57 protein-coding genes and 1 pseudogene are annotated in these 48,802 nt (G+C 71.2%); 34 read left to right on the top strand and 24 right to left on the bottom strand.

The features are described from left to right. Positions 1 to 463: pseudogene (locus ACO1X9_RS06505) on the top strand (amidophosphoribosyltransferase); the annotation flags it as partial. 3 nt (positions 464 to 466) lie between these two features. Here ACO1X9_RS06505 and ACO1X9_RS06500 read toward each other — a convergent pair. From ACO1X9_RS06500 to ACO1X9_RS06490, 3 genes are read right to left on the bottom strand one after another with little or no spacing between them, the layout of a single operon-like run. Next, a complete protein-coding gene (locus ACO1X9_RS06500) occupies positions 467 to 745 on the bottom strand; it encodes a potassium transporter Trk (protein WP_486350003.1) in 279 nt (92 codons plus the stop codon). Then, positions 742 to 1,116, bottom strand: a complete 375-nt coding sequence (locus ACO1X9_RS06495; RefSeq protein WP_486350002.1) for a sterol carrier family protein — start codon at positions 1,114 to 1,116, stop codon at positions 742 to 744. Before ACO1X9_RS06495 ends, ACO1X9_RS06500 begins: the two co-directional genes overlap by 4 nt. Then, the gene (locus tag ACO1X9_RS06490) at positions 1,113 to 1,874 is read right to left on the bottom strand and encodes an HtaA domain-containing protein (protein ID WP_486350001.1); all 762 of its coding nucleotides are present in this window, start codon (positions 1,872 to 1,874) and stop codon (positions 1,113 to 1,115) included. Before ACO1X9_RS06490 ends, ACO1X9_RS06495 begins: the two co-directional genes overlap by 4 nt. A 30-nt stretch (positions 1,875 to 1,904) precedes the next feature. On the opposite strand from ACO1X9_RS06490, the gene purD reads away from it, so the two are divergent. The 4 genes from purD to ACO1X9_RS06470 all read left to right on the top strand — a co-directional run bounded on the left by purD (position 1,905) and on the right by ACO1X9_RS06470 (position 5,844). Further along, entirely contained in the window at positions 1,905 to 3,164 is a 1,260-nt protein-coding gene (gene purD / locus ACO1X9_RS06485) for a phosphoribosylamine--glycine ligase (protein ID WP_486350000.1), read from the top strand. Further along, positions 3,161 to 4,045, top strand: a complete 885-nt coding sequence (locus tag ACO1X9_RS06480; RefSeq protein WP_486349999.1) for a phosphoribosylaminoimidazolesuccinocarboxamide synthase — start codon at positions 3,161 to 3,163, stop codon at positions 4,043 to 4,045. Before purD ends, ACO1X9_RS06480 begins: the two co-directional genes overlap by 4 nt. A gap of 67 nt (positions 4,046 to 4,112) precedes the next feature. Next, positions 4,113 to 4,943, top strand: coding sequence for a VOC family protein (locus tag ACO1X9_RS06475; RefSeq protein WP_486350004.1), 831 nt, complete (start codon positions 4,113 to 4,115; stop codon positions 4,941 to 4,943). Between the two features lie 67 nt (positions 4,944 to 5,010). Then, the gene (locus tag ACO1X9_RS06470; RefSeq protein WP_486349998.1) at positions 5,011 to 5,844 is read left to right on the top strand and encodes a MerR family transcriptional regulator; all 834 of its coding nucleotides are present in this window, start codon (positions 5,011 to 5,013) and stop codon (positions 5,842 to 5,844) included. Between the two features lie 10 nt (positions 5,845 to 5,854). On the opposite strand, the gene ACO1X9_RS06465 is transcribed toward ACO1X9_RS06470, so the two are convergent. Next, the gene (locus tag ACO1X9_RS06465) at positions 5,855 to 7,033 is read right to left on the bottom strand and encodes an alcohol dehydrogenase catalytic domain-containing protein (RefSeq protein WP_486349997.1); all 1,179 of its coding nucleotides are present in this window, start codon (positions 7,031 to 7,033) and stop codon (positions 5,855 to 5,857) included. Positions 7,034 to 7,148: 115 nt separating this feature from the next. Between ACO1X9_RS06465 and ACO1X9_RS06460 the strand changes: the two genes are divergently transcribed. From ACO1X9_RS06460 to ACO1X9_RS06440, 5 genes are read left to right on the top strand one after another with little or no spacing between them, the layout of a single operon-like run. Next, positions 7,149 to 8,264, top strand: a complete 1,116-nt coding sequence (locus ACO1X9_RS06460; RefSeq protein WP_486349996.1) for a serine hydrolase domain-containing protein — start codon at positions 7,149 to 7,151, stop codon at positions 8,262 to 8,264. After that, positions 8,261 to 8,923 (top strand): SGNH/GDSL hydrolase family protein, encoded by a 663-nt coding sequence (locus ACO1X9_RS06455; RefSeq protein ID WP_486349995.1) that lies wholly within the window; start codon positions 8,261 to 8,263, stop codon positions 8,921 to 8,923. Before ACO1X9_RS06460 ends, ACO1X9_RS06455 begins: the two co-directional genes overlap by 4 nt. A 37-nt stretch (positions 8,924 to 8,960) precedes the next feature. After that, a complete protein-coding gene (gene purS, locus ACO1X9_RS06450; RefSeq protein WP_486349994.1) occupies positions 8,961 to 9,221 on the top strand; it encodes a phosphoribosylformylglycinamidine synthase subunit PurS in 261 nt (86 codons plus the stop codon). Beyond that, positions 9,221 to 9,919: a phosphoribosylformylglycinamidine synthase subunit PurQ gene (purQ, locus tag ACO1X9_RS06445; protein WP_486349993.1), complete on the top strand. Its 699-nt coding sequence runs from the start codon at positions 9,221 to 9,223 to the stop codon at positions 9,917 to 9,919. Before purS ends, purQ begins: the two co-directional genes overlap by 1 nt. Beyond that, on the top strand, positions 9,916 to 10,371 hold the full coding sequence (locus ACO1X9_RS06440; protein ID WP_486349992.1) for a DUF3817 domain-containing protein: 456 nt from the start codon (positions 9,916 to 9,918) through the stop codon (positions 10,369 to 10,371). Before purQ ends, ACO1X9_RS06440 begins: the two co-directional genes overlap by 4 nt. Before the next feature lie 6 nt (positions 10,372 to 10,377). Here ACO1X9_RS06440 and ACO1X9_RS06435 read toward each other — a convergent pair whose 3' ends face one another. The 4 genes from ACO1X9_RS06435 to ACO1X9_RS06420 form a co-directional block, all read right to left on the bottom strand. Then, on the bottom strand, positions 10,378 to 10,779 hold the full coding sequence (locus tag ACO1X9_RS06435) for a DUF1801 domain-containing protein (protein WP_486349991.1): 402 nt from the start codon (positions 10,777 to 10,779) through the stop codon (positions 10,378 to 10,380). A 95-nt stretch (positions 10,780 to 10,874) separates the two neighbouring features. Further along, positions 10,875 to 11,681, bottom strand: a complete 807-nt coding sequence (locus ACO1X9_RS06430) for an ABC transporter permease (RefSeq protein WP_486349990.1) — start codon at positions 11,679 to 11,681, stop codon at positions 10,875 to 10,877. Next, positions 11,678 to 12,592 carry an ATP-binding cassette domain-containing protein gene (locus ACO1X9_RS06425; protein WP_486349989.1) on the bottom strand — a complete coding sequence of 305 codons (915 nt, stop codon included), beginning with the start codon at positions 12,590 to 12,592 and terminating at the stop codon, positions 11,678 to 11,680. Before ACO1X9_RS06425 ends, ACO1X9_RS06430 begins: the two co-directional genes overlap by 4 nt. A gap of 9 nt (positions 12,593 to 12,601) precedes the next feature. Then, positions 12,602 to 13,807, bottom strand: a complete 1,206-nt coding sequence (locus ACO1X9_RS06420; protein WP_486349988.1) for a mechanosensitive ion channel family protein — start codon at positions 13,805 to 13,807, stop codon at positions 12,602 to 12,604. An 88-nt stretch (positions 13,808 to 13,895) separates the two neighbouring features. On the opposite strand from ACO1X9_RS06420, the gene ACO1X9_RS06415 reads away from it, so the two are divergent. Continuing rightward, positions 13,896 to 15,287, top strand: a complete 1,392-nt coding sequence (locus tag ACO1X9_RS06415) for a DUF2254 domain-containing protein (protein ID WP_486349987.1) — start codon at positions 13,896 to 13,898, stop codon at positions 15,285 to 15,287. A gap of 13 nt (positions 15,288 to 15,300) precedes the next feature. Here ACO1X9_RS06415 and ACO1X9_RS06410 read toward each other — a convergent pair whose 3' ends face one another. Then, entirely contained in the window at positions 15,301 to 15,690 is a 390-nt protein-coding gene (locus ACO1X9_RS06410) for a hypothetical protein (RefSeq protein ID WP_486349986.1), read from the bottom strand. Between the two features lie 50 nt (positions 15,691 to 15,740). Here ACO1X9_RS06410 and ACO1X9_RS06405 point away from each other — a divergent pair, with 50 nt between their 5' ends. Further along, positions 15,741 to 16,280, top strand: a complete 540-nt coding sequence (locus tag ACO1X9_RS06405) for a PadR family transcriptional regulator (RefSeq protein ID WP_486349985.1) — start codon at positions 15,741 to 15,743, stop codon at positions 16,278 to 16,280. Between the two features lie 11 nt (positions 16,281 to 16,291). Beyond that, positions 16,292 to 18,583: a phosphoribosylformylglycinamidine synthase subunit PurL gene (purL, locus tag ACO1X9_RS06400; RefSeq protein ID WP_486349984.1), complete on the top strand. Its 2,292-nt coding sequence runs from the start codon at positions 16,292 to 16,294 to the stop codon at positions 18,581 to 18,583. Between the two features lie 99 nt (positions 18,584 to 18,682). Here the strand turns inward: purL and ACO1X9_RS06395 are convergent, their stop codons facing one another. Genes ACO1X9_RS06395 through ACO1X9_RS06385 form a run of 3 tightly spaced genes read right to left on the bottom strand, consistent with a single transcriptional unit; the run spans position 18,683 to position 20,577 of the window. After that, positions 18,683 to 19,612 (bottom strand): SDR family NAD(P)-dependent oxidoreductase, encoded by a 930-nt coding sequence (locus ACO1X9_RS06395; protein ID WP_486349983.1) that lies wholly within the window; start codon positions 19,610 to 19,612, stop codon positions 18,683 to 18,685. Then, positions 19,609 to 19,938: a chorismate mutase gene (locus ACO1X9_RS06390; protein WP_486349982.1), complete on the bottom strand. Its 330-nt coding sequence runs from the start codon at positions 19,936 to 19,938 to the stop codon at positions 19,609 to 19,611. Before ACO1X9_RS06390 ends, ACO1X9_RS06395 begins: the two co-directional genes overlap by 4 nt. A 9-nt stretch (positions 19,939 to 19,947) precedes the next feature. Next, positions 19,948 to 20,577, bottom strand: coding sequence for a GNAT family N-acetyltransferase (locus ACO1X9_RS06385; protein WP_486349981.1), 630 nt, complete (start codon positions 20,575 to 20,577; stop codon positions 19,948 to 19,950). A gap of 32 nt (positions 20,578 to 20,609) precedes the next feature. On the opposite strand from ACO1X9_RS06385, the gene ACO1X9_RS06380 reads away from it, so the two are divergent. Genes ACO1X9_RS06380 through ACO1X9_RS06370 form a run of 3 tightly spaced genes read left to right on the top strand, consistent with a single transcriptional unit; the run spans position 20,610 to position 22,135 of the window. Further along, the gene (locus tag ACO1X9_RS06380) at positions 20,610 to 21,248 is read left to right on the top strand and encodes a hypothetical protein (protein ID WP_486349980.1); all 639 of its coding nucleotides are present in this window, start codon (positions 20,610 to 20,612) and stop codon (positions 21,246 to 21,248) included. A 28-nt stretch (positions 21,249 to 21,276) separates the two neighbouring features. Continuing rightward, a complete protein-coding gene (locus ACO1X9_RS06375; protein ID WP_486349979.1) occupies positions 21,277 to 21,711 on the top strand; it encodes a helix-turn-helix domain-containing protein in 435 nt (144 codons plus the stop codon). 10 nt (positions 21,712 to 21,721) lie between these two features. After that, the gene (locus ACO1X9_RS06370) at positions 21,722 to 22,135 is read left to right on the top strand and encodes a VOC family protein (RefSeq protein WP_486349978.1); all 414 of its coding nucleotides are present in this window, start codon (positions 21,722 to 21,724) and stop codon (positions 22,133 to 22,135) included. A gap of 300 nt (positions 22,136 to 22,435) precedes the next feature. Here the strand turns inward: ACO1X9_RS06370 and ACO1X9_RS06365 are convergent, their stop codons facing one another. The 3 genes from ACO1X9_RS06365 to ACO1X9_RS06355 all read right to left on the bottom strand — a co-directional run bounded on the left by ACO1X9_RS06365 (position 22,436) and on the right by ACO1X9_RS06355 (position 25,376). Further along, entirely contained in the window at positions 22,436 to 23,722 is a 1,287-nt protein-coding gene (locus tag ACO1X9_RS06365; RefSeq protein ID WP_486349977.1) for an adenylosuccinate synthase, read from the bottom strand. A gap of 69 nt (positions 23,723 to 23,791) precedes the next feature. Further along, positions 23,792 to 24,598, bottom strand: coding sequence for a hypothetical protein (locus ACO1X9_RS06360; RefSeq protein WP_486349976.1), 807 nt, complete (start codon positions 24,596 to 24,598; stop codon positions 23,792 to 23,794). Positions 24,599 to 24,710: 112 nt separating this feature from the next. Next, positions 24,711 to 25,376: a TrmH family RNA methyltransferase gene (locus ACO1X9_RS06355; protein WP_486349975.1), complete on the bottom strand. Its 666-nt coding sequence runs from the start codon at positions 25,374 to 25,376 to the stop codon at positions 24,711 to 24,713. A 26-nt stretch (positions 25,377 to 25,402) separates the two neighbouring features. On the opposite strand from ACO1X9_RS06355, the gene ACO1X9_RS06350 reads away from it, so the two are divergent. From ACO1X9_RS06350 to ACO1X9_RS06340, 3 genes are all read left to right on the top strand, one after another. After that, the gene (locus ACO1X9_RS06350) at positions 25,403 to 26,227 is read left to right on the top strand and encodes a hypothetical protein (protein WP_486349974.1); all 825 of its coding nucleotides are present in this window, start codon (positions 25,403 to 25,405) and stop codon (positions 26,225 to 26,227) included. A gap of 193 nt (positions 26,228 to 26,420) precedes the next feature. Beyond that, on the top strand, positions 26,421 to 27,194 hold the full coding sequence (locus tag ACO1X9_RS06345) for an HAD-IIA family hydrolase (protein WP_486349973.1): 774 nt from the start codon (positions 26,421 to 26,423) through the stop codon (positions 27,192 to 27,194). Continuing rightward, entirely contained in the window at positions 27,191 to 28,039 is an 849-nt protein-coding gene (locus tag ACO1X9_RS06340; protein ID WP_486349972.1) for a DNA-methyltransferase, read from the top strand. The genes ACO1X9_RS06345 and ACO1X9_RS06340 overlap by 4 nt, the downstream gene beginning before the upstream one ends. Positions 28,040 to 28,061: 22 nt before the next feature. Here ACO1X9_RS06340 and ACO1X9_RS06335 read toward each other — a convergent pair whose 3' ends face one another. Together ACO1X9_RS06335 and pyrE are read right to left on the bottom strand one after the other, a co-directional pair. Further along, a complete protein-coding gene (locus ACO1X9_RS06335) occupies positions 28,062 to 29,288 on the bottom strand; it encodes a hypothetical protein (protein WP_486349971.1) in 1,227 nt (408 codons plus the stop codon). Continuing rightward, a complete protein-coding gene (gene pyrE, locus ACO1X9_RS06330) occupies positions 29,285 to 29,839 on the bottom strand; it encodes an orotate phosphoribosyltransferase (RefSeq protein ID WP_486349970.1) in 555 nt (184 codons plus the stop codon). Before pyrE ends, ACO1X9_RS06335 begins: the two co-directional genes overlap by 4 nt. 18 nt (positions 29,840 to 29,857) lie before the next feature. Here pyrE and ACO1X9_RS06325 point away from each other — a divergent pair, with 18 nt between their 5' ends. From ACO1X9_RS06325 to ACO1X9_RS06315, 3 genes are read left to right on the top strand one after another with little or no spacing between them, the layout of a single operon-like run. Beyond that, complete coding sequence (locus ACO1X9_RS06325) at positions 29,858 to 30,691, top strand: exodeoxyribonuclease III (protein ID WP_486349969.1); 834 nt, start codon at positions 29,858 to 29,860, stop codon at positions 30,689 to 30,691. Between the two features lie 41 nt (positions 30,692 to 30,732). Continuing rightward, positions 30,733 to 31,104 carry an ArsR/SmtB family transcription factor gene (locus ACO1X9_RS06320; protein ID WP_486349968.1) on the top strand — a complete coding sequence of 124 codons (372 nt, stop codon included), beginning with the start codon at positions 30,733 to 30,735 and terminating at the stop codon, positions 31,102 to 31,104. 2 nt (positions 31,105 to 31,106) lie between these two features. Next, positions 31,107 to 31,778 carry an SRPBCC domain-containing protein gene (locus ACO1X9_RS06315; protein WP_486349967.1) on the top strand — a complete coding sequence of 224 codons (672 nt, stop codon included), beginning with the start codon at positions 31,107 to 31,109 and terminating at the stop codon, positions 31,776 to 31,778. Positions 31,779 to 31,799: 21 nt separating this feature from the next. Here ACO1X9_RS06315 and ACO1X9_RS06310 read toward each other — a convergent pair whose 3' ends face one another. Beyond that, positions 31,800 to 32,726, bottom strand: a complete 927-nt coding sequence (locus ACO1X9_RS06310) for an AEC family transporter (RefSeq protein WP_486349966.1) — start codon at positions 32,724 to 32,726, stop codon at positions 31,800 to 31,802. 111 nt (positions 32,727 to 32,837) lie between these two features. On the opposite strand from ACO1X9_RS06310, the gene ACO1X9_RS06305 reads away from it, so the two are divergent. From ACO1X9_RS06305 to ACO1X9_RS06260, 10 genes are all read left to right on the top strand, one after another. Beyond that, the gene (locus ACO1X9_RS06305; protein WP_486349965.1) at positions 32,838 to 34,190 is read left to right on the top strand and encodes a DUF6421 family protein; all 1,353 of its coding nucleotides are present in this window, start codon (positions 32,838 to 32,840) and stop codon (positions 34,188 to 34,190) included. 41 nt (positions 34,191 to 34,231) lie between these two features. Further along, positions 34,232 to 35,485 (top strand): sensor histidine kinase, encoded by a 1,254-nt coding sequence (locus ACO1X9_RS06300; protein WP_486349964.1) that lies wholly within the window; start codon positions 34,232 to 34,234, stop codon positions 35,483 to 35,485. Beyond that, a complete protein-coding gene (locus ACO1X9_RS06295; RefSeq protein WP_486349963.1) occupies positions 35,482 to 36,147 on the top strand; it encodes a response regulator in 666 nt (221 codons plus the stop codon). The genes ACO1X9_RS06300 and ACO1X9_RS06295 overlap by 4 nt, the downstream gene beginning before the upstream one ends. A gap of 192 nt (positions 36,148 to 36,339) precedes the next feature. Then, on the top strand, positions 36,340 to 37,224 hold the full coding sequence (locus ACO1X9_RS06290; RefSeq protein ID WP_486349962.1) for an ABC transporter ATP-binding protein: 885 nt from the start codon (positions 36,340 to 36,342) through the stop codon (positions 37,222 to 37,224). Further along, positions 37,221 to 38,324: an ABC transporter permease gene (locus ACO1X9_RS06285; RefSeq protein WP_486349961.1), complete on the top strand. Its 1,104-nt coding sequence runs from the start codon at positions 37,221 to 37,223 to the stop codon at positions 38,322 to 38,324. The genes ACO1X9_RS06290 and ACO1X9_RS06285 overlap by 4 nt, the downstream gene beginning before the upstream one ends. A 29-nt stretch (positions 38,325 to 38,353) precedes the next feature. Beyond that, a complete protein-coding gene (locus tag ACO1X9_RS06280; protein WP_486349960.1) occupies positions 38,354 to 39,385 on the top strand; it encodes an LLM class F420-dependent oxidoreductase in 1,032 nt (343 codons plus the stop codon). Between the two features lie 10 nt (positions 39,386 to 39,395). After that, the gene (locus ACO1X9_RS06275; RefSeq protein WP_486349959.1) at positions 39,396 to 39,614 is read left to right on the top strand and encodes a YkvA family protein; all 219 of its coding nucleotides are present in this window, start codon (positions 39,396 to 39,398) and stop codon (positions 39,612 to 39,614) included. Then, a complete protein-coding gene (locus ACO1X9_RS06270) occupies positions 39,611 to 40,663 on the top strand; it encodes a threonine aldolase family protein (RefSeq protein ID WP_486349958.1) in 1,053 nt (350 codons plus the stop codon). Before ACO1X9_RS06275 ends, ACO1X9_RS06270 begins: the two co-directional genes overlap by 4 nt. After that, positions 40,660 to 41,595: an MBL fold metallo-hydrolase gene (locus ACO1X9_RS06265; RefSeq protein ID WP_486349957.1), complete on the top strand. Its 936-nt coding sequence runs from the start codon at positions 40,660 to 40,662 to the stop codon at positions 41,593 to 41,595. Before ACO1X9_RS06270 ends, ACO1X9_RS06265 begins: the two co-directional genes overlap by 4 nt. Beyond that, on the top strand, positions 41,592 to 43,292 hold the full coding sequence (locus ACO1X9_RS06260; RefSeq protein ID WP_486349956.1) for a long-chain-fatty-acid--CoA ligase: 1,701 nt from the start codon (positions 41,592 to 41,594) through the stop codon (positions 43,290 to 43,292). The genes ACO1X9_RS06265 and ACO1X9_RS06260 overlap by 4 nt, the downstream gene beginning before the upstream one ends. A gap of 96 nt (positions 43,293 to 43,388) precedes the next feature. Here ACO1X9_RS06260 and ACO1X9_RS06255 read toward each other — a convergent pair whose 3' ends face one another. The 3 genes from ACO1X9_RS06255 to ACO1X9_RS06245 are packed head-to-tail and all read right to left on the bottom strand — an operon-like array spanning position 43,389 to position 45,100. Next, on the bottom strand, positions 43,389 to 44,432 hold the full coding sequence (locus ACO1X9_RS06255; RefSeq protein ID WP_486349955.1) for a zinc-dependent alcohol dehydrogenase family protein: 1,044 nt from the start codon (positions 44,430 to 44,432) through the stop codon (positions 43,389 to 43,391). 9 nt (positions 44,433 to 44,441) lie between these two features. Beyond that, positions 44,442 to 44,837 (bottom strand): type II toxin-antitoxin system VapC family toxin, encoded by a 396-nt coding sequence (locus ACO1X9_RS06250; protein ID WP_486349954.1) that lies wholly within the window; start codon positions 44,835 to 44,837, stop codon positions 44,442 to 44,444. Continuing rightward, a complete protein-coding gene (locus tag ACO1X9_RS06245; protein WP_486349953.1) occupies positions 44,834 to 45,100 on the bottom strand; it encodes a hypothetical protein in 267 nt (88 codons plus the stop codon). The genes ACO1X9_RS06250 and ACO1X9_RS06245 overlap by 4 nt, the downstream gene beginning before the upstream one ends. Positions 45,101 to 45,164: 64 nt before the next feature. On the opposite strand from ACO1X9_RS06245, the gene ACO1X9_RS06240 reads away from it, so the two are divergent. Next, positions 45,165 to 46,037, top strand: a complete 873-nt coding sequence (locus tag ACO1X9_RS06240) for a TerC family protein (protein ID WP_486349952.1) — start codon at positions 45,165 to 45,167, stop codon at positions 46,035 to 46,037. Between the two features lie 21 nt (positions 46,038 to 46,058). Here the strand turns inward: ACO1X9_RS06240 and ACO1X9_RS06235 are convergent, their stop codons facing one another. Both ACO1X9_RS06235 and ACO1X9_RS06230 read right to left on the bottom strand, forming a co-directional pair. Then, on the bottom strand, positions 46,059 to 46,643 hold the full coding sequence (locus tag ACO1X9_RS06235; RefSeq protein WP_486349951.1) for a TetR/AcrR family transcriptional regulator: 585 nt from the start codon (positions 46,641 to 46,643) through the stop codon (positions 46,059 to 46,061). Positions 46,644 to 46,647: 4 nt separating this feature from the next. After that, positions 46,648 to 47,148 carry a hypothetical protein gene (locus ACO1X9_RS06230; RefSeq protein WP_486349950.1) on the bottom strand — a complete coding sequence of 167 codons (501 nt, stop codon included), beginning with the start codon at positions 47,146 to 47,148 and terminating at the stop codon, positions 46,648 to 46,650. An 84-nt stretch (positions 47,149 to 47,232) separates the two neighbouring features. Between ACO1X9_RS06230 and ACO1X9_RS06225 the strand changes: the two genes are divergently transcribed. Then, the gene (locus ACO1X9_RS06225; protein WP_486349949.1) at positions 47,233 to 48,231 is read left to right on the top strand and encodes an LLM class F420-dependent oxidoreductase; all 999 of its coding nucleotides are present in this window, start codon (positions 47,233 to 47,235) and stop codon (positions 48,229 to 48,231) included. Between the two features lie 28 nt (positions 48,232 to 48,259). Here the strand turns inward: ACO1X9_RS06225 and ACO1X9_RS06220 are convergent. Then, positions 48,260 to 48,802, bottom strand: a 543-nt coding sequence (locus tag ACO1X9_RS06220; protein WP_486349948.1) for an AAA family ATPase, incomplete at its 5' end; no start/stop codon positions are given.

Raw genomic sequence — 48,802 nt, 5'->3', positions numbered from 1 at the left:
CGGCCGCACCTTCATCATGCCCGGGCAGGAGCAGCGCTCCCGCAGCGTCAAGCAGAAGCTCAACGCGATGTCGAGCGAGTTCAAGGGCAAGAACGTGCTCATCGTCGACGACTCGATCGTGCGCGGCACGACGTCGAAGGAGATCGTCGACATGGCGCGGCAGGCGGGCGCGAACTCGGTCACGTTCACGTCCGCCGCCCCGCCGGTGCGGTACCCCCACGTGTACGGCATCAACATGCCGACTCGCGCCGAGCTCATCGCGGCGGGCAAGAAGATCCCCGACATCGCCACCGCCCTCGGCGCCGACTACCTGATCTACCAGGAGGTCGCCGACATGCAGGCGGCCATCCTCGAGGGCAGCGACATCGAGGCGCTCGAGATGTCGTGCTTCACGGGCGACTACGTGACGGGCACCGTCAGCCCCGAGTACCTCGCCTGGGTCGAGTCGAACCAGGCGAGTTAGTCGCTACTCGGCGCCGGTGACCTCGTCGTGCGCGACCGTCACGGTGCGCGTGCGGCGCTTCGAGCGCCAGTCGAGCAGCAGCGCGACACCGGCCCCGAGGGCGACCCCGGCCGGGATGCCGTAGAGGCAGAAGTAGGCGTAGGAGGCCGCGAATCCGACGTTCTCGTCGGGCTCGAACAGGCTCGTGAGGATGAGGGTGACGAGCGCCCCGAGCATCGCGCCGAACACGAGGAACACGCCGATGCGCGGGGCACGACGGATGCTGACCTCGGATTCGCTCACGGTTCCATTCTCTCCCACCGCAGCGGCAGGTGCTCGGCGAGCGTCGCGCGCTGCCCCGACGCGGTGACGCGCAACTCGGCGACCGCGGCATCCCAGTCGAGGCTGCCGGTCGCGAGTGCGATCCAGGTGGCGGCATCCATCTCGACCACGTTGGGCGGGGTGCCGCGCGTGTGCCGCGGCCCCGGCACGGCCTGCACGGCACCGAACGGCGGCACGCGCACCTCGACCGTGTGACCCTCGGCCTCCTCGGCGAGCTGCTCGAGGAGGAACCGGGATGCCAGCGCGACCGTCGCGCGATCCTCGGCTCCGGCGACAGCGGCGCGCACGGCCGCGCGGCCCTCGTCGAGCGGAATGCGGCGCCGCACGCTCACCGGCGGAGTCTCCCGACGAACAGGATCGTGACGAGGATGACGAGCACCGCCGCGAGCACGACGACGAGCACCACCCAGGGGGTCGCGTCGCCGATCACCCCGTCGCCGCCGTCGATCACGTCGGTGCCGATCGGCTGCCCCGCGAGGTCGCACTCGCCGATGTCGATCGACGCCGAGATCGGGTCGAAGGCCTCGCCCGCGGGGTAGTTCGGGAACGCCTCCTCCCCCTCGACCGTGAGTGCCGTCGGCGCGTCGACGATCGTCACGATCCCGCCGACGGGCGTGAGGTCCTGCCCCGCCAGATCGACGGTGACGAACCGGGCCTCGGTCACCTCGACCATGTCGCCCTCCATCGTCGCGCCCGCGACGTCGAGCAGCAGCACGGCGTCGTCGGTGCCCTGGAAGGCGAGCACGGGGTTCGCGATCGTGGTGTCGAGGATGCCACCGTGCCCGGTGAACCGCACCGACCCGTCGAAGTCGACCGCGCCGTTCGGGCCGCGCGGGTCGAGGCGGCCGCGGGCCCCCGGGAAGCCGAACGTGGGGGTCTCGTAGGTCGCGCCGTCGGCGACAGCCCACTCGCCGTTCGCGATCGAGCCGTCGATGTAGCCGCGGAACGACTCCTTGAAGCCCCACTCGAACGACGCCGACTCGATCTCGCAGCCGGGCGCCTGCACGATCGGGGCGCGCTCGGCGTGAGCGACGCCCGGGCCGAGGGCAGCGGTCCCGGCGAGTGCCAGCGCGAAGAGGGTGCGGATCACGGTTCCATCCTGCCTCGGTACTCTCGGAGAGTGCGCATCCTCGTCCTCGGCTCCGGTGCCCGCGAGCACGCGATCGTGACCGCCCTCCTCGCCGAGGATGCGGGGCATGAGATCGTCGCCGCGCCGGGCAACGCCGGCATCGCGGCGCACGTCGAGACGATCGCCCTCGACCCGACGGACGGCAGCGTCGTCGCCGCCTATGCGCGCGACCATTCGGTCGATCTCGTCGTCATCGGACCGGAGGCGCCCCTCGTCGCCGGGGTGGCCGACGTCGTGCGACGAGCCGGCATCCCCGTCTTCGGTCCCGGTCGCGCCGCCGCCGCGCTCGAAGGCTCGAAGACCTTCGCGAAGCGCATCATGGAGCTCGCCGACGTGCCGACCGGCCGCGCCGTGCGGGCGAGCACCCTCGAGCAGACGGCGGCGGCGCTCGACGAGTTCGGGGCGCCCCACGTCGTCAAGGCCGACGGGCTCGCGGCGGGCAAGGGCGTCATCGTCACCGACGACCGGGATGCCGCCCTCGCGCACGCCGAGCACTACCTGCAGCAGGGCGAGGTGCTCGTCGAGGAGTTCCTGTCGGGGCCCGAGGTGTCGCTGTTCTTCCTCGCCGACGGGCACGACGTGCTGCCGCTCTCCCCGGCGCAGGACTACAAGCGCGCGCTCGACGGCGATGCCGGCCCCAACACCGGCGGCATGGGCGCCTACTCCCCGCTGCCGTGGTTGGATGCCGACTTCGGGTCGGAGGAGAGCTTCGTCGACGAGGTGCGCCGCACCATCGCGCTCCCGACGATCCGCGCCCTCGAGGCCGAGGGCACGCCGTTCTCCGGGCTGCTCTACTGCGGGCTCGTGCTCACGCCGAACGGCATCCGCGTCATCGAGTTCAACGCGCGCTTCGGCGACCCGGAGACCCAGGTCGTGCTGCCGCGACTCGTCACCCCGCTCTCCGACCTGCTGCTCGCCGCCGCGCAGGGACGGCTCGCCGGGCTGCCCGATCCCGAGTTCTCCCCTGCGTCGGCGGTCGTCGTCGTGCTCGCGAGCGAGGGTTACCCCGAGAGTCCCGTCACGGGGCGCGAACTGACCCTGCCCGCCGAGCTTCCGGCGGGGGTGACGATCGCCCACGCGGCGACGGCGCGCGACGGCGACCGGCTGCTCGCGACCGGCGGCCGCGTGCTCGGAGTCGTCGCCCGGGCCGAGGGCTTCGCCGCCGCCCGCAGCGCCGCCTACTCCACGCTCTCCGGCATCCGCCTCGAGGGCTCCCACTACCGCCACGACATCGCCGAGAGGGTCTCATGACCGCCGACGCCCGACTCGAAGCCCTGCGCTGGAAGCACCGCTACTCCGGAAAGGTGCGCGACCTCTACGAGTCGGAAGCGCATCCGGGTCGCCTGCTCGTGATCGCCTCCGACCGGGTGAGCGCGTTCGACCACATCCTGTCGCCGGCGATCCCGGGCAAGGGCGCGATGCTCACGCAGCTGTCGCTCTGGTGGTTCCACCGACTGGGCGAGCCGACGCACCTCGCGGCGGCGCACCCGTCGAACGGCGAGCACCTGCCCGACGACATCGCGCGCAAGGCGATGCTCGTGCACGAGCTCGAGATGTTCCCGATCGAGTGCGTCGTGCGCGGCTACCTCGCCGGCTCGGGCTGGGCCGAGTACCGCGCCTCGCAGACGGTGTGCGGCATCCGCCTGCCCGCCGGGCTCGACGAGGGCGACAAGCTTCCCGAGCCGATCTTCACCCCGGCCTTCAAGGCGCCGCTCGGCGAGCACGATGAGAACATCACGTTCGAGCGGATGATCGAGCTCGTCGGCGCCTCGGACGCCCAACTGCTGCGCGAGATGAGCCTGCGCATCTTCGCGACGGCGTCGGCCACCGCCGAGAAGTGCGGGGTCATCCTCGCCGACACGAAGTTCGAGTTCGGCCGCGACGCCGTGACCGGCACCGCGGTGCTCGCCGACGAGGTGCTCACCTCCGACTCGAGCCGGTACTGGGACGCCGAGACCTACGCGGCCGGCGGCGAGGGTCGACTGGAGAGCTTCGACAAGCAGATCGTGCGCGACTGGCTCGCCGCGAACTGGGACCGCACGGGCGAGCCGCCCGAGCTTCCCGCCGACATCGTCGAGCGCACGGCGGCGCGCTACCGCGAGCTCGTCGACCGGTTCCTCGAGCTGGAATAGCCTCCCGACCGTCGCCGTTGTAGTTGATGTGACAACAAGTCCCGAGCAGCTCGCCGCCGACACCGCCATGGGCGCGGTGACGCTCAACGTCGCCGACCTCGACGGGATGACGGCGTACTACCGGGATGCCGTCGGGCTGCAGCAGCTCTCCGCCGACGGGCCGCGCGTCGTGCTCGGCCGCGGGCATCGTCCCGTCGTCGTGCTCGAGCACTCCCCGGAGTTGACGCACGCCTCCCCCGGCCAGGCCGGCCTCTTCCACACCGCCATCCTCTTCGACACCCAGGCCGCTCTCGCCGCCGCCGTCTACTCGGTCGCCCAGCGGCATCCCGGCACCTTCACCGGATCGAGCGACCACCTCGTGAGCCAGGCGTTCTACTTCGACGACCCCGAGGGCAACGGCGTCGAGCTCTACTGGGACCGCGACCGCTCCGCGTGGAGCTGGACGCACGGCACGATCGAGATGGGCACGATCTACCTCGACCCGAACCGCTTCCTGCAGGAGCACCTCACCGAGGAGGGCCTCGCCGGCGCGGGCTGGGGCGACGCGCGGGTCGGGCACATCCACCTCTCCGTCGGCGACGTCGCACCCGCGCGGGAGTTCTACGTGCGGCAGCTCGGGTTCGCCGAGACGTTCGAGTACGGCGGGCAGGCGCTGTTCGTCTCGGCCGGCGGCTACCACCACCACATGGCGATGAACGTGTGGAACTCCCGCGGTGCCGGGCGACGGCAGCAGACGCTCGGGCTCGGGCGGGTCGACATCCTCGTGCCCGGCGCCGACGACCTCGGCGAGCTCGGCGAACGGCTCACGCACTACGGGCACGCGACCCGCGACACCGGCGCGGCGCTCGAGTTCGACGACCCGTGGGCGAATCTCATCCGCGTCTCGGTGGTCGAGTAGCCGCGCAGCGGCGTGCCGAGACCAGCCACCACCGCCGCTTGACCCTCACACTGTGTCAGGGTCGAACGTGGTCTCCACCATGTACACCATCGGAGAGTTCGCCGCCCTGGCACGGGTGAGCGTGCGGATGCTGCGCCACTACGACGCGATCGGGCTGCTCGAGCCCGCGAGCGTCGCGCCGCGCACGGGCTACCGCTCCTACGCGATCGACCAGCTGCCCTCGCTGCTGCGCATCGTGGAGCTGCGGGAGCTCGGGGTCGGCCTCGAGCGCATCCGTGCTCTCGGTCGCGTCGACGACGCGGATGCCGGGTTGCGTGAGGTGCTCGCCGAGCGCCGCGCGGAACTCGAGGCCTCCGTCGCCGACGATCGCGCACGGCTCGCCCGCATCGAGCGGCGTCTCCGCCTCCTGGAAGGAACCACCATGTCGGATGTCGTCTACAAGCCCGTCGACCCGCTCACCGTCTACGCCGCGCACGGGGTCGCGCCCGGGATGGGCCCCGAGAACGTCACTCCCGTGATCGGACCGCTCATCGGCCGTCTCGACGACGCCCTCGTCGCCGCCGGTCGCCCGCTCCTCGAACCGGGGGTCTTCTGGTACGACCCGGCCGACGGCGAGCAACTCGAGGTGCACGTGTCGTACCCCGCCGAGACGCCGCCCGTCGCGGGAGAGGGCTACGACGTGGTCGAGCTCGCCGGCATCCCGACCGCCGCGACGTTGCTGCATCACGGCGACATGAGCGGCATCGGGGAGTCGTGGATGCGACTCATGGAGCGCCTCGTCGCCGACGGCTACCGCGTCTCGGGCTCCTCGCGCGAGGTGTACGTGAACGCCGACGGGCACGAGCCCGGTCCCGACTGGGTGACCGAGCTCCAGGTGCCCGTGGAGCCCCTCGCGGGCTGAGTGCCGCGCGTCAGCGCGGTGTATCGAAGCCCACGAGCACGCGAACCGGGACGGGCTCGGGTCGCAGCCCCACCCGCACCGACGAGTGGGCGCGCGCGTGCAGCATCGCCGACTCGATCCCCCCGAGCGGATGGATGTCGCCGACGAGCCCCGAGAGGGATGCCGACGCCGGCCGCTCGAGGAACTCCACCGCCTCGCGCAGGTGGTGCGGTGCGTAGTCGCGCACCCCGCGGATCGTGAGCCGTCGCCGCACGACCTGCTCGGGGTCGACGGCGACGGTCGACGTCGGGGCGGCGCTCCCGATGAGCACGAGCACCGCTCCGATGTCGGCCGCCCCGAGCAGCGACTGCACGGCCGACGGCGCCGCGGAGAGCTCGAGCGCGACCTGGTAGCCCGAGCGGCCGGCGGGCACGCGACGCAACGCCTGCGCGAGCCCTTCGGCCGTGCCGTCGCCGACGGCTGCGGCGCCGAACTCGAGGGCGGCGGCGCGCCGATCGCGGTCGGGGTCGGTCGCGACGACGAGCGCCCCCTCCGCCACCGCCGCGGCGACGGCGGTGAGTCCGAGCATCCCGCAGCCGGAGATCGCGACGACCGCGCCGACGAGCGAGCGGATCGCACGCGCGGCGTCGAGGGCGGCCATCACGGTCGCCGTGGCACAGGACGCCGGCGCGAGCAGCTCGGCCGGCGTGCCCTCGGCGACCGCGACGATGGGTGTGCGGGCGCGCAACTGCACGTGCGACGCGAAGCCGCCGGAGAGCTCCCACCCCCTCGCCATCCGTTCGTGCCCGTATCTCCGCAGCGTGACGCACGCCTGCGGCAGCCCGGAGTGGCAGTAGCGGCAGCGTCCGCAGGCGACCGCGACCCCCCAGACGACCCGCAGACCGAGGGCGAGCGGTGTTCCGTCGACGGCGCGCGGTGGCCGGCCCGGTCCGATCGCGACGATGCGACCGACCTGCTCGTGGCCGAGCACGAGAGGCAGCGGCGCCGGACGTGCGCCGCGAACCGTGTGCACGTCGGACCCGCAGAGGGTGGCGAGCTCCACCGCCGCGAGCACCTCGCCGTGGGCGAGAGCGAGCTCGGGGACGGCCACCGTCTCGAAAGGCGCGCCCACGCCGCGGAAGACCTGAGCCTCCATCGGCCCGGTCACGCGCACCGTGCTGTCACTCGCCACCGCGGCGGTCCCGCCCATGCGCACCCCCTGCCGGCGTCGGATGCCGCCGACAGTACGGATTCCGGGTGACCACCCGACGACCGGAAGCTGAACGATCGGAGCGCGGCAGGGCTCCGCGGGATACCGTGGTGCGGTGCGTTCCTCCCGGCTCGTCTCGCGGTCGCTCGCCGTGGCGGCATCCGCGGGTCTCCTCGCCGGGTGCGCGGCGACGCCCCCGACGCTCGAGGAACCCGACGGCCGGATGCGCTCCGTCTCGACGATCGACAAGCGCGTACTGCAGAGCGATCTCGTGCTCGAGCGACTCGTCGCGGTCGACCGCCCGGGGTGCTCGGGAGCCGTGGGAGTGCGTGGCGACGTGGTCTGGGCCGGAGCCGCAGGGCTCGCCGACCTGGGCGCGGGCACGCCCGTCACGACCGAGACGCGGTTCGACATGGCTTCGGTCGCGAAGCAGTTCACGGCCACCGCCATCCTCATGCTGCAGCGCGACGGCGCCCTGTCGCTCGCCGACCCGGTGAGCACCTACATCGAGGGGCTTCCGGCGTGGGGTCGCACGGTGACGCTCGACCAGCTCATGCACCACACGAGCCGTGTACGCGACTACTGGGTCGTGCTCGACGACGACGGGATCGGGTTCAGCGACGGCGCCGACCACGCGCGCATCCTGGATGCGATCCGCCGCCTGCGCTCGCTCGAGCCGGGTTCGGGTTACACCTACTCGAACTCCAACTACGTGCTGCTCGCCGAGGTCGTGAACCGTGTGAGCGGACAGCCGCTGCCGGTCTTCCTCGACGAGCGGATCTTCACCCCGCTCCAACTCGACATGGAACTGACGCCGAGCCTCGTCGCTCCCGACGTCGCACTGTCGTACGACGCCGACCTCAACTTCCAGCCGCCCGGCTGGACCGCCTACGGAGCTATCGGCATCTTCACGACGCCGAGCGAGCTCGTGCGCTGGGGCGACCAGTATCGCGCGGGCGAGATCATCCAGGACGACTTCGCCGTCGGCGCCGCCGACGAGGGCACGGGCGAGTTGTACGCCGCCGGCATGGACATCGAGGTCGACGGCGACCTCAACCACAACGGACGCTTCGGCGGCTACATCTCGACCTTCACCGTGTCTGCCGACCGGGAGACGTCGATCGCCGTCATGTGCAACGGGCACGCCGAACCCCGTTTCCCGTTCGCCGACGCCCTGTGGGCGATCTGGGATCCGGCCGACCCGACGCCGGCGGACGGAGCCGAGGGATGAGCCGCGCCCTCGCCGTTCTCCTCGCCCCGGTGGTGCTCGCGCAGGGCGCGGCGCTGCGTCGGTCGACCCCGCTGCTGGAGGCACCGGACGGTGACCGCGTCGGCGGCAAGGGGAAGCTGCGCCTCGTCGTCGTCGGCGACTCCACCGCCGTCGGCACGGGAGCGGAGTCCCTCGCGGACGCGCTGCCGGGACGCCTCGGCTCACTCCTCGGGGCGCGGTGGCGCGCGGCCGGCCGCAACGGCGCCACGGCCGCCGACGTGCTGCGCGACCACATCGACGAGGCGGCGGGTGGGCCGGCCGACGTGGCTGTCCTCGTCGTCGGCTGGAACGACGCGATGAAGCTGCGCTCGCCCCGCGCCTTCGCGCGAGACCTCGGCGCCCTCATCGACCGGCTGCAGTCCGCGAGTCCCGACGCCCGCATCGTCGTCGTCGCACCCCCCGCCTTCGGCGACTTCGCGGTGCTGCCGCAGCCTCTGCGCAGCGCGCTCGGCTCTGCCGCCCGCGGACTCTCCCGTGTCGCGGCCCGGGTGTGCGCGCAGCACGGCGCCCTGCTCGCCCCGGGCTTCGACGGCCGCTCGGTCGCGTCGGACGGCTTCCACCCCGACGGCCCGGGCTACGGGCGGATGGCGGAGAGCGTCGCGCAGATCCTGCGGTCGTAGACTGGAGGGGTCCCCACCCCTTCTCGCGAGGAGAACCGTGCCCACGATCGTCGTCGAGGTCATGCCCAAGGCGGAACTGCTCGATCCGGCCGGCAAAGCGGTCGCCGGATCGCTCCGCCGCGAGGGCGGCAGCCCGTTCACCGACGTGCGCATCGGCAAGCGCTTCGAGCTCACCGTCGAGGGCGAGGTCACGGATGCCGTGCTCGCCGAGGCGCACAAGCTCGCCGACGAGCTGCTGAGCAACTCGGTCATCGAAGACGTCGTGAAGGTCAGCGTCGTCGAGAGCGCCGTCTCCTGATGCGCATCGGCGTCGTCACCTTCCCCGGCTCGCTCGACGACCGCGACGCGCAGCGCGCCGCCCGCATCGCGGGTGCCGAGCCCGTCGCGCTGTGGCACGGCGACCACGACCTGCAGGGCGTCGACGCGATCGTCCTGCCCGGCGGCTTCTCGTACGGTGACTACCTGCGCTGCGGCGCGATCGCGGCCCGATCGCCGATCATGGCCGAGGTCATCGACGCCGCGAACGCCGGCATGCCCGTGCTCGGCATCTGCAACGGCTTCCAGGTGCTCGTCGAGGCCCACCTCCTGCCGGGCGGCCTCATCCGCAACGACCACGGCGACTTCATCTGCCGCGACCAGGGACTCCGCGTCGAGAACGCGTCGACCGCGTGGACGAACGGCTTCGAGCAGGGCCAGGAGATCACCATCCCGCTCAAGAACGGCGAAGGCGGCTTCATCGCCGACGCCGAGACCCTCAAGCGGCTCGAAGGCGACGGCCTGGTCGCGTTCCGCTACACGGGGCTCAACCCGAACGGATCGCTCGACGACATCGCCGGGCTCACGAACGCGGCGGGCAACGTCGTCGGGCTGATGCCGCACCCGGAGCACGCCGTCGAGCCGGGCTTCGGTCCCGACACCCCGGATGCGATGCGGTCGGGCGTCGACGGACTCACGTTCTTCACGAGCGTGCTGCGTCACGCCCTCGCGCGCGCGTGACCCCGCGCGCGCTCTTCCGCCTCGTCGCGATCGCCGAGGCGATCACCTGGACGCTGCTCATCGCAGGGCTCGTGCTGCGCGCGACCACCGGCTGGGCGCTCGGCGTGACGATCGGCGGCGGCATCCACGGATTCGTCTTCCTCGCCTACGCCGCGACGGCGCTGCTCGTCGGCATCGACCGTCGCTGGCCCGTCGGGCTCGTCGTGCTCGCCGTCGCGGCGGCCGTCATCCCGTATGCGACGATCCCGCTCGAGCTCTCGCTCGCTCGCCGCGGTCGGCTCGACGGCGACTGGCGCCTCGATCCGGACGCCGCGGGCGACCGCACGCCGCTCGACGCGCTCGTGCGCTGGTTCCTACGCCGCCCGGTGCTGCTGCTCGTCGTCGCAGCGGTCGTGCTGGTCGCGATCTTCACGGTGCTGCTGCTCGTCGGGCCCCCCGGCGGACGCGAGTAGGAGCCGCTAGGCGGCGCGCTCCCACGCCCCGCGCACGAGACGCTCGAGCACCGCGGCGTCGACGGCATCCAACCGCTTGAGGTAAAGGCATCCCTTGCCCGTGTCGTGCGGTCCGAGCTCGGCGAAGAGCGGGTCGGCGGGCGCGTAGTCGTCGTAGACGCCGTAGACGGTGAGGGCCGTCGTGCGCGGCGAGAAGCCGACGACCATCCAGTCGTAGGTGCCCTTCGTGTTCGTGTACGGGCGGCTGCCGAAGCCGACGATCGCCGGACCCCACATCACCGCGGGTTCGCCCGTCACGCGTTCCATGAGCCCGCGCATCGCGTGGCCATCGGCGCGGCGTCGCTCGTCGGGCACCGCATCGAGAAAGGCCGTGACGTCGGCATCGGTCGGCTGGGTCGCGATCGTCATGCGGCGAGGGTAGCGCTGCCCGCCGACTCGCGCGCACGTCAGTTGCACATTGCTGCCGGAGGACGGAGCAATGTGCAACTAACCCGACAAAACTCCTACGAGACGTCCCGACGCCACGTCGTGAGCGAGCCGATCACGCCGAACAGCAGCGCGAAGGCGGCGAGCACGAGACCGCCCTGCCACCACTCGAGCGGCGCCGCGCCACCGCCGACACCGGCGAAGACCGTGAAGAAGCTCGCCCCGACGAGGGCGTCGCCGGCGGCACCGGGCAGGAAGCGGCCCACCTCGTCGAGCCCGTCGACGAACGCCGCGGCGGTGCGCAGCAGCGGCTCGACGAACTGCGTGAAGGCGAGGATGGCGACGATCGACCCGATCTGACTCGGGATCATGACGCCGACGCCGACGCCGACGAGGCCCCAGATCGCCATCGCGAGCACGATGCGGCCGATCAGCAGCCACGTGTCGCCCTCGCCGAGCAGGGTCTCGACCCCGCTCGCGGCGAGCACGGCCGCGCCGAGCCCGACGGAGGCGACGAGCCCGATGACACCGTAGAGGGCGCCGACGAGCAGCCCGACGACCGCCTTCGCGGCGAGCACGACTCCGCGGTGCGGCGTCGCGAGGAACACCGTGGCGAGGGTGCGGTGCCGCACCTCGCCCGTGATGGACATCGCGCCGAAGATGACGGGGAAGACGAAGCCGGTCGCCGTCGTCATCGCGTAGACGAGCGGCGCGAGGTCGAACGGCATCGGACCGGCCTCGTCGGGCGTGAGCGTCAGCGCCCAGCCGATCCCGGCGGCGCTGATGCCGACGTAGCCGAACAGGATGAGGCCCAGCACCCACCACAGCCGCGTGCTGAACACCTTGCGGAACTCGGCGCCCACGGCGCGCACGAACGAGCTCATCGCCGTCCTCCTTCCACGCCGCGCTCCGGATCGGCGACGAGCGCGAGGAACTCGTCCTCGAGTCCGGCGCCGGAGGCCGCGAGCGCGCTCAGCGCGACGCCGGCCCCCAGTGCGATGCGTCCGACCTCCGCGGGTTCGAGGTCGACGGCGAGGCCGTCGGCACCGGGCCGCGGCTGGTGCCCGGCGGCGGCGAGGGCGGCCGCGAGGGCGTTGCGGTCGGGGGCGTCGACGATCGTCGAGCGGGTCGCGGTGCCCTCGAGGCCGCTGAGCGGACCGACGAAGCGCAGGCGCCCACCCGCGATGACGACGACGTCGTCGACCGTCTGCCGCACCTCGGAGAGCAGGTGCGACGAGACGAGGATGGTGCGACCCTCGGCGGCGAGCGCCTGCAGGAAGGTGCGGATCCAGCGGATGCCCTCGGGGTCGAGTCCGTTGATCGGCTCGTCGAGCACGAGCACGCCGGGGTCGCCGAGCAGCGCGGTGGCGAGGCCGAGCCGCTGCTTCATGCCGAGCGAGTAGCCGCCGACGCGGCGGCCCGCGTACGGACTCATGCCGGTCTGCTCGAGCACCGCCTCGACGCGCGAGGTCGGGATACCGGCCGCCGTCGCGACGACGCCGAGGTGGTCGCGACCGGAGCGTCCGGGGTGGAAGGCGGCTTCGAGCGATGCGCCGACGACGTGCATCGGACGGTCGAGGTCGCGGTAGCGCTTGCCGCCGATCGTCGCCGTGCCGCTCGTCGCCGAGATGAGCCCCAGCAGCATCCGAAGCGTCGTGGTCTTGCCCGCGCCGTTCGGCCCGAGGAAGCCGGTCACACGGCCCGGCTCGACCGTGAAGTCGAGGTCGGAGACCGCCGCGACCGACCCGAATCTCTTGGTCACCCCGTCGAAGACGAGTGTCTGTCCCTGCGTCATGCCTCCACGCTATCGAGAGCCCGCCGAGCCCGGCTCCCCCTCAGGACGGAGATCCGATCGCTGTTGCACGGGCACCGACTGCGTGAAGTTCTGTCCTCGGCGCTCGGCGTTCTCGGAACCGCTGAACACGCCTTCGTGAGGCTCCGCGTTCGTCGGGCGTCGCCGAGCACGGGCCGGCTGCTCGACCATGGAGACGCGGGTGCGCGGCAGAGCATCCCGGTGCTTCGCGTGCAGCCACTCGACCATCGCCTCGCGCACGTTGCAGCGCAGATCCCAGAGCGCGCCGGCACTGGCCGCGGTGACGACGATGCGCACCCGCACGTAACCGCCGGTGGCGTCCGTGAGCTGCAGCGACGACGAACGGCCGTCCCAGAGCGGGTCGGCGGCGAGCACCTCGGCGAGGTGCTCGCGCATCTCGCCCGGACTCACCGTCCAGTCGAGGTCGAGCTCGATGCTGCCGAGCAGCTCGCTGCCGCGGCGGGTCCAGTTCTGGAACGGCGTCGACGTGAAGTAGGTGGAGGGCAGCACGAGCCGGCGATCGTCCCAGATGTGCACGACGACGTAGGTGAGGGTGATCTCCTCGATGCGACCCCACTCGCCGTCCGCGATCACGACGTCGTCGACGCGGATCGCGTCGGAGAACGCGAGCTGCAGTCCGGCGAAGACGTTCGCCAGCGTGCCCTGCGCGGCGATGCCGGCCACGACGCTCAGCACGCCGGCCGAGGCGAGCACGCTCGCGCCCACGGCCTGAACCCCGGGGAAGGTGAGCAGGATCGCCCCGATCGCGAGCACGCCGATGACGACGACGGTCACCCGCCGCAGGATGCTGATCTGGGTGTGCACGCGACGAGCGACCCGGTTGTCCGCGACATCCACGCGGTAGCTCGCGCGCACGCGGGCGAACAGCACCCCGACGACCCCGGCGAGCAGCCAGGCCCCGGCGGCGATCATCGCGATCGCGAGGCCGTGCAGGATGCCGCGCCGCCAGTCCGCGAGATCGCTCGGCAGCCACAGCGCGACCGAGATCGCGACACCGGCGAGCAGCACGAGGGCGCGGAAGGGGCGACGCATGCGCCCGAGCAGCTTCGGATCCCATCCCTTGCGACGGGCGATCAGGCGCAGCGGGATGACCACGATCGCGACGGCGACCACTCCGGCCACGAGAACGGCGGCGGTTCCGAGCGCGAAGGCACTCCATTCGGTGAGTTCGGGCACGGCGGGTCTCCCTCTCGTCCGTCTCCACGCTAGCTCGGGCGTCGGGGATCGCAGCACGACCCCCGAGGTCGCTGGTTAGCATGGCGGGATGACCTTGCGCGACAGGCGTGCCCGTCGCGACCGGCTCCGCCTCGCGTCGCTTCGGGAGAGCGTCGCCGCGCGGCTGTGGCCTGTGCCGGTCGCGGCCATCGTCGCCGCGGTCATCCTCGGTGTCGCGATTCCGATCGCCGACGCGGCGCTCGACGACGACCTGCCGGGCTGGTTCGCCGCGCTGCTCTTCTCGGGGGGACCGGATGCCGCGCGCGCGGTGCTCGCCGCGATCGCCGGCTCGCTGGTGTCGGCGACCACGCTCACCTTCTCGCTCACCGTCGTCGCGCTCCAGCTCGCGAGCAGCCAGGCCTCCCCGCGCGTGCTACGACTCTTCTCCCGTGATCGCGTGGTTCATCGCACCCTGGCGATGTTCCTCGCCACCTTCGCGTTCGCGCTGACCGTCCTGCGCACCGTCCGCGACGAGGACGAGGGCGGCGACGCCGCCGTGCCGCGCTTCGCGATCACCTTGGCGTTCCTGCTCACCGTGGCCAGTGTCGTGATGCTCGTGCTGTTCCTGGCGCATCTCGCGCGGCAGCTCCGGATCGAGACGGTCATGCGCGACGTGCATCGCGAGACGAGCGGCACGATCGCGCTCGTGCGCAGCACGGGCGAGACAGCGGAGGACGACGGGCGAGCCGAGCCACCCTCCCGGCCCGCTTCTCCGCGAGCGGCGCTGGCCACCGAGTCCGGGTTCCTCACCGGCACCGATCGCGAGCGCCTCGTCGAGGTCGCTCGCGAGCACGATCTCGTGATCGAGGAGGCACGCGCGGTCGGCACCAATGTGATCGACGGCACGCCCCTCGCGTTCTGGTGGCCGCGCGACCCGCTGCGCCGCGCAGCACTCGACGACGCGGCACTCGCCGACGCGGCATCCCTCGAACGCCGCATCCGGGCGGCGTTCGGGATCGGCTACGAGCGCACGCCGACCCAGGACATCGGCTTCGGCCTGCGTCAACTCGTCGACATCGCGGCCCGCGCGGTCTCGCCCGGCATCAACGACGCGACGACGGCGGTGCACGCTCTCGGCCATGTCTCGGCGGTGCTCAGCGAACTCGCCCGCCTCCCCGAGCAGGCGCCCGTGCTGCTCGACGATGACGGGATCGCGCGGGTGATCGTGCAGCGGCACCTCTTCTCGTCGCTGCTGGAGACGGGCGTGGCCCAGGTGCGTCATGCCGGCGCCGGCGACCCCGAGGTGGCCGCGCGGCTCTACGGGCTGCTGCGCGAGGTCGCCTTCGCCTGCGACCGGCCGGACGACGCAGCGGCCGTCGCGGATCAGCTCGACCGGCTCGATGCGACCGTGGCCCGCCGCGACTTCGACGCCACGGAACGCGCCCGATTCGCCGCGATGTCGGCCGCCGGTCGGGCCGCGCTCGACGGCGCCTGGATCTGACCCCGGGGCGGGTTCAGCTTCCGAGGGCGACCGCGAGCACGCTCGCCAGGAGTACGAGCGTCACCGGCAGCCAGATCGCGCGCTCGATCTGGCTCCGGGTGATCGCATTGAGCACGACGGCGACGACGGAGAGTCCGACGACGACCCAGACGAGCACGGGCAGGGCGGCGTCCGGCAGCGGAGCCCAGATCGGGAGGCCCGCGCGACGGGCGACCGCGAGGGCGACGCCCGCCCAGACAACGGCCGCGACGGCGCTCGCGATCCGATAGCCCCTCGGCAGAACCCCCGGATGCTGTCCGCCATAGGCCGCGCGGCCCCACGGCGCGCCCGCGGCGAGGGCGACCTGGAAGCCGACGAGCACGGCGTACAGCACGAGCGCGACGATCCCTGCGATGGCGAGCATGGCATCCTCTCTGACAGATAGGTGACATTTCTAGCAGATATATTGAAGGCGTGACGCGGAGCAGCCAGACCGATCTCGCCGTACTCGCCGTGCTGAGCGTCGGGCCCCTCACCGGCTACGCCGTGCGGGAGGCCGTGACGACCCATCTCGGGGCCTTCTGGAGCGAGAGCTTCGGGCAGATCTACCCCGCCCTCGCGCGGCTCCGGTCCGACGGACTCGTCGCGACCGACGCGGGCGATCGCGGCGGGTCGAGCGTCCATCGGCTCACCCCCTCGGGGCGCGAGCGGCTCATCGAGCTCATGCGCCAGGCCCCGGTGTCGACCCCGCCGCGCAACGGCATCCTGCTGCGGCTCTTCTTCGGCGACGTGATCGGAGCGGAGGCGTGCCGGGTCCTCGTCGCCGAGAGCCGGGCCGCCGCCGAGGCCCGCCTCGCCGCCCTCGTCGTCGCCCGCGCGGAGGCCGAGACCGACGACCCGACGCACCGCCCGTACCGGCTCATCACCATCTCGGCGGGCGAGCACAGCGCCCGCGCGTCGATCGCCTGGGCCGACGAGACCCTCGCGACGCTCGACGCGCTCGCCCGCGGGTAAACTCGCTCCCGATGATCGACTCGGTTGAGAACGCCACCGCCACTCCCGAGCGAGAGCAGCCCTACGCGGCGCTCGGGCTCAAGCCCGACGAATACCAGCGCATCCGCGACATCCTCGGCCGGCGTCCCACCTCGGGCGAGCTCGCGATGTACTCCGTCATGTGGAGCGAGCACTGCTCGTACAAGTCGTCGAAGGTGCACCTGCGCCAGTTCGGCGCCAAGGTCAGCCCCGAGATGACGAAGAACCTCATGGTCGGCATGGGCGAGAACGCGGGCGTCGTCGACATCGGCGAGGGCTGGGCCGTCACCTTCAAGATCGAGAGCCACAACCACCCGTCGTACATCGAGCCGTTCCAGGGTGCGGCGACCGGCGTCGGCGGCATCGTGCGGGACATCATCTCGATGGGTGCCCGCCCCGTCGCCGTCATGGATGCGCTGCGCTTCGGCGCGATCGACCACCCCGACACGGCGCGCGTCGTGCCCGGCGTCGTGAGCGGCATCTCGTTCTACGCCAACTGCCTCGGCCTGCCCAACATCGGCGGCGAGACCTGGTTCGACCCGGTGTACCAGGCGAACCCGCTCGTCAACGCGCTCGCGGTCGGCGTACTCCGCCACGAAGACCTGCACCTCGCCAACGCGCGGGGGGCGGGCAACAAGGTCGTGCTGTTCGGCGCCCGCACCGGGGGCGACGGCATCGGCGGCGCCTCGATCCTGGCGAGCGACACGTTCTCCGAAGGCGGGCCCACGAAGCGCCCGGCCGTGCAGGTCGGCGACCCGTTCGCCGAGAAGGTGCTCATCGAGTGCTGCCTCGAGCTCTTCGCGGGCGATCTCGTCGAGGGCATCCAGGATCTCGGCGCCGCCGGCATCTCGTGCGCGACGTCGGAGCTGGCCTCCAACGGCGACGGGGGCATGGCGATCGAGCTCGACAAGGTGCTGCTGCGCGACGAGACGCTCACCGCCGAGGAGATCCTCATGTCGGAGAGCCAGGAGCGCATGATGGCGATCGTGCGACCCGAGAAGCTCGAGGGCTTCCTCGCCGTCACCGCCAAGTGGGATGTCGAGACGAGCGTGCTCGGCGAGGTCGACGACTCCGGCCGGCTCACGATCACGTGGCGCGGCGAGAAGATCGTGGATGTCGACCCGCGCACCGTCGCGGTCGACGGCCCCGTCTACGACCGACCCATGTCGCGACCGGCATGGATCGACGCGCTCAATGCCGACACGGCATCCGCCCTCCCCCGCCCCACGACGGGCGACGCGCTGCGTGCCGACCTGGTCAAGCTCGTCGGCAGCGCCAACCTCGCCGACAAGTCGTGGGTCACCAACCAGTACGACAAGTACGTGCTCGGCAACACGGCGCTCTCCTACCCCGACGACGGCGGCATGGTGCGCGTCGACGAGACCACCGGGCTCGGCTTCGCCGTGGCGACGGATGCCAACGGCCGCTACTGCTACCTCGACCCATACCAGGGTGCGCAGCTCGCGCTCGCGGAGGCGTTCCGCAACGTCGCCGTGAGCGGCGCGACGCCCGTGGCCGTCTCCGACTGCCTCAACTTCGGCAGCCCGGAGAACCCCGAGGTGATGTGGCAGTTCGAGCGGGCCGTGACCGGCCTCGCCGACGGCTGCCTCGAGCTCGGAATCCCCGTCACGGGGGGCAACGTCTCGTTCTACAACCAGACCGGTGAGGTGCCGATCCACCCGACGCCCGTCGTCGCCGTGCTCGGCGTGATCGACGACGTCGCCCGCCGCGTGCCGTCGGGGTGGCAGGATGCCGGCGACAACCTCTACCTGCTCGGCACCACCGCGCTCGAGCTCGACGGCTCCGCGTGGGCCGGCGTCGTGCACGGCCACCTCGGCGGTCGTCCGCCCGCCGTCGACCTCCCGCGCGAGAAGGCCCTCGCCGAGCTGCTCGCCGCCGCCGCCCACGAGGGGCTGCTCAACGCGGCCCACGACCTCGCCGACGGCGGCCTCGCGACGGCGCTCACCGACGGCGTGCTGCGCTTCGGCGTCGGGGCGCGGGTCTATCTCGACGAGCTGCTCGAGCGCGACGGCGTCGACCTCGCGACGGCGCTCTTCTCCGAGTCGACCGGACGCGTGCTCGTCGCCGTGCCCCGCGAGGAGGACGTCAAGTTCACCCGCCTGTGCGAGGGACGCGGTTACCCCGTGCTGCGCGTCGGCGTCACCGACACCGGCGGCGCCCTCGAGGTGCAGGGGCAGTTCGAGATCCCGCTCGCGGAGCTGCAGGCGACGTCGCGCGGCACCCTCGCCGACCACTTCGGCCCCGTCGTCGGCTACCCGTCGTAACCGCGGGTTGAGTGCCGCGCGTCAGCGCGGTGTATCGAAACCCACCGTCCGGGTTACTCGAGGGCGGTTTCGATACACCGGCCGCTGCGCGCCCGGCACTCAACCCGCGGCGGGAACCGAGAACTCGATTCCCGACCACTCCTCGGCGAGCGCCCACAGCTTCGCGCCGAACTCCGGTGACGACGACGAGGTGACGGGCGCCTGCACGACGGGGGTGCCGCGCATCCCGAGCAGGTCGCTCGGGCCGTAGAACTCGCCCGACTCCGCGGCAGGGTCGATCGCCGCACGCACGACCGGCCACGCGCCGTGGTCCTTGCCCTGCGCGAAGGGTGCCGACAGCATCCCGCCGAGCCGCTGCCAGCCCTTCGAGTTGGAGATCACCGACTGACGCTTCTCGGAGAGCTCGTTGACGGCGTACCCGGGATGCGCGAGCAGCGACTTCTTCGGCGAGCCGGCGGCGCGCAGCCGGCGATCGAGCTCGAACGCGAAGCCGTGCACCGCGTGCTTGGAGAACGCGTAGGCGCGGAACGGCCGGTAGCGGCGCTCGGACATGAGGTCGTCGGCATCCAGTCGCGTCATCTTCGTGGAGAGCGACCCGAGTCCCACCACGCGGTCGCGCAGCACGGGGAAGAGGAGCGCCGTGAGCGCGAAGTGGCCGACGAAGTTGCCGCCCACCTCGAGCTCGAGGCCGTCCTTCGTGGTCTTGCGACGCGGCGAGGCGACCACGAGGCCGGCGTTGTTCACGAGCACGTCCGCCCCGCCGAGGCCCGCGATGTCGGCCGCGGTCTGCCGGATGGCCTCGAGCGAGGTGAGGTCGAAGGGCACGTGCACGACCTCGGCGCCCGGCACACGGGCGCGGATCGCCGCGATCGCCTCCGTGGCCTTCGGGGCGTAGCGCGCGGCGATCACGAGCCGGGCACCCGTCGCGGCGAGCTGCTCGCACGCCCAGTAGCCGATGCCGGTCGAGCCGCCGGTGACGACGATCGTGCGTCCCACCTGCGACGGGAGGGCGCGCGGGTCCCAGGTCACTGCGGCGCGGACTGCGCCTGGACAGCGCCGGTCGAAGCGATCTGCTCGTGGTGGTGGATGACCTCGGCGACGACGAAGTTGAACCACTTCTCGGCGAACGCGGGATCGAGTTGCGCGTCGAGGGCGAGCGCCCGGAGCCGGGCGATCTGGGTGCGCTCGCGCTCGGGGTCCGACGGCGGCAGGCCCCGCTCGGCCTTGAGCCGGCCCACGCGCTGCGTCGCCTTGAAGCGCTCCGCGAGGAGGTGCACGAGCGCCGCGTCGATGTTGTCGATGCTCTGCCGCAGCTCCGCGAGCTCGGCGCGCGTACCCTCGTCGATCTCGGCCATGCCCGAATCCTACCGAGCGAGCACGGGCGGCTCGGCGGACGCGAGTCGGGCCTCGAGCCCCGCCTTCACCGCGGGCCATTCGTCGACGAGCACCGAGTAGACGGCCGTGTCACGCCACGATCCGTCGGCACGGGGCCGGTCGCGGCGGACGATGCCCTCGAAGGTGGCGCCGAGTTTGAGGATGGCGCCGCGTGATCGCGCGTTGAGGGCGTCGGCCTGCAGCTTCACGCGCCCGAAGCCGTGGTCGAACGCCGTGCCGAGCATGAGCAGCTTCGCCTCCGGGTTCACCGGCCCGGCCCACACCCGCGGATCCCAGGCGGTGTAGCCGATGTGGGCGTGCTCGAGGGCGAGGTCGAAGTCGGTGAGGCTCGACGCCCCGACGATCGTGCCGGCATCCGCGCCCGCCGTCAGCCGTGCGACGTAGGTGTTGCCGACCTCGTGCGGCATGGTGCGCGTCGCCCACTCCGAGAACGCGGCCTCATCGGCGGGGAGTCCCGCCGGCCCGCCGCCGTAGCCGCCCGCGAACACCTCGGGGTGCCCGAGCGCACGCCAGAGGCCGGGCAGATGCTCGGGGGCGAAGGGCTCGAGGCGGAGGAACCGGCCGTCGAGCACCCGACGGTCGGGGCGGGTGGCGCTCACCACCCCATCCTCGCAGCCAGTACGGTGTCGCCATGTCCCGCTTCGACACCCCGGTGTGGCGTCTCGTCGGCTCCCTGATCTCGTGGGCGTCGTTCGCGTTCTTCTTCGTCGGGCTCTACCAGGCGGCGGGTGTCGTCATGGGCCTCGGTGGGTACTGCGCCTCGGGTGGCCCGTACGTCATCGAGACGGAGTGCCCGGAGTCGGTGATCGTCTTCGCTCCGCTCGGCATCTTCGGGTTCTTCGTCTCCGCGGGCATCGCCCTCGTCGTCGCGCGCGGGTTCGGGGTGTCGCTCGTCGCCTGGGCGTGGCCGATCCTGTTCGTCGGTCTCGGCATCCAGTTCTTCGTGGGCGCCGCCGGCGGCCAGGGTGTGGTGTCGAACCTCATCGTCGGCGTGCTGTTCGTCGTGATGGGGCTCGCGCCGGTGTGGTTCGTCGTGTCGAGCAAGACACTCGTGCCGACGATCGTCGGGTCGCGGAGTCTCACCGGAGAGCGGTTCGTCTACGACGGGAAGGCCCGGCGCTACTTCGGGCTCACGCCGACCGAGGGCGGCGCGGAGACGACGCCGACCGCGCGCGACTGGGTGGTCAGCATCCTGCTCTGGACCGGCTCCGTCGCCCTCGGCACGTGGCTCTCCCTCCTCGCGTTCGCCGCCCTCGCGACCGCGAGCTGACCCGCGCCGAGCGCGTACGCTGGCGATCGTGACGCCCGAGGAGCTCGCCGACCTCGCCCATCTGCGCCGCGCCCGCGACCTCATCGACCGCGAGTACGCGCGACCGCTCGACGTTCCCGAGATGGCCCGGCGCGCCCTCATGTCACCGTCGCACTTCGCCCGGCGGTTCCGAGCCGCCTACGGCGAGACGCCCTACTCGTACCTCATGACGCGACGCATCGAGCGCGCGCAGCAGCTGCTGCGCCAGGGCGAGCTCTCGGTGACCGAGGTGTGCCTCGCGGTCGGCGCGACGTCGCTCGGCTCGTTCAGCTCGCGCTTCACCGAGATCGTCGGCATGACCCCGACGGCCTTCCGTGCGCTCGATCATTCGGGCATCGAGAACCTCCCGCCGCAGACCGTCATGGTGGGGATGCGCCCGAGCCGAGCAGAATCGGAGAAGCGCGGGATGCCGTCCCGCGCGTAGCGTCGGCGGCATGACGATCACCGTGTCCCACTTCCCCGTCATCGCTCCCGACGTCGACGCGACGGTCGCGTTCTATCGCGACGCGCTCGGCCTCGAGGTCGTGAACGACGTGCCCTACGGCGAGTTCCGCTGGGTCACCCTGGCCACCCCGGGTTCCTCGGTCGGGCAGCTCGTCGTGAGCCAGCCGCACGCCGGCCGTTCGCAGCAGGAGGGCGACCAGCTCGCCGCCCTCGTCGCCCTCGGCGTCTTCGGCCCGATCGTGTTCGACACCGACGACGTCGATGCCGCGTTCGAGAAGGCGCGCGCGTCGGGCCTCGGCGAGGTGCTGCAGGAGCCGATGGAGATGGGCTACGGGGTGCGCGACTGCGCGTTCCGCGACCCGGCGGGCAACATGGTGCGCATCGGGCAGAAGTCGGCGGCGTAGTTTCGTCGGGTTAGTTGCACATTGCTCCGTATTCCCGGAGCAATGTGCAACTGGGGCGTCAGTCGGCGAGGAGCGGGCAACGTGACCGCGGCTTGCCCGGCTCGAGGCCCGCGGGCGCCAGCGCACTCCGTCCAGATCCCGACTCCGACTCGTTCGCACGGCCGGATCCGCTCCGCCGGGGACGAGTAGGGCGTCGGATGCCGTGGAGCTCGGGCACCTCGACTCACCACTCTGACCGTCGGGCGAGTTGCAGATTGCTGCCGGAAGACGGAGCAATGTGCAACTAAGCCGACAGAACTCTCACCCGATGAGGTCGTGCCGCACGACGATCGCGTCGCGGGCGGGGCCCACACCGATGGCCGAGATGCGTGAGCCCGACATGGCTTCGAGCGCGAGCACGTAGGACTGCGCGTTCGCGGGCAGCTCCTCGAACGACCGCACTCCGGAGATGTCCTCGGTCCAGCCGGGGAACTCCTCGTAGATCGGCGTCGCGTGGTGGAAGTCGGTCTGGTTGACCGGCAGCTCGTCGAACCGCTCGCCGTCGACGTCGTAGGCGACGCACACCGGGATCGACGGGATGCCGGTGAGCACGTCGAGCTTCGTCAGCACGAAGTCGGTCACGCCGTTGATACGGGCGGCGTAGCGCGCGATCGGGGCGTCGTACCAGCCGACGCGGCGCGGACGTCCGGTCGTCGTGCCGAACTCGTGACCCGTCGCGCGCAGGAAGTCGCCGTTCTCGTCGAAGAGCTCGGTCGGGAACGGACCCGAGCCGACGCGCGTCGTGTACGCCTTGACGATGCCGATGATGCGCTCGAGCCGTGCCGGCCCGATGCCCGAGCCGGTCGCGGCACCGCCGGCCGTGGCCGACGACGAGGTGACGAACGGATACGTGCCGTGGTCGACATCCAGCATCGTCGCCTGGCCGCCCTCGAACAGCACCGTCTTGCCGGCTTCGAGCGCCTGATGCAGCACGAGCGAGGTGTCGGCGACCATCGGGCGCAGCCGTTCGGCATACGACAGGAGCTCCTCGACGATCTCGTCGACCGCGATGGCGCGTCGGTTGTAGATCTTCACGAGCAGGTGGTTCTTCTGGTGGAGGGCGCCCTCCACCTTCTGGCGCAGGATGTTCTCGTCGAACAGATCCTGGATGCGGATGCCGACACGGTTGATCTTGTCGGCGTACGCCGGTCCGATGCCGCGGCCGGTGGTGCCGATCTGGCGCTTGCCGAGGAAGCGCTCGGTGACCTTGTCGATCGTGCGGTGGTACGACGTGATGACGTGGGCGTTCGCGCTCACCAGGAGCTTCGACACGTCGAGGCCCCGCGCGGTGAGGGCGTCGAGCTCTTCGAACAGCACCTCGATGTCGATGACGACGCCGTTCGCGATGACGGGGATGACGCCAGGCGTCAGGATGCCGGACGGCAGCAGGTGCAGCGCGTACTTCTCGTCGCCGATGACGACGGTGTGGCCGGCGTTGTTGCCGCCGTTGAACTTCACGACGTAGTCGAGGCGACTCGAGAGCAGGTCGGTGGCCTTGCCCTTGCCTTCATCGCCCCATTGGGCGCCGACGATCACGATGGCGGGCATGCGGGACTCCCTGGTGGGTAACGGAGGGATTACACCCCATGCTATCGGGAGCGCCGGGATGCGCCAGGGTCACGGCTCCCGCCTCGCCGGCGGGGCGTCCTCGAGCGTGGAGAGTGCGAGCCGGGCGCGCCAGCCGATCGCGGCGAGGATCGTCGGATCCGCCTTCTCACCCCACAGCTCGGCCGGGAACGCGTCGAGCAGCGGATGAGGGTCCCACTGGGGCGCCGGTGCTCCTCCGCGTTCGCGCGCCTCGTCGGTGGTGGCGGCGAGAAGCTGCGCCGGGTCGCGCCCCGTCGCGTCGTAGTGCTCGGTGATCGCGTCCTGCTCGGTGATCGCGCCGGTCGACGCGAGGTCGGCGGCCGCATCGGGCGATCGCACGGCGGAGGCCGGAACCCCCAGGGCTTCGGCCGCCACGAGGAGCGACGGCGACGAGGTGACGACGAGTTCGCTCGCCGCGATGCGCCGCAGCACCTTCTCGAGCGGCGCGCGCGGGTCGACGACATCCCGGCGGCGGCGGGGCGTCACCTGCGCGGAAAGCTCCTCGCCGACGACGATCCCCGATCGCGATTCGGACGGCACCACGAGCTCGGGTCGGAGTCCGCCCAGCAACAGAGCCGCACCCGGTCCCCAGACCGCGTCGCCGGGCTCCGCGAGTTCTCGTACCGCCTCGCCCGCGAACAGTCGTCGTCGCTGCCGGGCGTACGGCAGTCCCAGTTGGGCGACGAGGTCCCGCACGACGAGCGACGTCACCCGCTCCCCGAGGTCGCCGGAGGCGCGGGATCGTCGGGCGAAGCGGGTGACGCCCCGTCCGATGCCGAGGACGAGATCCACGCCCGCGATGTCGACGACCACGAACTGATCGTTCGGTTCTGCCACTTCTGCCCCCCAAGGCCACACCGCACCCGCCCCGCGGTGTGCGAGATCGACCGTAGTTCGAGTCGCGGGCTCCCGTCAGGGACTGGCGCGCGACTCGCCGATGTGCAGGCGGTCAGGCGTGGCGGCGCACCCACTCGTGCATGACGATCGCCGCGGCGGCGCCCGCGTTGAGGGATCGGGTCGAGCCGACCTGCGCGATCTCGACGGTCGAGTCGGCGGCGGCGAGCGCCTCGGACGTCAGCCCCGGACCCTCCTGGCCGAAGAGCAGCACGCAGCGCTCCGGGATGTCCGCCTGCCGCACATCGACCGACCCCGCCACGTTGTCGACCGCCACGATCGGCAGTCCCTCCGCGCGCGCCCAGGCGACGAGGTCGGCGACGTCGGGATGCTCGCGCACGTGCTGGTAGCGATCCGTCACCATCGCGCCTCGACGGTTCCACCGCCGTCGGCCGACGATGTGCACCTCGGCGGCGAGGAACGCGTTGGCGGTGCGCACGATCGATCCGATGTTGGAGTCGTGCTGCCAGTTCTCGATCGCGACGTGGAACCCGCGCCGGCGCGTGTCGAGATCGGCGACGATCGCCTCCATCGTCCAGTAGCGGTAGCCGTCGACGACGTTGCGGGTGTCGCCATGCTCGAGCAGCTCGCGGTCGTAGCGCGGGTCGTCCGGCCACGCCTCGGGCCCGCCGGGCCACGGCCCGACCCCGACCTCGCGTTCGCCCTCCACCCGCCCGACACTATCCACACTCGATCGTCGGGCATCTGCCGCGCGTGACATGCTCCTGGCGAGGAGGCTCCATGCCAGTGGTCAGATTCGCCGCGTATCGACAGTACGAACGAAGTCGCGTCGAGGCGAGCAATGCACTGATGGCTCTGTTGGCTGGAGCGCAGCTCGCCAACCACTTGCTCAAACTCAATGAGGGATCCGATCGGCTGCTTCCCGAGGTGTATCCCAACGTCCCGCATATCGGCCGGGTCAACTTGAAGGTCGACACTGCTGCCGAGATCCTGCGAGACGCCGACGCACACCTCGGTGCGATGAGCGTCCCCTACGCGCTGGCGATTCACGAGGACTACATGCGGACGAGCCTGGACCTCCTCCGCCAGGCGAACTTGTTGACTGCAGCACAGGCGACCGTCAACAGCTTCCAGCAGCACTCGAACCTCGAGGCGGCGACCGGGACGACCCTCGATCCGGTCGCTCTCGCGCAACTCGCCACACTGCGCCTCATGCGCAACGCACGCATTCATGAGGGCTCGCGGGCAAGTAGAGCGCTGGTCGATCAGGTCGCAGCGTGGCCGGTCGGCGCCGAGACGGGCTGGGTCAAGTTGAGCGGGAGGAGCCCACGCTTTCTTGCGGAAGGCGACGTCGTCGAGTTCGGCCACGGCGAGATGCTGCTCGCACTAGCCGTCACGACGAAACTCGACCGCCAGGTGAACGAGCTTCTCCAGACGTCGCTGCCTCGCCCGATGTGGGCGGCGATGGTGATTGATGACCTGTTGGAGGCAAACCCGTCCGCCCTTGTGCGATCGGATGCGATGCGCAAAGCGCGCGGCATCGCTCGTCACCGATTCGATGCGCTGAAGCTGACTGAAACTGAACTCGCCGCGGCGATGGCGCTCCGGTAGGAAGACGGAAGGGCCACCCCTTCTGGGGCGGCCCTTCCTTTCGATAAAGCGGGGCTCTACTCGTTGAGCTACCTCTCGGCCGGGACTCGCACCCGGATCTCCGCGCTTCTGTGAGATCTGCGATTTCGAACCGCCACACCTGACGTGGATCTCGTGCGTCCAGAGTACCACCCGGCATCCGTAGCATTCAGGTATGCGTACCCGCGGCGACATCGAGTGCTGGCTCACCGACATGGACGGAGTGCTCGTGCACGAGAACACGCCGTTGCCGGGCGCATCGGAACTCATCCGGCAGTGGACGGCCGCGGGCACGGAGTTCCTCGTGCTCACCAACAACTCGATCTTCACGCCGCGCGATCTCGCGGCCCGCCTCCGGGCGTCGGGGCTCGACGTACCCGAAGACCGCATCTGGACGTCCGCGCTCGCGACGGCCGACTTCTGCGCCGCGCAGATCCCGGGCGGGTCGGCCTTCGTGATCGGCGAAGCGGGTATCACGACCGCTCTGCACGAGGCGGGCTTCATCATGACCGAGACCGCGCCCGACTACGTCGTCGTCGGCGAGACGCGCAACTACTCGTTCGAGGCGATCACCCGTGCCATCCGCCTGGTCAACAACGGCTCGCGCTTCATCGCGACGAATCCGGATGCCACCGGCCCGACGGCTGAGGGCGTGCTGCCCGCCACGGGTGCGGTCACGGCGCTCATCACGAAGGCGACCGGCAAAGACCCCTACGTCGTCGGCAAGCCGAACCCGATGATGTTCCGCTCGGCGATGAACCGCATCGGCGCGCACTCCGAGAACACCGCGATGATCGGCGACCGCATGGACACCGACATCGTCGCCGGGATCGAAGCGGGACTCCACACGGTGCTCGTGCTCACCGGCATCGCCGATCAGGCGGAGATCGAGCGATACCCGTTCCGGCCCGACGAGATCCTGTCGGGCGTGCACGAGCTCGTCGGGTGATCTGGACACCGGGGGATCCCGACACGATCGTGCACGGCGACAACCTCGCCGCGGCCGCCCGGCTGCCGGATGCCTCGTTTCGCCTGATCTACCTCGACCCGCCGTTCAACACCGGCAAGACGCAGCGGCGCCAGCGGATGACGGTGACCCGGGATGCCGAGGGCGGCCGAGTGGGATTCGGGGGCCGGTCGTACACCAGCGAGGGCGGAGCGGTGTCGCGCTACGACGACCGCTTCGACGACTACTGGGCGTTCCTCGAGCCGCGTCTCCTCGAAGCGCGACGGCTGTTGGATGACGCGGGCACCCTCTATCTGCACCTCGACTACCGCGAGGCGCACTACGCCAAGGTCGCGCTCGATGGACTGTTCGGGCGCGAATCCTTCCTCAACGAGATCATCTGGGCGTACGACTACGGCGGGCGGTCGAACCGGCGGTGGCCGGCGAAACACGACACGATCCTCGTCTACGTGAAGAACCCCGAGACGTATTACTTCGACAACGAGGCGGTCGACCGCGAGCCGTACATGGCGCCGGGACTCGTGACGCCCGAGAAGGCGGAGCGCGGCAAACTGCCGACCGACGTGTGGTGGCACACGATCGTGCCGACGAACGGCCGCGAACGCACCGGGTACGCGACACAGAAGCCCGAAGGAATCCTGCGGCGCATCGTGCAGGCGTCGAGCGCGTCGGGGGATGCCGTGCTCGATCTCTTCGCCGGCTCGGGCACCACCGGGGCGGTCGCCGCAGCGCTCGGGAGGCGCTACGTGCTCGTCGACGAGAGTCCGGAGGCGATCGCGGTCATGCGCACGCGTCTCCCCGGCGCCCGCCTCTCGGTGGTCGAGTAGCCGCGCAGCGGCGTGTCGAGACCTACGGCACCGGCGCGACCCGCGGGACGGAGACATCCACCGTCAGCGGCTCACCCGACGCCCGGCTGAAGAAGCAGTAGTACGACGGGTCGGCATCCCACTGCTCCTCCGTCACCGGGTAGGCGCCCTGCATCTGCGCGTCGCCGAAGGCGCCCGCGGCGGCCAGGTTGACGACGCCCGGGGCGGAGCACAGGAGAGTCATGCGCGTCTGCAGCTCATCGACGCCGGGGAACGGGTCGTCGGGCTTCCCCACCTGGGGATTCTCGGGGTCGACGACCTCCGGCGGGAACCATGCCCGGTAGACGAGTTGTCCGCCGTGCGGCTCATCGCACGGCACGACCGTGAAGTCCTCCTGCCACGCGTTGTCGAAGGGCTCGAGGCATTCGCCGCCGAGCAGCTCGTCCCACGCGTACTCGCCCGGCTCGACGGGCCCGATCGGCAGAGCGGTGAGCGTGGGGGTCGGCGTCGGGGTGGGGGTGGAGACCGCGGGCGCCGGACCGAGGAGGTCGGGCAAGCGCGTCCCCAGGAGGAACAGGGCGACGAGGGCGAGGATCGCGAGCAGTCCGCCGGCGACGCCCGCGAGGATCTTCTGCGGGGTGCCGAACTGTCGGGGAGGCGGGGGTGCACCGTCGCCACCACCCTCGACGCGGACGAGCTCCTTCGAGCGGCTGCGGTTCACGAACGGTGCGTTGCTCGGGTCAGGGCCGAGCGCCGACTCGTACTCGCGGAAACGGTCTTCGCCGAAGAGGGAATCGAGCGCCGAGCCGTCGTCTCCCGGCGGACGCAGCGGTGCCCGCTCGAGCGCCTGCGTCGGCTCGGCGTCTGCCGTGGGAAGCGCGACCGTCGGCTCGGCGTGCGGTGGTGTCGCCGGCGTCGGGTCGGGGTAGACGGGCATCGCCTGCGTCGCGTCGGGCTCGCGCACCTCCATCGCCTGCGTCGCGGCGGGTTCCCAGAGCGGTGCGGGCGGCTGGAGCGGGGTCGCCGGCGGCGCGTCGAACGGGTTGGCGAGCTGCGGCGTCACCGGCGGGGGTCCGTCGGAGGCGCTCGGCGAGGGCGGGAGCGGGGCCGGCGGGAGCGGGGTGGCCGTCGGCGGCACGACGGGCTCCGCGGGGGGTGCGACCGGTGGCTGCTGGGCCGCCTCGGCCTCGCGCTGCTGCGCCGACTCGCGCGCCTCCCGCTCGAAGCGCGCGAACCAGTCCTCGGCCTCTTCGCCCTTGTCCGGGTTCATTGCGGAGTGAGCCCGAGGTCGTCGAGAGAGATCGCGGCGTAGTAGGGGTAGCCGGCGCCTTCGATGATCTCGCGCGCACCGGTCGCGCGGTCGACGACGACGGCGACCGCGGCGATCTCGGCCCCGACCTTGAGCAGCGCCTCGATGGCCTTGAGCGGCGATCCACCGGTGGTCGAAGTGTCTTCGAGCACCACGACGCGCTTGCCCGCGAGATCCGGACCCTCCACCTGGCGGCCGCGTCCGTGGTCTTTCGGCTCCTTGCGCACGACGAAGGCGTCGTAGCGGCGACCGATCGCCGCGCCGCGGTGCAGCACGGCCGCCGCGATCGGGTCGGCGCCCATGGTGAGTCCGCCGACCGCGGAGACCTCGGGGATGTCCGCGATGAGGTCGGCCATGACCTCGCCGATGAGGGGGGCGACGCGTCCGTCGAGGCTCACCCGGCGCAGGTCGATGTAGTAGGTCGCCTTCTTGCCGCTCGTGAGGGTGAAGTCGCCGTGGAAAACCGCATCGTCCTTGATGAATCGGATGAGCTGCTCACGGGCGTCGGTCACACCGATAAGACTATGGTCATGCGTCTCGCGACCTGGAACGTCAACTCCGTCCGCAGCCGGGTGGCCCGCATCACCGACTGGCTCCAGCGCGAGAGCGTCGACGTGCTCGCGATGCAGGAGATCAAGTGCACCGACGCGCAGTTCCCGCTGCAGGCGTTCGAGGATGCCGGCTATGAGGTGGCTCTGCACGGGCTCAACCAGTGGAACGGGGTCGCGATCGCGAGCCGGCATCCGCTCGACGACGTGCAGGTCGGCTTCGACGGGATGCCGGGGTTCCTCAAGGGCGAGGAGGGTCCCGACCTCCCCCGCGAGGCGCGCGCGATCGGCGCGACGACCGGCGGCGTGCGCGTGTGGTCGCTCTACGTGCCGAACGGCCGGGCGCTCGGCGACCCGCACTACGACTACAAGCTCGACTGGCTCGCCGCCCTCGCCTCCAACACGCGGGAGTGGTCGAAGGGCGACCTGCCCCTCGCGCTGACGGGCGACTTCAACATCGCCCCGACCGACGGTGACAACGGCGACCCGACGGTGATCCCCGGGCTCTCGACCCACGTCTCCGAACCCGAGCGCGCGGCATTCCAGGCGCTGCTCGATGCCGGGCTCACGGATGTCGTGCGACCGCGCGTGCCCACGGGCTACACGTACTGGGACTACAAGCAGCTGCGGTTTCCGCGCAACGAGGGCATGCGCATCGACTTCGTGCTCGGCTCACCGAGATTCGCGGATGCCGTGGCCGGCGCCGCCATCCATCGCGACGAGCGCAAGGGCGACGCCCCGAGCGACCATGTGCCGGTCGTCGTCGACCTCGACCTCGAGCCGGACGAAGACGACGACCGCATGATGATCTTCTAGAAGGCTTGACTTATATAAGCGGAAACTGATGTACTGAGCGCATGCACGCGCTCGACGTCCTCGGCGATCCGGTCCGCCGACGCCTCCTCGAGCTGCTCGCCGCGGGCGAGACCTCGGCCGGCGATCTCGGCGGCATCGTGCAGGAGGAGTTCGGCATCTCGCAGCCGGCGGTCTCCCAGCACCTCCGCGTGCTCCGCGAGTCGGGGTTCGCGACCGTGCGCCCCGAGGGTACTCGGCGCCTCTACGCGATCGACCCGACGCCGCTCGCGGAAGCCGACGCGTGGTTCGCCGCCTTCCGCCGCTTCTGGCAGCCGCGCCTCGACGCCCTCGGCACCGAGCTCGCCCGCGGTCGCCGCGCCCGCCGTCTCGCCGAGAACCCCGACCCCGACCCCGAACAGGAAGAGAAGGACTGACCATGGTGGACATCGCCGCCCAGCTCGGAGCCGTCGACCGCGGCCTCCGCACCGAGACCCGCGACGGAGTCGAGTCGTACGTGCAGACGCTCGGCCAGACCTACCCGTCGCCGATCGACGACGTGTGGGAGGCCGTGACGACCGCCGATCGGATCGCCCGCTGGTTCCTCCCGGTCTCCGGCGAGCTCCGGCTCGGCGGTCGCTACCAGCTCGAGGGCAACGCGGGCGGCGAGGTGCTCGCGTGCGCTCCCCCGACCGACGGTGTCGCGAGCTTCCGAGTCTCGTGGGGCATGGGCGGCGATCCGACCTTCCTCACGATCACGCTGACGGGCGACGGCGAGCGCACCCACCTCGAGCTCGAGCACGTCGCCGGGGTCGACACCCTCCCGCCCGGGATGTGGGAGCAGTTCGGCCCGGCGGGGACCGGGATGGGCTGGGACTCCGGTCTGCTCGGACTCTCGCTCCACCTCAGCCACCCCGAGTTCCGCGACGAGTTCGACCCCGCGGCGTGGACCGCGGGCGACGAGGGGAAGGCCTTCCTCCGCGGGTCGGCCGACGCCTGGGCTGCCGCGCACATCGCCGACGGCGCCGACCCCGAGGCTGCACAGGCCGCGGCGACGGCGACCTACGGCATGTACGTCGGCGAGGTGCCGGGCCCCGACCACGGCGCCTGAGCACCTCCCGTCGTCGCGACGCTACGTCGGCGCGAGGAGCGCCGCGACGACGAGCACGACGGGAAGCGAGAGCGCGGTCGTGAGAAGCACGACGTCGCGCGCGAGCGCCTCGCCCCGGCCGTAGCGCTGCGCGAAGTTGAAGACGTTCTGGCCCGCCGGCAGCGCGGCGAGCACCACCGCCGCGAACAGCGCGTGCCCCTCGAGGCCGAACACGAACCGCGCGAACGCCCAGGCGGCGAGCGGCATGACGACCATCTTGAGCACCGTCGCCAGCACGACGCTGCGCCGATCCGACCCCGCCGCGAGCGGCCGCTGCCCGTTCAGTGAGACCCCGAACGCGATGAGGATGACGGGCACGGCCGCCCCGCCGACGAGTTCGAAGAAGCGCATCAGCTCGGCGGGCGGCTCGATCCCGAGCACGGCGACGAGCAGGCCGAGCGCCGAGGCGATGATGAGCGGATTGCGCACCGGCTGGAGCAGCACGCGCCCCACCGAGATGCGGCCGCTCGTGCTGAGGTCGAGGATCGTCAGGGCGATCGGGCTGATCACGATGAGCTGGAGCAGGATGACCGGGGCCGATGTCGCGACGTCGCCGAGCACGTAGGCGGAGATCGGTACGCCCATGTTGGTCGCGTTCGCGTAGGCGGAGCCCAGCGCGCCGATCGTCGCCTCCGGAACGGGGCGGCGCCAGGCCACGAGGGCGATGACGGAGAAGACCGCGAGGTTGATCGCGGCGACCACCACCGCGACCGGCAGGAGGTCGGAGAACAGCGCCGCGAGGTCGGCCTCCGCGAGCACGGTGAAGAGCAGGGCCGGGTTGAGCACGAAGAACGCGAGGCGGCCGAGCACGGGACCGGCGCCGGCCCCGAGGATGCCGATGCGGCCCACGAGGTAGCCGACGGCGATCACACCGGCGATGATCGCGAACCCGAGGAGGACGCCGATCATCCCCTCAGCGTAGGCGTCGCGCGCACCGCTTCGACCGTCGACAGAGGTTGCACGCAACGATCCTGCGCCCCTCGCAACCCTTTCCGGGGACGCTCTTCCTAGGCTCGATCCATGACCATCGTGAGTGCGCCCGCCGACGTGGTGACGTCCGCCGCCTGGCTCGACCTGAAGGCCGCCGTCGCCGAGCTCCAGCCGCTGCAGGCGCACGATGGCAGCATCCCCGACTCCGCGCAACACCCCGTCGCGGCCGACCTGTGTGCGCGGATCAGGAAATCCGTCGGGGAACTGTCGACGGCGTTCCCCCACGACGAGGAGTACCTGAACGCGGCACGTTCCGACTTCGAGAAGTGGGAGGCGGCGGGGTTCGGCGTGCCCGACTTCTTCGACTCGCTCGTCGCGTTCCACCCCGAGTCGCACCGCGAGAACGGCCTGCGCCACCTGGTCGTGTTCCCGATGTACACCCAGAACGGCAGCACCGACCGGCTCGTCGAAGCGGTGCTCGTCGAGGTCGTCTGGCCCGAGTTCATCGCCGCGCTCGAGCAGACCTATACGAACGCGCTGTTCGTGCCGATCCGGTTCCTCGACTTCACCGCCGGCTACGACACCAACTCGGCGGTGCTGTTCCCCGAGACGGTCGCGATGCGCGAGATCCCGCCGTTCACGTGGGGAGCCATCTTCTGCGACCGCGAGGCCGCCCGCTTCCGCCGCGTGACCGCCCGTGCGGCCGAGGTCACCCGACTCGAGCTGCCCGCCGACGCTCAGCGCCTGCTCGACGACCAGCGGCTCGCCGAAGAGACCTTCGTGCTGTGGGACCTCATCCACGACCGCACCCACATGCGCGGCGACCTGCCCTTCGACCCGTTCATGATCAAGCAGCGGATGCCGTACTTCCTCTACTCGCTCGAGGAGCTGCGCTGCGACCTCACGGCGTTCCGCGAGTCGGTGAAGCTCGTGCGCGACGAGGAGACGGATGCCGTCACGCGCGAGCACGCGCAGCTCGCGCAGTACGCGATCCTCTTCGACCGCATGTTCCGCTTCCCGCTGACCGGCGACCGCACGCGCAACTACGACGGCCTCGGCGGGCAGCTGCTGTTCGCCTGGTTGCACCAGAAGAACGTGCTGCACTGGACCGACACGGCCCTCGCGTTCGACTGGGACGAGGTGCCGGATGCCGTGGTCGCCCTGTCCGACGCGATCGACGACCTCTACTGGCGCAGCATCGACCGACCGAAGACGGCGCACTGGCTCGCGGCCTACGAACTCGTGCGCGGTGTGCTCGACCCCCACCCGGCGTCGCAGTGGGCGCGCGGACTGCCCGACGACATCCTCTCCGGTGCGCCGAAGGGCATGACGGATGCCGTGCTCGACGACGAGTTCCCGCTCTCGATGTTCTACGAGGCGCTGAGCAAGAAGATGGGCGACGTGATCGAGTCGACGAAGGGCATCACAGGCACCTCCGCCTGACGACGGAGGTGCCGCGCTTGCCGCATCCGTAGGCTCGGAGGGTGACCGCCCCCGCGCGGCGCCCGGCGCCGACCACCCGCGACCTGCGCTTCGACGTGCTCCTCGCGGTCTCCCTCGCGGTCGGCGCGCTGCTCAGCTCGGTGCTCTACCGGATCTCCGGGTTCTTCGAGGAGCCGGCCCCGGGCTGGATGGCGATCCCCTACGTCGTGGGCATCTCGGTGCCCCTCGTCTGGCGTCGGCGCTTCCCGGTCGCTGCAGCCGTCGTCGTCTCCGCCGCCTTCATCGCCGGTCAGGCGCTCTCGGTGCCCGAGGCGCTCATCGGCAACATCGCGCTCTTCATCGCCCTGTACACGGTGGGAGCCTGGGACGCGAACCGCGTTCGGGCGCACGTGGCTCGGCTCGCGATCAGCGTCGCGATGATCGCGTGGCTGTTCATCGCGATCTACCTCGGCGCGCTCGACGCGCTCCACGAGGAGAACACGACGGGTGCGGCGTTCTCGCCCTTCGTCGCCTTCACGCTGATCCAGGTGCTCACGAACCTGCTCTACTTCGGCGGCGCTTACTACTACGGGGAGCGGGCCTGGCACGCCGCCCTCGAACGTCAGGCCCTCGCCGAGCGCACCGCGGAGCTCGAGCACGAACGGGAGCGCCTCTCGGAGCAGGCGGTCGCCCTCGACCGCGTGCGGATCGCCCGCGAGCTGCACGACTCGGTCGCCCACCACGTGTCGGTCATGGGCGTGCAGGCCGGGGCCGCCCGTTCCGCCCTCTCCTCCGATCCGGCCGCCGCCACCGAGGCCCTCCTCCACGTCGAGGCGACGGCGCGCTCGGCGATCGACGAGTTGCACGGACTGCTGCGCACGCTGCGGGATGCCGGCGACGCTCCGGGTGATGCCTCCCCCGGGTCGACGCTCGGCGTCACGGCGCTCCCGAGGCTCGTGCAGGACTCGCTCGACGCGGGGCTGCCGACGCAGCTCGAGATCGTCGGCGACCCGCGGCCGCTGCCACCGGCCCTGAGCCTCAACCTCTACCGGATCGCGCAGGAGGCGCTCACGAACGCCCGCAAGCACGCCGGCCCCGAAGCTGAAGCCGAGGTACGTCTGCGCTACCTCAGCGACGCCGTCGAGCTCGAGATCGCCAACAGCGGCACGACGCGCACCCTCCGTGCCCCCGGCGGCCTCGGCCAGCTCGGGATGCGGGAGCGCGCGGCGACGTCGGGCGGCTCCCTCGAGGTCGGCCCGCGCTCCCGCGGCGGTTACCTCGTGCGTGCGCGACTCCCCCTCCCGGTGAGGGCATGAGCACCCCCGTCATCCGGATCCTCCTCGTCGACGACCAGGAGCTCGTGCGCACGGGGTTCCGCGTCATCCTGTCGAGCCGCCCCGGGTTCGACGTCGTCGGCGAGGCGCGCGACGGCGCCGAGGCCCTTGAGCTCGCCCGCACGCTGCGGCCCGACGTCATCTGCATGGATGTGCAGATGCCGGTGCTCGACGGCCTCGAGGCGACGCGGCGGATCGTCGCCGACCCCGACGCCACCGGCACGGTGCTCGTGCTCACGACCTTCGACGACGACGACTCGCTGTTCCGCGCGCTCGACGCGGGGGCGAGCGGCTTCCTGCTCAAGACGGCGAGCCCCGAACAGCTCGCAGAAGCCGTCGAGGTGCTCGCCGCGGGCGACGCGCTGCTCGCCCCCGCCGTCACGCGCCGGGTGATCGAGCGCTTCGGCAGCCGCCAGGAGCCCGATCCACGCTCGGCCCTCCCCGAGCTCACCGACCGCGAGGCCGACGTGCTGCGGCTCATGGCGCGCGGCCTGTCCAACGCCGAGATCGGTGTCGAGCTCATCGTCGGTGAGGCGACCGTGAAGACCCACGTCTCCAACGTGCTGCTCAAGCTCGCGGTGCGCGACCGCGTGCAGGCGGTCGTGCGCGCCTACGAGTCCGGCTTCGTCACCCCCGCGGGTTGAGTGCCGCCGCAGGCGGTGTATCGAAACCCGTGGGTTGAGTGCCGCCGCAGGCGGTGTATCGAAACCAGGTACGTCGCACGTGAGGTTTCGATACACCCGCTGCGCGGGCACTCAACCCGCAGGAGTCCCCCTCAGGAGGGAGGCGCGACCAGGCGCGGGTTTCTAACGTGGAGTCAGACCTAGGGAGGCTCCATGCTCGAGATCCGAAACCTCGACAAGCGCTACGGCACCCGCCAGGTGCTCGACGACGTCAGCTTCGACGTGCACCCCGGACGCATGACCGGCTTCGTCGGCGGCAACGGCGCCGGAAAGACCACGACGATGCGCATCATCCTCGGTGTGCTCGCATCCGACGGCGGCACGGTGAGCCTCGGCGGCGCACCGCTGCAGTCCGGCGGTCGGCGCCGCTTCGGCTACATGCCCGAGGAGCGCGGGCTCTACCCGAAGATGAAGCTGCAGGAGCAGCTCGTCTACCTCGCGCGCCTGCACGGACTGAGCTCGGCCGACGCGACCCGCAACACCGTCGAGCTGCTCGAGCGCCTCGGCCTCGGCGAGCGCGCCGACGAGCCCATCGAGAAGCTCTCGCTCGGCAACCAGCAGCGCGCGCAGATCGCCGCGGCTCTCGTGCACGACCCCGAGGTGCTCGTGCTCGACGAGCCCTTCTCGGGCCTCGACCCGATGGCGGTGGATGTCGTGGTCGGCGTGCTCGCCGACCGTGCGGCGTCGGGGGTGCCGGTGCTCTTCTCGAGTCACCAGCTCGACATCGTCGAGCGCCTCTGCGACGACCTGGTGATCATCGCCGACGGCCGCATCCGCGCCGCCGGGCCGCGCACCGCGCTGCGCGAGCAGCACGCGACCCTCCGCTACGAGCTGCTCACCTCCGCCGACACCGCGTGGCTGCGCGAGCAGCCGGGCATCGAGGTCGTCGAGTTCGACGGCGACTACGCCCTCTTCGAGGCGTCCGACGAGGATGCCGTCCAGCGTGTGCTGCGGGAGGCCACCTCGCGCGGTGCGGTGCTCAGTTTCGCCCGTCAGCATCCTTCGCTCGCCCAGATCTTCAAGGAGGTCATCCAGTGACCACGTCCACCGCGCCCGCGCTGCACACGGGCTCCGGGCGTCTCGTCTCGCTCGTCGCTCAGCGCGAGATCAGCACCCGTCTGCGCAGCAAGTCGTTCCTCGTGTCGACCGGCATCCTGCTGCTCGTCGTGCTCGGCGGCATCATCTTCAGTTCGCTCACCGCCTCGACGCCCGAGAACCCGCGCATCGCGGTCACCGACGCGTCGCTCGTCGCCGACATCGGCGAGTCGATCGACGAGGTGCCGGTCGCGAGCGTCGAGGAGGCCGAGCAGCTCGTGCGCGACGGCGACGTCGAGGCGGCTGTCGTCGCCGACCCGTCGACCGAGCTGGGCGTGCGCATCATCGCCGACAGCGCCGAGCCGCGGGGACTCATCCTGTTGCTCAGCCAGTCGCCGCCGGTCGAGCTGCTGAACCCCGACGCCATCCCGGGCGGTCTCGCCTACATCGTCGCGTTCGCGTTCGGCATCGTGTTCCTCAGCGTCGGCATGACATTCGGTCCCACGATCGCGCAGTCGGTCGTCGAGGAGAAGTCGACGCGCGTCGTCGAGATCCTGCTCGCCGCCGTGCCGACGCGCGTGCTCTTCACGGGCAAGGTCCTCGGAACGTCCGTGCTCGCCTTCGGCCAGATCGCCCTCATCGCCGCGACGGCGATCGTGGGGCTCACGGTCACCGGGCAGGACGAACTGCTCGTCGGCCTCGGCGCCCCGGTGGTCTGGTTCATCGCCTTCTTCGTGATCGGCTTCGTGATGCTCGCGTCGCTGTTCGCGGCCACCGGCGCGATGGTGTCGCGCCAGGAGGACATCGGTGCGACCACGACGCCCGTCATGATGCTCGTGATGATCCCGTACTTCCTGGTGATCTTCTTCAACGACAATCCGCTCGTCGTGGCCGTCATGTCGTACGTTCCGTTCTCGGCGCCCGTCGCGATGCCGCTGCGTCTGTTCCTGGGCACGGCGGAGTGGTGGGAGCCGCTGCTCTCGCTCGGCATCCTCGCGGTCACGACGGTCGGTCTCATCGCGGTCGGCGTGCGCATCTACGAGAACTCGCTGCTGCGGCTCGGAGCGCGCGTGTCGTGGCGGGACGCCGTCGCGTCGCGGTAGCGCAGTCCTCGCTGGATAGCCTGGGCGGCATGAAGGTCTCACTGCCCCTCGACTACTCCGGCAACCCGGTGGAGGCCGCCGACCTCGTGGTCGAACTCGAGGCGGCCGGCCTCGACCGGGTGTGGGTGGCCGAGCCCTACGGCTTCGACGCCGTGAGTCTCATGGGCTTCCTCGCGGCCCGCACGAGCCGCATCGAGATCGCGTCGGGCATCCTCAACATCTACTCGCGCACTCCGGGGGCGCTGCTGCAGGCCGCCGCGGGGCTCGACAGCGTCTCGGGCGGCCGGGCGATCCTCGGACTCGGCGCCTCCGGCCCGCAGGTGATCGAGGGCTTCCACGGCGTGCCGTTCGACCGGCCGGTCGCACGCACGCGCGAGCTCGTCGAGATCCTCCGTGCGGGGCTGCGACGCGAGGCGCTCGTGTACGACGGCATCCATCGCCTCCCGCTCCCGCCAGGCGAGGGCACCGGGCTCGGCAAGCCGCTCAAGCTGCTCAACCGGCCGGTGCGGCCCGACCTGCCGATCTGGCTCGCCGCGCTCGGTGACCGGAACGTCGCGCTCGCGGCCGAGGTCGCGGATGGCTGGCTGCCGTTCCTGTTCCACCCCGAGAAGGCGGCCGAGGTGTGGGGCGACTCGCTCGCCCGGGGAAAGGCGGCGCGGTCGCCCGAGCTGCGGCCGCTCGAGATCGCGGCGGGCGGAATCGTCGCGATCGGCGACGACGTGAAGCACGTGCTCGACAAGATGCGGCCGCTCTACGCCCTCTACGTCGGCGGGATGGGTGCCCGCGGCAAGAACTTCTACTTCGACCTCGCCTGCCGCTACGGGTTCGAGGCGGAGGCGACCGAGATCCAGGACCTCTACCTCGCGGGGCGCCCGCGCGACGCCGAAGCGAAGGTGCCGCTCGCCTGGCTCGAGGCCGGCAACCTCGTCGGTCCGGCGTCCTACGTGAAGGAGCGCGTGGAAGCCTTCCGCGCGGCCGGCGTCACCGACCTGCAGGTCGCGGTCGGCGGACCGCACGCGGCCCGCATCGTCGCTCAGGTCAAGGAGTGGGCCGCCGGGTAGCCTGTCGGCCATGAAGCGCGACTACTCGACCCTCAAGGCCGTCCTCATCGGCGCGGGCGCGCTGCTCTACGGCGCCTCGCCCATCGACCTCATCCCGGAGATCATCGCCGGGCCTCTCGGTTTCGGCGACGACGCCGTCGTGCTCATCGGCGCCGGGATCGCGATCTGGCGCATCCTCAAGGGTCGCGCGCAGCGCCGTGCCGCGCCCGGTGGCACGATGGAGCCGTGACCACCCTCCACGATCCGAACTGGCGCGGGTTCGCGTCCGACAACTACGCGGGGGTGCACCCCGAGGTGCTCGCGGCGATCGCGGCCGCCAACGGCGGGCACCAGGTGTCGTACGGCGAAGACGTCTACACCGCCCGCCTCGCCGAGGTCGTGCGCGAGCAGTTCGGCGCCGACGCCGAGGTGTTCCCGGTGTTCAACGGCACGGGTGCGAACGTCGTCTCGCTCACCTCGCTGTTGCCGCGCTGGGGGGCTGTCGTCGCGACGACGACGGCCCACATCCACTCCGACGAGGGCGGCGCGCCGGAGAAGGTCACCGGCCTCAAGCTCTTCGTCGTGCCGACGCCCGACGGCAAGCTCACCCCGGAGCTCATCGCGACCGAGGCGTGGGGCTGGGGAGACGAGCACCGCGCCCAACCGCTCGCCGTGAGCATCACCCAGACCACGGAGCTCGGCACGCTCTACACGCCCGACGAGGTGCGCGCGATCGCCGACTTCGCCCACGAGCACGGGATGGCCCTGCACATGGACGGCGCCCGCCTGTGGAACGCCGCCGCCGCACTCGGCGTGCCCTTCCGCGAGTTCACCGTCGACGCGGGCGTCGACATCTTGAGCCTCGGCGGCACGAAGAACGGCCTCCTGGGTGCCGAGGCGGTCGTCGTGCTCGACCAGTCCCGGGTCGACGGGATCGTGTTCCTGCGCAAGACGACGATGCAGCTCGCGAGCAAGATGCGCTTCGCCTCGGCGCAGCTGCTCGCGCTGTTCGAGGGCGGGCTGGGGCTGGCCTCGGCCGCGCACGCCAACTCGATGGCCGCCCGCCTGCGCGGGGCGCTCGAGGAGCTCGCGCTGCCCGGCCTGTCGTTCAGTCAGCCGACGCAGGCGAATGCCGTCTTCGCGGTGCTCGACAACTCCGCAGCCGACCGCATCCGCGAAAAGGTGCGCTTCTACGACTGGGACCGCGCCGCCGGCCAGGTGCGGTGGATGACCGCGTTCGACACGACCGAGGCCGACGTCGACACCTTCGTGGAGATCATCCGCGCCGAGCTGGCGTGACGCAGCGCGTCGCCGAGGGCGTGTGGCTCGTCGAGCTGCCGCTGCCGCACCGCGGAGTCGTCGAGACCACCAACTGCGTGCTCATCGCGGACGACGCGGGCGGTGTGCACCTCGTCGACCCGGGCTGGGACACTCCCGACAACGCCGCGCGGCTCGAGGCGGGACTCGCGGATGCCGGCTTCACCCTCGCCGACGTGCGCACGATGACGGCGACCCACCTGCATCCCGACCATCTCGGTCTCGCGACGCGCCTGCGCACCGAGCACGACATCCCGATCGTCGTGCACCGCCTCGAGAACGAGGCGCTGCGCCGACCGCTCTACCCGGAACCCGAGGCGACGATCGCGCGCTGGGGCGTGCCGCCGGAGTACGTCGAGGAGGTGCGCTCGAGCGTCGTGCCGCGGTCGCAGCCGACCGACCTCGCGGGCGACATCCTCGTCGAGCACGGCGACGTGCTGCCGATCCCGGGCCGCACCGTCAGGGTCGTGCATACGCCCGGACACACCGCCGGCTCGATCTGCCTCCACGACGAGGGCGCCGGGCTGCTGCTCACCGGCGACCACGTGCTGCCCATCGTCAATCCCGGGCTCGGGCTCGGCGGGTTCACCGACGACGACGATCCGCTCGGGGCGGCACTCGAGGCGTACGAGCTGATCGCGGGATATGACGACGCCGAGGTGGTGCCGGGTCACGGTGAGCGCTTCCGCGGGGTCGGCGCCCGTGCGACGCAGATCGCGGAGCGGCACCGTCGGCGCAGCGCCGAGATCGCCGCCCTCACCGAGGCGGACTCCGGCGCGACCGTCTGGGAGATCGCGACCCGGGTGTCGTGGACGGGCGGCTGGGACGGGCTCGTCGGGTTCCTGCGGCTGTCGGCGCTCGCGCAGACCGAGATGCATCTGAGGCATCTGCGACGTGCGACGCTGGAGTCGTGACCGCCACCGCGAAGCAGCCCACCGATCCGTCCCGTCCCTGGCTCGACTCCTACGCCCCCGGCGTTCCGCACGAGCTCCCCCTGCCCACGACGTCGCTCGCCGACCTCATCGCGGAGTCGGTGCGCACCTACCCCGACCGTCCGGCGCTCGAGTTCTTCGGCCGGGAGACGACGTACGCCGAGCTCGGCGAGCAGATCGACCGCGCCGCCGAGGGGCTCCGTCGGCTCGGGGTGAGCAAGGGCGACACCGTCGCGCTCGTGCTGCCGAACTGCCCGCAGCACGTCGTCGCCTTCTACGCGGTGCTGCGCCTCGGCGGCATCGTCATCGAGCACAACCCGCTCTACACGCCGCGCGAGCTGCGCCATCAGTTCGAAGACCACGGGGCGAAGGTCGTCATCGCGTGGGACAAGATGGTGGCCACCATCCAGGACTTCCCCGCCGACGTCGCGGTCGACCACATCGTGAGCGTCGACATGACGCGCGCCATGCCGCTGCGGATGCGCCTGCTGCTGCGGCTGCCGATCGCGAAGGCGCGCGAGAGCCGCGCCGCGCTCACCACCGCGGTGACGGGCACGGTGCCGTGGGAGAAGCTGTTCGCCGAGACTCCCGTCTCGTCGACGATCCCCGGCCCCGGCGTCGACGACGTCGCGCTCATCCAGTACACCTCGGGCACGACGGGGCACCCCAAGGGTGCGACCCTCAGCCACCTGAACCTCGGCATCAACGCCGCCCAGGCCCGCGCCTGGGTGCCCGACGTGCCCCGCGGCACCTCGGTCGTCTACGCGGTGCTGCCGCTCTTCCACGCCTACGGGTTGACGCTGTGCCTCACCTTCGCGATGAGCATGGGCGCGCGGCTCGTGATGTTCCCGCGCTTCGACCCCGACCTGGTGCTGCCGGTCGTGAAGAAGCGGCCGGCGACGTTCCTGCCGGCGGTGCCGCCGATCATCGAGCGCCTCACGATCGCGGCGAAGGAGAAGGGCGTGTCGCTCGACGGCATCCAGATCTCCATCTCGGGCGCGATGCCGCTCTCGGCGCGCGTCGTCGAGCCGTGGGAGGCCGAGACGCACGGCTACCTCGTCGAGGGCTACGGACTCTCCGAGACGAGCCCGGTGCTGATGGCCAACCCGGTCGCGCCCACCCGCAAGGCGGGCACCGTCGGCCTCCCGCTGCCGAACACCGAGCTGCGGGTCGTCGATCCCGAGACGCTGCAGGATGTCGCCGCCGGCGAGCCGGGAGAGCTCTGGGTGCGCGGACCGCAGGTCATGCGCGGCTACTGGAAGAAGCCCGACGAGACCGCGGCCGTGTTCTCGGGCGACTGGTTCCGCACGGGCGACATCGTGCAGGTCGACGCCGAGGGCTTCGTGACGATCGTCGACCGCATCAAGGAGATGATCATCGTCGGCGGCTTCAAGGTCGCGCCGAGCGAGGTGGAAGACATCCTGCGCGGCTTCGACGGCGTCGCCGACATCGCGATCGTCGGGATCCCGGATGCCGACGGCGAGGAGGAGGTCGTCGCCGCGGTGGTGCCCGAGGAGGGCAAGACGGTGGATGCCGACGCCCTCCGTGCGCACGCGCGCAGCATCCTCACCCCCTACAAGGTGCCCCGCCGCGTCGTGACGGTCGACGAGCTGCCGAAGTCGCTCATCGGGAAGGTGCTCCGCAAGAAGGTGCGCGACGCGATCATCGCCGGCAGCTGACCGCGCTCGGTGGTCGAGTAGCGCCGAAGGCGCGTGTCGAGACCCTGCTCGTGGTCTCGACACGGCGCTGCGCGGCTACTCGACCTCCGATTGCGGCTAGGGGCGCAGGAGCACCTTGATCGCACGGCGCTCGTCCATCGCCGCGTACGCCTCGGCGACCTCCGAGAGCGGCAGCTCGAGGTCGAACACCTTGCCCGGCTGCAGCGCCCCCGAGAGCACCTCGGGCAGCAGCTCCTCGACGTAGTTGCGCACGGGCGCGACGCCGCCGCGCAGGCCGACGTTCTTGCTGAACCAGGGCCGCAACTTGAGCTCGGGGTTGAGGTGCGGAACGCCGACGAAGCCGACCTGACCGCCGGGGCGCGCCGACCCGTGCGCCTGCGCCATCGCCTCCTCGGTTCCGACGCACTCGAGCACACGGATCGCGCCGACGCCGTCGAACATCTCGTGGATGATGCGGATGCCCTCCTCCCCACGCTGGGCGACGACATCCGTCGCCCCGAACTCGCGGGCGAGGGCGGCGCGCGACTCGTGCCGCGACATCGCGACGATGCGACCCGCGCCGAGGCGGGATGCGGCGAGCACCCCGCACAGTCCGACCGCCCCGTCACCCACGACCACCACGGAGTCGCCCGGCTGCACGCCGGCGGAGACGGCGGCGTGGTGCCCCGTGCCCATCACGTCGGAGAGCGTGAGCAGGTGCGGGATGAGCGCCTCGTCGACCGGCCCGGGCATGACCGCGAGGGTGCCGTCGGCGAGGGGAACACGCACCAGCTCGCCCTGGCCGCCGTCGGCGGGATGCCCGCGCCGGTCGTCGCCGCCCCACCACGAGCCCTGCAGGCACGATGTCGTGAACCCGTTGACGCAGTTGGCGCATGTGCCGTCGCACACGTAGAACGGCGCGATCACGAAATCGCCCACCGTCACCTTCGCGACGCCGGCGCCGACCTGCTCGACGACGCCGATGAACTCGTGACCGATGCGACCGCGCGACGAGATGACGCCGCGGTATGGCCAGAGGTCGGAGCCGCACACGCACGACGCGACGACCCGCACGATCGCGTCGTCGTCGGTGAGGAGCACCGGATCGGGCACCTCCTCGAACCGGATGTCCTTCGGGCCGTAGATCGAGGTCGCGCGCACCCTTCGACGCTACTCCGCGACGATCACCCGGCACCGGATGCCCGGGATCCGAGCGAGCTTTGAGTCGGCCGCCAGCAGCACCGCCCCCGTGTCTTCGGCGAGCGCGACGTAGGCCGCGTCGTACGCTGTCGCGTTCGCGGCGAGCTGACGGACGCGCGGCAGCAGCTCGACGGTCGGCCAGACGTCGAACCTGGTGTCGCGCAACCGGGCGATGCACGCGTCGAACTGCTCGTCGTCGAGAAGGCCTTTCAGCCACAAGCCGCGAAGGGCCTGACTCGCCTCGAGGTGGAAGTGCTGCGGCACCGCCCAATGCGAGTCCCGCGTCAGGTGTGCTCGGGCCGCGTCGCCCGGCGCATCGGTCTCGGTCAAGCCCGCGACGAACGCGGAGGCGTCGACGACGATCACGCGTCGCGGTCGATCCCGACTACGGAATCGAGGATGCGCGCATCCCGTTCCTCATGGCCCTCGCGGATCAGCGCCGCGATGTCGACGCCGGAGACGTTGGCCACCGGCCACTCCTGCACGAGCCGGCGGTTGTGCGCCGAGTCCGCGGCGCGCTGGATGACCTCCCTCAGGAACACCTGGAGCGAGACCCCGCGTTCGGCTGCAGCCGCGGCGAGCTCATCGCGCACCTCGATCGGCACGTCGCGAATCTGCAATGCAACCATGCATGCAGTATCGCATGCGCCTCACCGGGGATGCTCTCAGCAAGTACTCCGCTACCGTGCGAGTGTGGAATTCTCCCTCGACTTCACGCCCGAGCTCATCGTGGCGTTCCTGACCCTCTTCGTGCTCGAGCTCGTGCTCGGCGTCGACAACGTCATCTTCATCTCGATCCTCGCAAGCAAGCTGCCCGTGAAGCAGCAGGCCCTCGCCCGCAACATCGGGCTCACGCTCGGGATGCTCGGCCGCATCGGCCTGCTGTTCGCGGCGTCGTGGATCATCTCGCTCAAGAGCGACCTGTTCGAGATCGCCGGCTACGGGTTCTCCGGCCGCGACCTCATCCTCATCGGCGGTGGGCTCTTCCTCATCTACAAAGCCGTCAAGGAGATCCACGAGAAGCTCGAGGGTGCCGACCACGGTGTCGGATCGACGAAGACCGCGACCCTCGCCGCCGTGCTCGGCCAGATCTTCGTCATCGACCTCGTGTTCTCGTTCGACTCGGTCATCACCGCCGTCGGCATGGTCGACAACCTGCTCGTCATCATCACCGCCGTCGTGCTCTCGTTCGGCATCATGCTGTTCGCGTCGAAGCACATCTTCACGTTCGTCAACAAGCACCCCTCGGTGAAGCTGCTCGCGCTCGCGTTCCTCGTGATGATCGGTGTGTTCCTCATCGTCGACGGGTTCGGCATCAAGGTCGACAAGGCGCTCATCTACGTACCGATGGCGTTCGCCGTGGTCGTCGAGGTGCTCAACCTCGTCTACCGTGCGCGGCAGAAGAAGAAGACCGGCGACGCCTCGGCGCCGGTCGAGCTGCACCACACCTACTCGTACGGCGACGACACCGCCGCTGAAGCCGCCGCCGTCGGCGCGATCGACGGCAAGGTCACGCTCTCGAGCAAGCCGGTCACTCCCGAGGCTCCCGCATCCCGAGCCGACTGACGGGCGTCGGCGCCCGGGCGGTCAGCGCGCGGAGGCGGACCAGAGCGAGCGCAGCACGGCCGCGATGTCGTCGTTGCTCACCTGGCCCGCTTCGGCCAGTTCGAGTTCGTCGAGCGCGACGACTGCGGCGACCGTGACTCGCTCGAGCACGCGCGGATCGAGCGGCGAGGTCACGAGCCCGAGTCGACGGGCGTCGGCGAAGGCCGCGGTGAGCCAGGTCGTCGGGTCGGGCCGCGGCCGGTCGTCGCGACGCGGGGAGGTCGCGGCGGCGAGCAGGATGCCACGCGCCGGTCGTCCGCTCACGTGCGCCCGCAGCCGCGCAGCCGCGTCGGAGAGCGCCGCCCAGAAGGCTGCGTCGTCGGCGACGGGCTGCCACTCCCCGACGACATCGGTGGCGTGGCGGACGGTCTCGTCGATGGCCCAGTCGACGAGCTCGTCGCGTCCGTCGAAGTAGGTGTACCCGGCTGAGCGGGACAATCCGGCGTCAGCGAGAACAGGCAGAAGGGCGACCTTGTCGAGGCCGCCGCGTTCGGCCGCCGCCTGGACGGCCTCGAGCACGCGGGCGCGCAGCTCGGGTGCGGCACGCTCGAAGCGGGGCGACGGCATCCCCTCAGTCTGCCGTGCGGCGGCGGCGGATGAGGTGCGTCGTGTGCGCCCAGTGACCTACCCAGAGCACCAGCGCCCCGGCGCCACCGGCGAGTCCCGCGGGGCCGGGCAACAGCGAGGCGATCTGCAGCACGCACCAGGCGATCCCGACCGCGTGCCAGACCCGCACGGCGGTTACCGGCAGGACGCCGTCACGGCGCATCCCGCGGGCGAGGTCACCGACGATCTCGATGTCTTCGACGAAGTTGAGAGGGATGGCGAACATGAGCCAGAGCGATCGCGGCGTGCGCGGCCACGTGTCGGGGCGCAAGGCGAGGAGGAGCCGCCGCAGGGTGAGCACGTAGAGCGCGACGAGGCCGAAGAACACGACGACGGCGATCGACGCGCCGACGGGGCCGAGCGCGGCGACTTCGCCGAGGATGCCGGCCCCGAACTGCGGTGCCCACAGCGGTTGGGTGAGCAGGGCGACGACGGGGAGGGTCAGGATCACGGTGCGGAGGCGCATGCTCGCCTTTCGAGAGAAGTGAACACACTGTACACGCATCTTGTGCATGTCTCACGGCCTGTGCCGTCGCCGTAGGGTCGAAGCATGCGCTTCGGTCTATTCATCCCCCAGGGCTGGCGGTTCGATCTCGTCGGCATCCCCGACGCCGAGCAATGGGCGACCATGAAGCGCCTCGCGCTCGCGGCCGACGCCGGGCCGTGGGAGTCACTCTGGGTGTACGACCACTTCCACACGACGCCCGTGCCGAGCGAGGAGGCGACGCACGAGGCGTGGACGCTCATGGCGGCGTTCGCGGCGGTGACGGACCGCATCCGGCTCGGCCAGATGTGCACGTGCATGGCGTACCGCAACCCCGCCTACCTCGCGAAGGTCGCCGCGACCGTCGACCACGTGTCGGGTGGGCGCCTCGAGATGGGCATCGGCGCCGGGTGGTACGAGCACGAGTGGCGTGCCTACGGCTACGGCTTCCCCGACGCGCCCGAGCGGCTGCGGATGCTCGACCAGGGCGTGCAGATCCTGCGCCAGGCGTGGACGCAGGGCCACGCCGACCTCGACGGTGAGCACTACCAGGTCAACGGCGCGATCGTGCGGCCGCTCCCGATCCAGGAGGGCGGCATCCCGCTGTGGGTCGCCGGCGGCGGCGAGAAGGTGACGCTGCGCATCGCGGCGCAGCACGCGCGGTACACGAACTTCAACGGCGGGGCCGAGGAGTTCGCCCGCAAGAGCGAGATCCTGCGCGGTCACTGCGCGAAGCACGGCACCGACTTCGACGCCATCACGCGGTCGAGCAACTTCAACACGATCATCGGAACGACCGAGGCCGACGTGCAGCAGCGCATCGACTCCTACGAGGCCCGGATGGTGCCGCACCTCGGCGAGCAGGGGGCCGCGAACCTCGTCGCCCAGTACCGCGTGCCGGGCGGCAAGGAGGGGCTCGCCGGCACCCCCGAGCAGATCGTCGAGGTGCTGCAGGAACGCCGCGCCCTCGGGCTCGGCTACAGCATCCACTACTTCCCGGAGTCGGCCTGGGATCGCTCGGGCGTCGAGCTGTTCGAGCGCGAGGTCATCGCCGCGCTCGGGTGAGTTCCGGTCTCGACACGCGGCTGCGCCGCTACTCGACCACCGAGGCGTCGAGACGCTCGACGGTCAACGCGTCACCCGCGAGGTCGACCCGCACGGTGTCGCCATCCCGGATCTCGCCGCCGAGCAGCGCCCGCGCGAGCTTGTCGTCGATCTCGTGCTGCATGAGCCGCCGCAGCGGTCGCGCCCCGTAGATCGGGTCGTACCCGCGCTCGGCGAGCCACGATCGCGCGTCGGGCGTCACCGCGAGCGACAGCCGCCGCTCGGCGAGCCGGCGCTCGAGCCGGTCGATGTAGAGCGACACGATCTGGCCCAGATCGTCGGTCGAGAGCGGCGAGAACACGACGATGTCGTCGAGCCGGTTCACGAACTCGGGCTTGAACGCCTGCCCCACGAGGTCTTTCTCCGCCTGCTCCCGCTGCTCCCAGGGCAGGTCGGTGTCGACCAGGATCTGCGAGCCGAGGTTCGAGGTGAGGATGAGGATCGTGTTGCGGAAGTCGACCGTGCGGCCCTGGCCGTCGGTGAGGCGCCCGTCGTCGAGCACCTGCAGCAGCAGGTCGAACACCTCGGGGTG

The sequence above is a fragment of the Pseudolysinimonas sp. genome, from assembly GCF_057350545.1.
Note: the sequence above shows the minus strand (reverse complement) of the source record. Positions and strands in the feature narration are given on the sequence as shown.

What these genes read in the sequence shown, in the direction of transcription:
- ACO1X9_RS06455 (WP_486349995.1), top strand. Translation starts at nt 8,261, where the DNA reads ATGAGCCGCGCCCTCGCCGTTCTCCTCGCCCCGGTGGTGCTCGCGCAG.
- ACO1X9_RS06280 (WP_486349960.1), top strand. Translation starts at nt 38,354, where the DNA reads ATGAAGGTCTCACTGCCCCTCGACTACTCCGGCAACCCGGTGGAGGCC.
- ACO1X9_RS06465 (WP_486349997.1), bottom strand. Translation starts at nt 7,033, where the DNA reads ATGGGCGGGACCGCCGCGGTGGCGAGTGACAGCACGGTGCGCGTGACC.
- ACO1X9_RS06410 (WP_486349986.1), bottom strand. Translation starts at nt 15,690, where the DNA reads ATGCTCGCCATCGCAGGGATCGTCGCGCTCGTGCTGTACGCCGTGCTC.
- ACO1X9_RS06390 (WP_486349982.1), bottom strand. Translation starts at nt 19,938, where the DNA reads ATGGCCGAGATCGACGAGGGTACGCGCGCCGAGCTCGCGGAGCTGCGG.
- ACO1X9_RS06355 (WP_486349975.1), bottom strand. Translation starts at nt 25,376, where the DNA reads ATGTCACGCGCGGCAGATGCCCGACGATCGAGTGTGGATAGTGTCGGG.
- ACO1X9_RS06435 (WP_486349991.1), bottom strand. Translation starts at nt 10,779, where the DNA reads ATGACGATCGCGACCCAGCCGACCGATGCCGACGTCACGGCCTTTCTC.
- ACO1X9_RS06325 (WP_486349969.1), top strand. Translation starts at nt 29,858, where the DNA reads ATGCGTCTCGCGACCTGGAACGTCAACTCCGTCCGCAGCCGGGTGGCC.
- ACO1X9_RS06310 (WP_486349966.1), bottom strand. Translation starts at nt 32,726, where the DNA reads ATGATCGGCGTCCTCCTCGGGTTCGCGATCATCGCCGGTGTGATCGCC.
- ACO1X9_RS06335 (WP_486349971.1), bottom strand. Translation starts at nt 29,288, where the DNA reads ATGAACCCGGACAAGGGCGAAGAGGCCGAGGACTGGTTCGCGCGCTTC.
- ACO1X9_RS06480 (WP_486349999.1), top strand. Translation starts at nt 3,161, where the DNA reads ATGACCGCCGACGCCCGACTCGAAGCCCTGCGCTGGAAGCACCGCTAC.
- ACO1X9_RS06305 (WP_486349965.1), top strand. Translation starts at nt 32,838, where the DNA reads ATGACCATCGTGAGTGCGCCCGCCGACGTGGTGACGTCCGCCGCCTGG.
- ACO1X9_RS06425 (WP_486349989.1), bottom strand. Translation starts at nt 12,592, where the DNA reads ATGACGCAGGGACAGACACTCGTCTTCGACGGGGTGACCAAGAGATTC.
- ACO1X9_RS06380 (WP_486349980.1), top strand. Translation starts at nt 20,610, where the DNA reads ATGTCCCGCTTCGACACCCCGGTGTGGCGTCTCGTCGGCTCCCTGATC.
- ACO1X9_RS06415 (WP_486349987.1), top strand. Translation starts at nt 13,896, where the DNA reads ATGACCTTGCGCGACAGGCGTGCCCGTCGCGACCGGCTCCGCCTCGCG.
- purQ (WP_486349993.1), top strand. Translation starts at nt 9,221, where the DNA reads ATGCGCATCGGCGTCGTCACCTTCCCCGGCTCGCTCGACGACCGCGAC.
- ACO1X9_RS06230 (WP_486349950.1), bottom strand. Translation starts at nt 47,148, where the DNA reads ATGCGCCTCCGCACCGTGATCCTGACCCTCCCCGTCGTCGCCCTGCTC.
- ACO1X9_RS06365 (WP_486349977.1), bottom strand. Translation starts at nt 23,722, where the DNA reads ATGCCCGCCATCGTGATCGTCGGCGCCCAATGGGGCGATGAAGGCAAG.
- ACO1X9_RS06290 (WP_486349962.1), top strand. Translation starts at nt 36,340, where the DNA reads ATGCTCGAGATCCGAAACCTCGACAAGCGCTACGGCACCCGCCAGGTG.
- ACO1X9_RS06225 (WP_486349949.1), top strand. Translation starts at nt 47,233, where the DNA reads ATGCGCTTCGGTCTATTCATCCCCCAGGGCTGGCGGTTCGATCTCGTC.
- ACO1X9_RS06275 (WP_486349959.1), top strand. Translation starts at nt 39,396, where the DNA reads ATGAAGCGCGACTACTCGACCCTCAAGGCCGTCCTCATCGGCGCGGGC.
- ACO1X9_RS06430 (WP_486349990.1), bottom strand. Translation starts at nt 11,681, where the DNA reads ATGAGCTCGTTCGTGCGCGCCGTGGGCGCCGAGTTCCGCAAGGTGTTC.
- purL (WP_486349984.1), top strand. Translation starts at nt 16,292, where the DNA reads ATGATCGACTCGGTTGAGAACGCCACCGCCACTCCCGAGCGAGAGCAG.
- ACO1X9_RS06315 (WP_486349967.1), top strand. Translation starts at nt 31,107, where the DNA reads ATGGTGGACATCGCCGCCCAGCTCGGAGCCGTCGACCGCGGCCTCCGC.
- ACO1X9_RS06245 (WP_486349953.1), bottom strand. Translation starts at nt 45,100, where the DNA reads ATGGTTGCATTGCAGATTCGCGACGTGCCGATCGAGGTGCGCGATGAG.
- ACO1X9_RS06345 (WP_486349973.1), top strand. Translation starts at nt 26,421, where the DNA reads ATGCGTACCCGCGGCGACATCGAGTGCTGGCTCACCGACATGGACGGA.
- ACO1X9_RS06320 (WP_486349968.1), top strand. Translation starts at nt 30,733, where the DNA reads ATGCACGCGCTCGACGTCCTCGGCGATCCGGTCCGCCGACGCCTCCTC.
- ACO1X9_RS06475 (WP_486350004.1), top strand. Translation starts at nt 4,113, where the DNA reads ATGGGCGCGGTGACGCTCAACGTCGCCGACCTCGACGGGATGACGGCG.
- ACO1X9_RS06370 (WP_486349978.1), top strand. Translation starts at nt 21,722, where the DNA reads ATGACGATCACCGTGTCCCACTTCCCCGTCATCGCTCCCGACGTCGAC.
- ACO1X9_RS06235 (WP_486349951.1), bottom strand. Translation starts at nt 46,643, where the DNA reads ATGCCGTCGCCCCGCTTCGAGCGTGCCGCACCCGAGCTGCGCGCCCGC.
- ACO1X9_RS06295 (WP_486349963.1), top strand. Translation starts at nt 35,482, where the DNA reads ATGAGCACCCCCGTCATCCGGATCCTCCTCGTCGACGACCAGGAGCTC.